Here is a 50129-nt window from a genome sequence, read left to right as displayed (position 1 = left end):
CAATCGATTGCGGCCCGAGCGGGTCAGTCTCTATTCGGATACCGTTCACGACGCTTCGGTGGCGCGCTCGGACAACGGAACCTTCGTGGACGCCGAAGCGCCGACGACCGTTCTCGCCGACGCCTTCGCCGAAGCGGACCGGCTGGGTTATTCCGGTCCAACCCCTTCGCTCTACGACAGCCTTTACCAGACATCGCTTGAGCAGGAAGTTCCCAATGAGCTGATCGAAGAGCTAGTGCGGGTGTTTTCCTTCGACGTCGATTTCAAGTCCCGCGTGAAACCGGGAGACGCGCTCGAAGTTTTCTACGGTCTTGAGGACGAAAATTCCGAAACCCCTCCCGAGATTCTCTACACGTCACTCAGGACCGGCGGAACCACACGCAAATTCTACCGCTTTCGCACGCCGGATGACGGTCAGGTCGACTTCTACGACGAGACGGGCAAGAGCGCGAAGAAGTTCCTGATGCGCAAGCCACTTTCCGGCGGGCGATTCCGCTCCGCCTTCGGCTTGCGCAAGCATCCGATCCTCGGCAGCGTCAAAATGCACAATGGCGTCGATTGGGCTGCAGGACGGGGAACACCCATCATGGCGGCAGGCGACGGGACGATCATCAAGGCGAAATGGGCTGCGGGCTATGGCCGCCGCGTCGAAATCAAACACTCCAACGGTTATGTCACGACCTATTCGCACCAGTCGCAATTCGCCAAGGGCATTCGCGAAGGTGCCCATGTCTCGCAGGGACAAGTCATCGGCTACATCGGATCGACCGGCCTGTCGACTGGACCGCACCTCCACTACGAGGTGCTGGTGAATGGCCGGTTCGTCAATCCGATGCGCATTCGCCTGCCCCGCGGCCGCGTGCTGGAAGGCGACATGCTGGCATCCTTCGAGCGTGAACGCGATCGGATCGACACACTGATCGAGCGCGGCTCCGGCCCGTCGCGAGTAGCGTCGGCAACGAACTGAATCGGCTTCCCCCGGATAGTGCCGGGAGAAAAAACAAAAATGGCCGGCATCGCCAAGATGCCGGCCTTTCTTTCGCGCGACTGCTGGCAGAGGGGGCCTGTGCCGCTTATGCCGCTTCCGTCTTTTCCCCTGTTACGGTGAAGAGCAAGCGGTCGGAGCCGGCTGAAACCTCAACGGCCTGGCCATCGCCGATTTCTCCGCCGAGCAGCATCTCCGCCATCGGATCCTGAACGAATTTCTGGATCACGCGCTTCAATGGACGTGCGCCATAGACCGGATCATAGCCTTTCTGGGCAAGCCAGCCTTTCGCTCCGTCATCGAGCTTGAGCACGATCTTGCGATCCTGCAACAGGCGTTCCAGACGATGCAGCTGGATATCGACGATCGCCGCCATCTGCTCGCGCTGCAGGCGGTGGAACAGGATGATCTCGTCCAGCCTGTTGAGGAATTCAGGCCGGAAGTGAGCGCGCACCACTTCCATGACGTCATCTCGAACTGCGCTGGAATCCTGACCTTCCGGTTGGTTGGCCAGATATTCCGAACCAAGGTTCGATGTCATTACGATCAACGTGTTGCGAAAATCGACGGTATGTCCCTGGCCGTCGGTCAACCGGCCGTCGTCGAGCACCTGGAGGAGCACGTTGAAGACGTCGTGATGGGCCTTTTCGACCTCGTCGAAGAGGATCACCTGATACGGCCTGCGGCGAACCGCTTCCGTCAGAACGCCGCCTTCTTCATAGCCGACATAGCCCGGAGGGGCGCCGATGAGGCGGGCAACCGAGTGCTTTTCCATGTACTCCGACATGTCGATACGGACCATCGCCGCTTCATCGTCAAACAGGAAAGCCGCCAGCGCCTTGGTGAGTTCCGTCTTGCCGACCCCGGTGGGACCCAGGAACATGAACGATCCGATCGGACGGTTGGGGTCCTGAAGTCCCGCGCGCGCGCGGCGCACGGCGGTGGAGACGGCATGAACGGCTTCCGACTGGCCGACGACGCGCCTTGCAAGCTCGTCTTCCATGCGAAGAAGTTTCTCGCGTTCTCCTTCCAGCATCTTGTCCACCGGGATGCCGGTCCAGCGTGACACGACTTGAGCCACATGGTCTGTCGTGACCGCTTCCTCGACCATCGCCTCGGTGTCGGTCTCTCCCTCAACCTCGGTGAGCTTCCGCTCCAGATCCGGAATGATTCCGTATGCCAGTTCGCCGGCCTTGGCGAGATCGCCCTGGCGCTGCGCTTTCTCCAGATCGATACGCGCGTGGTCGAGCCGCTCCTTGAGCTTCTGCTCGGCGCCCAGTTTTTCCTTTTCGCTCTGCCAGCGCTGGGTCAGGGCGGCGGATTGCTCTTCCAGTTCGGAAAGTTCCTTCTCCAGCTTCTCAAGCCGGTCCTGAGTCGCCTTGTCCGTCTCCTTCTTCAGCGCTTCACGCTCGATCTTGAGCTGAATGATCCGGCGATCGAGCTCGTCCAGTTCCTCCGGCTTTGAATCGACCTGCATGCGAAGGCGGCTCGATGCTTCGTCGATCAGATCGATCGCCTTGTCCGGCAGGAAGCGGTCGGTAATGTAGCGATCCGAAAGCGTCGCCGCGGAGACGATCGCCGAATCGGTGATCCGAACGCCATGATGCAGCTCGTACTTCTCCTTGATGCCGCGCAGGATGGAGATCGTATCCTCCACCGACGGCTCGTTTACGAAGACCGGCTGGAAGCGCCGCGCAAGCGCCGCGTCCTTCTCCACGTGCTTTCGATATTCATCCAGCGTGGTCGCGCCAACGCAATGCAACTCGCCGCGGGCAAGCGCGGGTTTCAGCAGGTTGGACGCATCCATCGCCCCTTCCGCCTTGCCGGCACCGACAAGCGTATGCATTTCATCGATAAAGAGAATTATGCCGCCATTGGCCGCCTGCACTTCCGAAAGAACGCCCTTTAGCCTTTCCTCGAACTCACCGCGATACTTGGCGCCTGCGATCAGCGCTCCCATGTCGAGCGCAAGCAACCGCTTGTCCTTGAGCGATTCGGGAACGTCGCCATTCACGATCCTCAGCGCGAGACCTTCGGCAATCGCCGTCTTGCCGACACCAGGCTCACCGATAAGCACCGGATTGTTTTTCGTGCGGCGCGACAGAACCTGAATCGTGCGGCGGATCTCGTCATCCCGGCCGATCACCGGGTCGAGCTTGCCGTCTCGCGCGGACTGGGTGAGGTCGAGCGCGAACTTTTTCAAGGCGTCATACTGGTTCTCCGCCGAGGCAGTGTCGGCGGTGCGCCCTTGACGCAACTGGCTGATCGCCTCGTTCAGCCCGTTCGGCGTAACGCCTGCCTCGGCTAGCGCCTTGCCGGCCGCGCTTTCCTTGATCATGGCCAGCGCGAGCAACAGACGCTCGACCGTCACATAGCTGTCGCCTGCTTTCTGGGCGATCTTCTCGGCCTGATCGAAAACCTTGGCGGTTTCGGGTGCGAGATAAAGCTGCCCGCCGGCGCCTGATACCTTCGGCATCTTGGCAAGTGCCTGTTCGACCGCGAGCGCGGCATCTTTCGCCCGGCCGCCGGCGCGTTCGACAAGGCCTGCGCACATTCCTTCCGAGTCATCCAGAAGCACCTTCAACAAGTGCTCGGGTGCGAATTGCTGATGGCCCTGCGCAAGGGCGAAAGTCTGTGCGGATTGAACGAAGCCTCTCGCACGTTCGGTATATTTCTCAAAATTCATCCTGAACCTCCTGACCGCCCCGCCCCCCGAAGCGAGGCGGATGCAAAGAAGTACGGACCCGCAGCGGCGGCATCCGCGCGCCCTTCCGGCCTACAAGCAAAGGATCGATCCGGGCGCGCTCTCGATATAGTGTTGCATATCGACAACAAAAAGGGGTTGATCTGCGGCAAAATGCAGTGCGCGAATCGAAATTCACGAAACCAGGAGCTCACCGCATGGCCGAAAGCCGTATCGTCCGCCTGATGCGCTATCCAATCAAGGGATTTGAGGGTGAAAGCCTCGGCGCAGTCGTCATCCGCCCGGATGAAACCTTACCGTTCGATCGTGCCTACGCGATCGAAAATGGCGTTTCGGGCTTCGACCCCGCAGCGCCGAAGCATTTCCCCAAAATCGCTTTTCTCATGCGCATGAAAAACGCCGAACTGGCGAAACTGAACATTCGCTTCGACGAAGCAGGGCAGCATCTGGAAATTTGCGAAGACGGCAGGAGGCTGGCAAGCGGCGCACTGACCACAGCCGAGGGACGGCGCTCTATCGAAGAGTTCATTTCCGCACGTTTCGCCGACGACTTGCGCGGCGCGCCACGTATCCTTCATGCCGACGGACACTCCTTTTCCGACGTACCGGAAAAGCGCATCCATCTCGTCAATCTCGAAACGGTCAGGGCGGTCGGAAAGATAGTCGGCAAGGAGCTGGACCCAGCACGCTTCAGGGCCAACATATACATCGACGGACAACCTGCCTGGTCGGAATTCGATTGGCTGGACAAAGAGATTTCGGCAGGCGGCCTTCGATTCACTGTGACAAGCCGGACGAAGCGCTGTGCAGCCGTCGATGTCGACCCGCAAACGGCAACGCGCGATACCCAGATTCCGCAGGCGCTGATAGAAGCGCTTGGTCATCGTGATCTTGGCATCTATCTGAAAGCCGAAAATGAGGGTCGTCTCGAAGTCGGCCAGCCAATCGCACAAAGCTGAGTCGCATATGAAATCATTTTCCGGCTCCGCTATTCGCTGGCCTTCAGGCCGAAAACAGCAAAAGCCTGCGGCATGGATGGCCGCAGGCTCTTTCAATTTGGTCGCCAATTCGTTCAGGCGTCGGTCGGAGCCGGGCTTTCTTCCGTTTCGCTCGGCTCGCTTTTTTTCGTCCGCGCACGTGGTGTGCGCCTTGCGCGAGGTTTCTTCGGCGCGTCGTCTTCGGCTTGCGGCGCAGAGGCTTCCTCGCCGCCTTCCTCGGCCGATCCGGAAGCACCGTTCAGTCCGGACCGCGCATCGTCATTGTCCGTCGAAGTAGCGTCGGCGTCCTGGGCCGCAGCCTCGGGCTTCGTCCTGCGCACGCCGCGCCCGCGTGTCCCGCGCGGCCGCCGTTTCGGGGCGTCGTTCTCGCCGCCGTCATCGTCAGCCCCCGCCCCTTCGGCAATCGCGGAGTCGCCGGGCGAACCGGTCTCGTCGCCTTTATCCGGAGCGGAACCATCTCCGGCTCCGTTCTTGCCTTCCTCACGCAATCCCTTCGTATTGATGCCGGGGCTGCGGTCAATGAACGGCTGTGGCGCATCGAGCGGCATATAGGGCCGCGACGAAGAACCCTCGCGGCCATCGCCACGGCGTTCGCTCGCCTGATCCGCCTCATCCTCAGCCTCGTCCGAACGCGAATGCACGGATTGTTGCGGCTGCGGTTGCGCGGCTGCGACAATCCTCAGGTAGTGCTCGGCGTGCTGATTGTAATTTTCGGACATCACCCGATCGCCTGCGGCATGGGCATCGCGCGCCAGCTGCTGGTACTTCTCGGCGACGTGAAGCGCGGTTCCGCGAATCTTCACATCGGGTCCGTTGGATTCATAGGTCCTGCTGAGCGGATTCGGGCCCTTGCGACCCCTGCCGCGCATGCGCTGCTTGTTCTGATTTCCTGGTCTCATTCTGCCGTTTTCTCTCACGAACGGCGACCGGCTCGCAACCGGCCTATTGATCGGCCGATAAATACCGACCGGTCGAATTTACCGTACTGATACTTCGGTCCTCCGGATACGCAGGCAGTTGCCGCGCGATCCGATCAATCGGCTCATACGCTGGAACATCCAGATGTTCAGCCGACGCGCCGTGTCTGCAAACAGACCGATGCCGAGGAACGTCCGTGCCTTTGTCGGAGTTCCGAGGGGTCGAGTGACGCACCCTTTATGCCAAGGTACAGTCAAGGCCGAGCAAATGCTCAATACCACTCGGTTTTTCGATGCCCCCGGAGATTTCGATCCCCATTCAGGGTTTCGACGATATGGAAACTAGCCGGTTCTGCCCGGATTTCCAAGCGTCTTTTTCGTCTCCTGAACAAATCATCGAACTACGTTGCACGAAAACCTCGGATGACTCGGTCATGCCCTGCAAGGTCTTGAAATACAGAAATATTCTCATAGCCCGATTCGACCGATATCGCTGCAACTTCCGCGGCCTGATCGTAGCCGATTTCAAAAAAAACGTAACCCCCTCGCCGAAGGAGGTGCCGCGAATCGCGCGCTATCGATCTGTATGCCGCAAGTCCATCGGCCCCGCCATCGAGGGCGAGCACGGGATCATGTTGGCGGACGCCGACATCAAGCGTCGTAATATCCATGCTTCTGATATAGGGCGGATTGCTCACAAGAAAATCGAAATCGCCGGAAATCGCGGAATGGCCGTCACACGCCACCGGGAAAAACCGCTCGCCGACCCCATTTCGACATGCATTCGCGCGGGCCGCAAGCAATGCGCCTTGGCTCAGATCCGTCCCGATGGCTATGGCCCTGGGCAATTCGTGAAGCAGGCTTACCGCGATCGCACCGCTGCCGGTACCGATATCGAGGATCGTCAGTTCCGCCGAACGGTCCCCACAACACTCAAGCACCTGTTCCACGAGCAATTCGGTGTCGGGCCGTGGCTCCAGCGTTTCATCCGACAAGGTGAATGTCAGGCCCCAGAATTCTTTCCGCCCAAGGATTCTCGCAACGGGTTTGCCCGCCAGCCTGTCGTTCGCCAGGCTCAAAGCGCATTCGCGCATTCTTTCGCCGACAGGCTCTTCGCCTTTGAGAACGACTTCGTTCGGTTCGCGGTCCGTCGCGTGAGCCGTGAGAACCCGGGCGTCAAGATCCGGCGTTGACAACGCGGCCGCGCGGAAGGCGGCGCGCATTGCCCGGTAGAGTGCGGAGACGGTATTCGCGCGGGCGAATTCGGATTGCCGGTCGGAAGAGATCGCGTTCACAGGCCTTCCGCTGCCAGAAGTTTCGCCTGATGGTCGAGCGCCAGCGCATCCACGACCTCGTCAAGCGCCTCGCCGGCAATCACCTGGTCGAGTTTGTAGAGCGTCAGCCCGATGCGATGATCGGTAACGCGCCCTTGCGGGAAATTATAGGTTCTGATGCGTTCCGACCGGTCCCCCGAACCGACCTGCAATCGGCGGGCTTCGGTCCGTTCGCTCGCGGCACGCTCTCGCTCGAGGTCATAGAGCCTTGCCTTCAGAAGCTGCATGGCCTTGGCCTTGTTCTTGTGCTGGGAGCGTTCATCCTGCACGGCCACAACGATGCCGCTCGGTTCGTGCGTGATGCGCACCGCCGAGTCGGTGGTGTTGACATGCTGGCCGCCTGCACCGGAGGACCGATACGTGTCGATCCGCAAATCGTTGTCGTTGATATCGACGTCTACATCCTCCGCCTGCGGCAGGACGGCAACCGTGGCGGCCGATGTGTGAATGCGCCCGCCCGATTCGGTTTCCGGCACGCGTTGCACCCGGTGGACGCCCGATTCGTACTTCAGATGGGCAAAAACACGGTCGCCCGAGACAGAGGCTATAACTTCCTTGTAGCCGCCGACCTCGCCTTCGCTTGCCGACAGAAGCTCCACCTTCCACCCCTTCAGCGCAGCATAGCGCTGATACATGCGAAAGAGATCGCCCGCGAAGAGCGCTGCCTCGTCACCTCCCGTACCTGCCCGTATTTCAAGGATTACGTCATTGCTGTCGGCTTCGTCGCGGGGAAGGAGACCAAGCTTCACGTCCTGTGTCAGACGTTCGATCTCCTCGCGCGCTTCCTCGCGCTCCTCATGGGCGAGCTTCGCCATCTCCGGCTCGGTTGCCGGGTCGGCGATCATCGTCTCGATGCCTTCCAGGTTTTCTTCGGCAGCCTTCAGCGCGCGCACCCTGGAAACGAGAGGTTCGAGCTCAGCATAGTCCCGCGACAGGCGAACATAGGTGGCCGGGTCCGGATTTTGCGTCATCCGGAATTCCAGTTCCTCGAATCGCGAGAGGATTCCATCGAGTTTTTCCGCCGAAATCATCGGCCGTCTGCTCCGGTTGAAAAGAAGGAGGAGTGCACGGCGTTCGTCACGCCCGAATGCAAGATCCCAAGGTCCAGGCCCGCTAGAGCTGTATATCATGCTCCGCCGCAAAAGCGCGCAGCTCTTTGCGCAGGTCGACCGGGCCGCTGCCGGGTTCGAGCTTGGGCAGGATCCGCGCGCTCAGGCGGCCGATATCGACGGAGCGCACCATCGCCTTGACCGGGCCTAGAGAAGATGCCGACATCGACAGGTCGCGAAAACCGAGCGCAAGCAGCGCCATGGCCTCGAGCGGGCGGCCGGCAAGCTCGCCACACAGCGTTACGGGAACGCCTGCCAGTTTTGCCCGCGTCACGATGCGCCTCAACGCGCGCATGAATCCGATGTTCAGCGGATCGAAGCGGTCCGACACGCGTGTGTTGCCCCTGTCGGCGGCGCAGAAAAACTGAAACAGATCGTTGGAACCGATGGAGACGAAGTCGACCTGCTGGAAGAGCTCCTCGAGCTGGAAGATTAGCGAGGGCACTTCGATCATAACGCCCAGACGCAGCTTGCTTGGCGTTTTGTGCCCGTGACGCTTGAGATGCTTGAGTTCGCGTTCCACCAGCGCCTTCGCCTGCACGAATTCCGAAACATCGGCGACCATCGGGAACTTGATTTTCAGCTCGCGCCCCGCGGCCGCGTGAAGGAGCGCGCGGATCTGCGTGCGCAGGATCGCCGGGCGGTCGAGGCCGAGGCGCAGCGCGCGCCAGCCCATCGCCGGATTTTCCTCCTGGATCGCGCGCAGATAGGGAAGGACCTTGTCGCCTCCGATATCGAGCGTACGGAAGGTCACCGGCCGCCCTTCGGCCGCGTCGAGCACCTTCGCGTAAAGTCCCTTCTGCTCGTTCATGCGCGGGAAGGAAGACGCGACCATGAACTGAAGCTCGGTGCGGAAGAGGCCGATCCCTCCCGCACCCGATTCCACCATCGCCGGAAGATCGACAAGCAGGCCCGCGTTCAGGAGAAGTGAAATTTCGACGCCGTCGCGTGAAACGGATGGTTTGCTGCGCAAGCGGCGATACTGCGCCTGGCGGCGTGCCCGGAAACGCACCTTTTCCGCATAGGCGTGCTCCACATCGCCGGGCGGGCGCAACTGCACCTGCCCCATATCGCCATCGACGATGATGGCATCGCCGCTTTCGGAAAGGCTGACGATATCCTGAACCTGCCCGACGGTCGCAATGCCGAGCGCACGCGCCACGATCGTCGCATGGCTCGTCGGCCCGCCCTCTTCAAGCACAAGCCCGCGCACCCGGTCGCGACCGTAATCGAGAAGTTCGGCCGCCCCCATGTTGCGCGCGACGATGATCGCGTCTTTCGGCAGGCTTTCCGCACCGGGGCCGTGCTGTCGGCCCATCAGCTCGCGGATAAGCCTGTTGCCGAGGTCGTCGAGATCGTGCAGCCGCTCGCGCAGATAGGGGTCAGTCTGGCGCATCATCCGCGCGCGGGTGTCGGATTGAACCTTTTCGACAGCCGCTTCGGCGGTGAGGCCGTTGCGAATCGCTTCCTCGATCTTGTGGATCCAGCCCCGGTCCTGGGCGAACATGCGAAAGGCCTCCAGCACTTCGCGATGTTCGCCATGCTGGCCGAGGTCTCCGTTCGCCAGAAGATCGTCAAGGGAAAGGCGCAAGCGGTTGATCGCGCTCTCGAGCCTGCGCAGTTCCTGGTCGACGTCTTCAGAAATAAGATTGGTTACGACGACCCGGGGCTCGTGCAGGACGACATGGCCCAGCCCGACGCCTTCCGACAAAGCGACACCCTTGAACTCCATCGGCCGGGTCAGGTCGAGCTTCGTGCCCTGCTGGGAAATCGCTTCCAGCTCGCCTGCCGCCACCATCTCCGCGATGACCATGGCCGTGGTCTGAAGCGCCTCGACCTCGTCCTCGAAATAGGTCCTGTGCGATTTGTTCTGAACGACGAGCACGCCGAGCGTGCGCCCGGCGCGCAGGATCGGAACGCCAAGGAAGGAATTATAGGCTTCCTCGCCGGTTTCCGGCCGGTATGCGAATGCGGGGTGGGCCTGGGCGTTCGGCAGATTGAGCGGGCGCGCGTCGGCCGCGATGAGGCCGACGAGACCTTCGCCGACACCGAGGCTCGTCTTGTGAACGGCGTCCCGGTTGAGGCCTTCGGTCGCGTAAAGCTCGAGCATCCCGTCCGCCCGAAGGATGTAGACGGAACACACTTCCGCAACCACGTTGGCGGCAATCAGAACGACGATCTTGTCCAGCCGTTCCTGCGCGTTGATCGGCTCCGCCATGACCTCGCGGAGGCGCCGCAACAACACGCGTGGTCCGGCCAGGCTGCTCCGCATCACGCGTCGAATCCTTTCCCGACGACCGGCGGGTCCCCATAGACAATTATTCTCGTGCGGGCGGTCCGCCGCTTCGCCTGCGTGTCTATCCGTCTAGACCGTATAGCGAATGGAGAGTCCTGACCGCAAGTTCGCTGTATGCCGAATCGATAAGCACCGAGATCTTGATCTCCGAGGTTGTGATCGCCCGGATGTTGATCCCCTTCTCCGCAAGACCGCGGAAACATTGCGCGGCGATGCCCGCGTGAGAGCGCATTCCGATGCCGATGACCGACACCTTCACGACATTGCGCGCACCCTCGATAGCCCCGAATCCGATTTCCTCGCGCCGGTTTTCGATCACCTTCATCGCTCGGTCGTAGTCGCTCTCCGGGACGGTGAAGGTGATGTCGGTCTTGTTGCCGTCCGGCGAAATGTTCTGGACGATCATGTCCACGTTGATGTGGGCGTCCGCCAGCGGGCCGAACACGGCGTGGGCCACGCCCGGCTTGTCCGCCACATCGCGGATTGAGATCTGGGCCTCGTCCTTGGAAAAGGCGATGCCGGTGACGACTTGCTGTTCCACGATCTCGTCCTCGTCGCAGATAAGTGTTCCCGGAGGAAGGTTGCCTTCGCCCGTCTGGGGCGCGTCCGGATCATCGAAGCTGGAACGCACGAACGTGCGCACACCATGCACCATGGCCATCTCGACGGAGCGCACCTGCAGCACCTTCGCGCCGAGCGAGGCCATCTCCAGCATTTCCTCGAAAGCGACCCGGTTCAGCCGCCTTGCGGAATGCACGATGCGCGGGTCCGTCGTATAGACACCGTCCACATCAGTATAGATATCGCAGCGGTCGGCCCGGATCGCCGCGGCGATCGCCACGGCGCTCGTGTCCGAACCACCCCGGCCCAGCGTCGAAATCCGGTTGTCTGGAGCCAGTCCCTGGAAACCGGCGACAACCGCAACCTGGCCCTGCTGCAGCCGTTCGATCAGCCGTTCGCCGTCGATTTCGGCGATTCGCGCCGCCCCATGCGCACCATCGGTATGGAGCGCGATCTGCCAGCCTTGCCAGGAGCGGGCGTTGACGCCCATTTCCTGAAGCACGATAGACAGCAGTCCCGATGTCACCTGCTCGCCCGAAGCGACGACAGCATCATACTCGCGCGCATCGTGCATGGGTGCGGCCTGACGGCACAACTCGACGAGCTTGTTCGTCTCGCCCGCCATGGCGGATACGACGACGGCAACTTCGTGCCCTGCATCAACCTCACGTTTCACATGCCGCGCCACATTGCGGATGCGGTCGAGGTCTGCGACGGACGTTCCGCCGAATTTTAGAACCAGTCGGGCCATCGAATGCGTATCGCGTTATCAAGTACGGTCTGTCGGCGCGGATGCACCGGTCGGGTCGGCGCGTATGCATACAGACTGCCGGTCCCCCCTGCAACACTCGTGCTTGACAAACTCCGTGCGACCACCGACCAAAGCGGTCTTGAGAATGGGAGGAACGCGCAATGAATCCCGCGGCTGACGGCAATACGGCCGGCCCGAGCACCATCGACGATGCCGAGGTTGCCCGCTTTTCGGCCATGGCGGCCGAATGGTGGGATCCGAGTGGCAAGTTCCGCCCATTGCACAAGTTCAATCCGGTCCGTCTCGGCTACATCAAGGAAAGGGCCTGCGCGCATTTCGGTCGGGATGCAAAGGCGCCCGATAGCTTCAAGGGTCTGCGCCTTCTGGATATCGGTTGCGGAGGCGGCCTTCTGTGCGAGCCGATGCGCCGGCTCGGTGCCGAAGTGGTCGGGGCGGACGCTTCGGCCACCAATATCGAGATTGCCAGAATTCACGCCGGCCAATCCGGGCTCGACATCGATTACCGCGCGACGACCGCGGAAGCATTGGCCGACGCGGGCAAGACATTCGACATCATCCTGAACATGGAAGTGGTCGAACACGTCGCCGACGTGCCGTTCTACCTTGCCTCATGTGCAAGGATGCTGAAGCCCGGCGGGCTGATGTTCGTGGCGACCATCAACCGCACGCTGAAGGCCTATGCACTGGCGATCGTCGGCGCGGAATACATCCTTGGCTGGCTGCCCAGAGGCACACATTCCTTTGACAAGCTGGTACGGCCATCCGAACTCGAAACCCCTTTGGCGGCGGCCGGCCTCTTCGTGGCGGATCGCGCGGGCGTAACGTATAATCCGCTTTCCGACGAGTGGAGCCGGTCCGCGGATACGGACGTCAATTACATGATGCTTTTCGCCCGCCCAGCATAGGTTTGCCGTTCCCGCGAAGAAGGAAAGTCCATCGATGGAAGCCCTCGTCCTTGTTCCCGGGTTGCTGTGCACCGAAGCGCTCTATGCCCCGCAGATCGCGGCACTTGCCGACCGGCCGATCATGGTCGCCGATCATCGCAGGCATGAGACGATGCGCGAGATCGCGGAAGACATCCTGAAAGGCGCTCCCCGCCGTTTTGCGCTCGCAGGGCTTTCGATGGGCGGCTACGTCGCGCTTGAAATCATGAGGATCGCACCGGAGCGCGTGACGCGCCTCGCCCTTCTCGATACGACCGCAAGGCCGGACACGCCGGAGCAGACCCAAAACCGCAATAAACAGATCGAACTGACGCGCAACGGCGCATTCGATCGTGTCGCACAAGCGCTATTTCCGATGTTCGTTCACGAAAACCGGGAAGATGACGGGGCGCTTCGCGACATCGTCCTTGGAATGGCGAAGAAAACCGGTGGCGAAGCCTTTATCCGTCAGCAGCATGCGATCATGAGCCGCGACGATGCAAGGCCACGCCTCTCGCAAATCCAGTGCCCGACGATGGTCATCGTCGGTGACGGGGACAGGTTAACTCCGCCCGATCGCGCAGAAGAACTACATCGGGCCATTCCGGGAAGTCGGCTGGAAGTCGTCGCGAATTGCGGGCACCTGTCAACGCTGGAGCGACCGGAAGCCGTAACGAGCCTATTCATGGACTGGCTTTCCGGCGCAGCAGCATGAAGCCGTCATGATTTTTGATTACGATCCGTGCTTCTGAAATTGACGTAGAGTTTGATCCGGATCAAAAACGATCAGCGCCGCTGCGCTAGGATCGAAGAAAAGCACTGCGGGCAATTTGCCCGGCAGGCGCGTCAAATCGGACGATCACCGGCATGGAACGAAAAAGGGAGGCCGCAATGACGAACGTCTCATCCGGTAGCAACAGAATGCCAGAGACGGAAATCTTCAACGACATGGAAACCTGGCAACCCTGGAATTGGGCGGAAGCGGCGGATCGCCTGGAGGAAATGATGACATTCGGGCCCGCCGAGGCCCAGCGCAGGGCGATCGATTGCGCCGCCGCCTTGTTCAATATGCAGATCGATTTCGTCTCCAAACGCCTTCATGCTGACATGGATTGCGCTCTTCGGATGATGGACGGTGCCTCTCCGGCGGATATCACGGGCACGGCATCCACATTTTGGGAGCGACTTGTTTCCGATTACGAAAAACACGCGGAAGATCTGACGGCTTGCGTTTCGGAGCATCTATCGGCATCGGATGAAGATATCGATGAAACCGGCGAGATTTCCCGGGAAAGCGAAGCGACCCAGGAAACGCTGCGTTATACGGCAAGGCGCAAGGCACGCAGTTCCGGCAGAAGAACCCGCGCTCGCGCGGCATAGAGCGCAGTTCGTCAGGCGGACAGAGAGGGGCAATCCGCCTTGATGCAGTGGTTCAGTTGTTTTCCTCCGGCAGCGCCGGGAGGGGAAGAACGGGGATGCCTTCATCCGTCAGTTCACGAACCGATTCTCGCGAGGCTTCGCCGTAGATGCCTCGCTCTTCCGCCTCGCCGTAGTGGATCTTGCGCGCCTCTTCGGCGAAATCGGAACCGACGTAATCAGCCTTCGAAACGATTTCCCGTTTCAATGCCCTGAGCTTTTCCATGATTTTCGGATCGACGCCGGAAAGTGTTGCCGCGGGAGCGGGTGCGCCATCCTTGGGATCGGGAACAGTATCGGCGGGCATGCCCTTGACTGCGGACGTTCCGCCGGTGCCTTTCGAAACGGCAGGCGCCATCAGCCGCTTGCGAACTTCGCTTGCCCCGCAAATCGGGCAGACGACAAGCCCGCGTTCCGCCTGTCCCTCGAAATCCGAGGAATTTCGGAACCAGCCGTCGAACTCATGCCCGCTTGCGCAGGAAAGCGCGTAATGGATCACGTCAGCGCCTCCACCGGAGCGGTCACCGTCGCCAGTTCGAATTCCTGCTCGTTGGCGATTGCAGGAATGCGCCCACGCGCTTCCGCCACCTTGGCCGGGTCGATTTCCGCCAGCGTGAAGCCCGGTTCGTCGTTGTCCCGCTCGGCGATGATCTCGCCCCATGGGGCGACGATAATGCTGTGGCCATAGGTTTCCCGGCCATCCTCGTGCTTGCCGCCTTGTGCGGCGGAAACGAGGAAAGCACCGTTTTCGATCGCACGGGCGCGCTGCAGCACGTGCCAATGCGCCATGCCGGTCTGGCGGGTAAAGGCGGCCGGCGCGCTCAGCATCTGCGCACCTGCCTTTGCCTGTGCGCGGAAAATTGCCGGAAAACGCACGTCGTAGCAGACAGCCATGCCAAGCTTGAGCCAGGGAAGATCAACCACCGCACTTTGCCGGCCGGGCCGATAGGTCGCGGATTCCCGCCAGCTTTCTCCGTTGGGCAGGTCCACGTCGAACATGTGGATCTTGTCGTAACGGGCAAGAATCGAACCATCCGGCGCAAACAGGAAGGCGCGGTTTGCAACCGCCGCCTCGCTGGCCTTGATGGCCAGCGAGCCGATGTGCAGATAGATGCCGAGATCGCGGGCAAGCGCCGAGAAAGACCTCACGCCGAGGTCTTCCTCCTCCGGCCTGATCTTCTCCATCAGCGAGGCTTTGCTCGCTTCAAGGAGATGCGTCATTTCGGGCGTCTGGATGTAATTCGCGCCGCTTCTTGCCGCTTCACGGATTATATCGCAAGCCGTTTCGACATTCGCAGCGATGTCGCGCCCAGTGCGAAGCTGAACGGCGGCGGCAACAAAGCTGGTCATGATCGAATCCCCGTTATGTTGTGTCAGGGTCTGGACCCTAGGCAAGCATGGGATCGAGTTTGCCCGCCCGCTCCAGCGCGTGCAACTCGTCGCAGCCGCCGACGTGAGCATCGCCGATGAAAATCTGCGGGAAGGTCGAACGCCCGTTGGCCCGCTGGATCATCTCGGAGCGCTTCGCCGGATCGCGGCTTGCGTTGTGCTCCTCGAAGGATACACCCTTTTCGGCCAGCAGCCGCTTTGCGCGAACGCAGAAACCGCAGAGGTCTCGCGTGTAGATCACCACATTCTTCATATACGCACCATGTTCGTTATCGAAATTCCAGAGCGGGCCCAGTGCGTCCCGGTCACGAAACGAGGTTTCGCCGCCTTATATTGGACGTCGTATTTGCCACACAAGACTAATAAGTGAATCACTTCTGCGTGCTCATGCCGTTACGTAATAAAATGAATGTATTGATGCCGCAGCGACTTCTTGCCGCTACCGGGAACCGGCGCCGTTGTTTCAGGCGCCGATAGGCTCGTCTGCCTCGGCAAGCGCGAAGGCCAGCACGTCGACGGATGTGGCACCCGCCCGTTTCAGGACATGCGTGCAAGCGGTCGCGGTCGAACCCGTGGTGATGACATCGTCGACGAGCACCACCCTGCGCCCCCTTACTTCCACCGCGCCGCGTTGGGAAATCCTGAATGCGCCCCGCACGTTTCTCGCCCGGTCCTTCCGGCTCAAGCCCACCTGACGGCCGGTTCGCCGAAGTCGTTCAAGCGCATCGAGGTTGAGGTCGGACCGCGTATGCCTCGCGACCGCGATAGCCAGCAGCGCGGACTGATTGAACCGCCTTGCCCAAAGGCGTCCGCGGTGAAGGGGAACGGGCACGACAAGAGGGCGATCGGCGAAAAGTTCCGCTCCCGCGCGGGCCATCCAGCGTCCGAGCGCGCGTGCGAGTGCCGGCCGATCCGCGTATTTGAGCGAATGCACAAGATCGCGCCCCGTACCGGCATAGGCGCAGGCCGCCCGCACACGATCGTATACCGGGGGCGTGGCGATTGCTTCCGGACAAAGCGCGCCCTCCCCCAGATCGAACGCGAAAGGCCTGCCGAGCCGTGCGCACCAGGGTGGCGCCAGAAACGGCGTCGCCGCCCAGCAGCTTCCGCACAGCGCCTCGTCCCCGGCGACCGGCACGCCGCAGGAAATGCATGTCGGCGGAACCATGAAGTCCAGAGCACGCCGGATGATGTGCGGACGGGCCGGCGCGGGCATCTCGAACTCGCGATTCCGTTCAGCCGCCTTGTCCCGAATGGAGGAGAAGAAACCCGTCACTTCCGATTTCCGATATCGACGATCCTTGAGCCGTCATTCATTTTTGACCTGACCAGCTTCGCGGTCCATAACCGGGCCATCAAAGCTTCGAGATCGGAACGCACGAAATGTCCCAGCCCATGCCAATCGACCGGGGGCTTCTTGCCCGGCGCCGGCGCCGCGCCCTTGAAAAGGGCACGAAGGGCGCGGATTTCTTGCTGGCAGCGGTATGCGAAGACCTTGGCGAACGGCTTTCGACGGTCAAGCGCGAGTTCGAACTGGCCGTCGACCTTGGCGGTCATGGCGGCCGGGTCGCCGAGATGCTGCGGGCGTCGGAAAACACGGTGGCCGTGCTGCGCGCCGACCTGTTTTGCCCGGATCCCCGGCTTGCCCCGCCCGACCTCGTGGTGGACGATGAATTTCCCCCGTTTGCCGATCAGTCCGTGGATCTGATCGTCTCCGCATTGTCCTTGCAGTGGGTGAACGATCTTCCGGGCGCGCTCATTCAGATCAGGCGCGCGCTTCGCCCCGACGGCCTTTTCCTCGGCTGTCTGCCGGGCGGCGACACCCTTTTCGAACTGCGGGATTCCTTGCTGAGAGCGGAAGTGGAAGTCACCGGCGGGGCATCGCCGCGCGTCATTCCCTTCGCCGGAACGCGCGATCTCGGCGCCCTCCTGCAGCGGGCCGGCTTTGCTCTGCCTGTCGCGGATCAGGACACGATAACGGTGCGATACGACACGATGTTCGATCTGATGCGGGATCTGCGGGATATGGGAGCGACCAACGTTCTCACGGAACGCAGCAGGCGGCCCGCCTCGCGAAAGCTTTTATATCGTGCGGCGGAGATTTACGCACACGAACACGCGGACGACGACGGGAGGGTCCGCGCGACCTTTCAGTTCGTCTCGCTTTCGGGCTGGGCGCCGCATGAAAGCCAGCAAAAACCGCTGAAACCCGGCTCCGCAAAAATGCGACTGGCCGACGCTCTCGGAACGCAGGAGCTTGATCCGCACGGTGGAAAATAGTTCCTCAAGAAGCGGCAATTCACCGGAACATTTCCCACGAAAGCAAAGTCGCTTTCATGACTGGAAAACGCTCCAGAATCAATATGCTCTAGCCGTTCACGGCAGCTTCGATCGCCTGTCGGATCGGCTCATACCAATCCCCCTGAAGCGTCGCGCCTATCGTGGAAAGCGTAGCGACGATAGCGACGGTAATGGATCCTGCGACCATTCCATATTCGATGGCGGTTGCCCCGCTTTCGTCATTCAATATTTTCGCGAGCACAGTGGTTTCTTTAACGGGCTCGCTCCTCGCCATGTTGATCATGCCTGACATCTGGACGCGCCTCTCTTCGTATGGTGGGCCGGACGTCCTGCGTGCGTTCGGGGATCAGGCGATATCAATGAGATGCGGTATGAGGGGTATGTCGGCGGCGGGCATCGGATAATCTCTCAGCCGAACCGCCTTCACCCATTTGATCGCCTGCCCTTCACGCCCGGTAACGGTCCCGGACCATCTGCGGCATATGAAAAGTGGCATCAGCAAATGAAAATCTTCATAAGCGTGGCTGGCAAACGTCAGCGGCGCAAGGCACTCAATCTTAACGCTGATGCCGAGTTCCTCGTGAAGTTCGCGGATAAGACTGTCCTCGGGACGCTCTCCGGACTCGACCTTGCCGCCGGGAAATTCCCACAATCCGGCCATCGCCTTGCCCTCGGGGCGTTGCGCGATCAAGACACGGTTATCAGCGTCTAAAAGCGCACACGCAGAAACAAGAACGAGCTTCATTTCACCACCCGTGCCGTTTCCGCACGCCCAAGCAAGCAATTGAAAACCATTTCGCTCGATTCCATTGTGTTCTCGCCGCCTAATCGGGCGGCCGGCGATAGTGGTAGGTGTAAAGCCCTGAAAACCCGAGCTTTCCATAAAGCCGCCGAGCGGGCTCGTTTTCGGCTGTGACCTGAAGCCAGGAATATGCGCATCCGCGTACCGACCCTGCGTCAAGGCATTTTTCCACCAGCCTTGCACCCAGGCCCCGCCTTCGCGCGGCAGGGGCCACGGCCACGTCATAAATACCGACGAGATCGCGGTCGATGGTCGCGATCGCCGTCCCGACCGGTCTGCCCGCCTCGTCACGCGCGATGAAGGCAATCACCTCCCCCGCAACACGGGAAAGCGCGCGCCCCAGACGATTTACAGCCTCGGGCGTTACCGCTTCCGGGCGCGTACCGCCGATTTCCGCGAAGCCCGTCAGCCAGTTCTTAAGCGGCTCGACAAGAACGCTCACCTCGCCTGCCCGTTCCGGGGCACTTGCGACCCGGTCCGTCGAACGCAGGAGAACAAGGGTTTCGCCCTCCCGCGCCCATCCGCACCCGTCGCAGCGTTCGCCAAGCGCAGTCGGCGTCAGGGGCGTTGAGCGAAGGTGAAAGGGTACACCTTCGCGCTGGAACAAGGACCGCGCATGGTCCAGCCTGCCGTCGAGATCGGCAGTATCTTCCGGATCGAAAATATTGAGCGAATTGACACGCCTTGCAGGATTGCCCGGCGCAAGCCGCGTAACCCAGGCGCCGTCCATATGGACGATCTCGCTTGGAAAGCCGTTGAAATTCGCCTCCTCGATACGGCGAAGCAACATGGCTTCGTCATATGGATGTCCGGCGGCAAGGTTCATGAACGGTAGTCTCCGTTGATCGCGACATACTCCTTCGTCAGATCGCAGGTCCACACCGTCGCGGTACCAGCTCCAAGCCCCAGGTCCACACGCACCGGAATTTCGTCCTGCTTCATCACGGCCGAAGCAGCGTCTTCGGAGTAGTCCGGATCCCGTTCCCCGTCGACGGCAACGCGCGTATCGCCGAACCAGATTGCCAGACTGTCCCGGTCCGCCGGCTCACCCGCCTTGCCGACCGCCATGACGATGCGGCCCCAATTCGCGTCTTCGCCAGCGATGGCCGTTTTCACGAGGGGCGAATTGGCGATCGAAAGCGCAATTCGCTTGGCCGAAGCATCACTTTCAGCACCCGTGACCGTTATTTCCACGAATTTTCGCGCACCCTCACCGTCCTTGACGATCCAATGGGCCAACTCGCGCATCAACTCGCCCAAGGCATCCTTGAAAGCGGCAAGCCTCGGATCATCGGCGGCGGAAATGCGCTCTCCGCCGGCCTTGCCCGTGGCGAACAGCAGAACCGTATCGGAGGTCGAGGTATCGCTGTCCACGGTGATGGCGTTGAACGATCCCTCGACACGATCCGACAGCATTGCCTGCAGGACGGGCGCGGAAATGGCGGCGTCCGTGAAAATGAAGGACAGCATCGTCGCCATGTCGGGAGCGATCATGCCCGCCCCCTTGGCGATCCCGTTGATCGTGGCTTTCCTGCCGCCCAGATCTACCGTACGTGTCGCCACCTTGGGGAAGGTGTCGGTCGTCATGATCGCCTTCGCCGCCTCGGACCAGGGTTCGCCCGAAACCCTTGCGGCCAGATCGTCGATCACGCCTGCGAATTTTTCCGCCGGCAGAGGCTCTCCGATGACACCCGTCGAGGCGAGATAAATCTCCTCGCGCCTGCAACCGATCGCCCCGGCGACGATATCTGCCGAAAGCTCGACCGCTTCACGCCCCTTCTTGCCGGTGAAGGCATTGGCATTGCCGGAGTTGACCATGAGCGCTCGCGCCTTGCCCAAAGCAAGGTTGGCCCGGCACCAGTCGACCGGGGCGGAAGGGCAGCGCGACTTCGTGAAAACGCCGGCAACTTCGGTGCCCTCGTCAAGCACCATCAGGAGAACGTCGGTCCGGCCCTTGTATTTTATGCCGGCGCTCGCCGTGGCGAACCGGACCCCGCCAAGCGCAGGAACATCCGGATAGGATTTCGGGGCAAGCGGAGAAACGGCGTCCGACATCTTTATCTCCAATTGCTGCGTGCGTGCAGGCTGACCGCAAAAACGAAAAAGCCGCCCTGATCGACAGGGCGGCCTTCTCATACAACAAATTCAAAGCCGAAATCGATCAGCGAAACTCAGTTTTCCGATTTTTCCGGCGCTTCCTCGACCGTACCTTCCCCGTCGGCCTTCAGCGTGGGATCGGTGATCTCGATCTGCGTTTCGGACTTCAGCTTCTCCAGGACCTCGGCATATTTCGCGCGCACCAGGTCCTGGCGGATGCGCTGTTCCACCGCAGGAAGTTCGGGAGCGGGCTGCGTTCGACGGTCCTCAACCTTGATCACGTGCCAGCCGAACTGCGTTTTCACGGGCTCCGCGCTGTGAGCGCCCTTTTCCATGGCGAAGGCGGCCTCCTCGAATTCCGGCACCATGCGGCCCTTGGTAAAATAGCCGAGATCACCACCGTTCGGCCCGGACGGCCCGGTGGATTTTTCCTTGGCCAGCTCGGCAAAATCCTTGCCCGCGTCAAGCTCGTCGATCACGGCTTTCGCGTCTTCCTCGGTTTCAAGAAGGATATGACGCGCCGAAACTTCCTCTTCGCCGGAGTAACTTTCGAATTCCTTGTCGTAGGCGGCCTTGACGTCGGCTTCGGTAACCTTGTCCTCCACCTCGCGAACGATATAGGCGTTGCGAAGCGCTCGCATGCGCAAGAAGTCCATCTGGCGTTCGAAGTCGGGCTCCTTGTCGATTCCAGCCTGGCGCGCCGCGGCCGCCATCACTTCCATGTCAACGACGGTGTCCGTCAGGATGCTGCGCCACTGATTGGGCGGGATATTGCGCAGCTGGCCGGCGAATTCCTGGGAGGCGAACGCGATGTCGGCCTCCGTCACTTCTCTGTCGCCGACCTTGGCGAGCACGTCGTCGGCTTCCTGAGCCGCCGCTTCCTGGGCGGCCATCGGGGCCGTGATGATACCGAACGCGGCGACAGCCATGAAGCCGGCCAGCATCGCGCGCAGCGTAAACGGGCGAATGTGCGCCGCTGCGGAAAAATCAAGCATGGAATGTCCTTCACTCATTGCGTGTCAGGGGGCAAACGGGAGCGACCTGTCGCCTTTGCCGCGGCGCGCGAGCTTTGCCGAAACGCGCGCCGTTGACAACCTCCGGACCCCCTCTTATCTCTCGTGCGTCTTCTTAAGAAGATGCGATTATCCTTGCGTGGATACCGTCGGTCTCTCCGTTCAATACGGCGGATGTGAGACGGAAGCTGGTTTCCGCGCCCGCAGTATTCAATCTCGGGGCTACGAAACGCGCTGAAACCCGCGCGAGCCCGAAAAGGGAAGGACCGCCTCATGGCCGGCCTCGGCGCACTCGCCCGTAAATTGTTCGGTTCCGCGAACGACCGCAAAATCAAACAGTTACGGACAACAGTCGACCAGATCAACGCTCTGGAGGGGGAACTCCAGGCACTTTCCGACGAAGAATTGCGAGCACGCACCGAAACCTTCCGAAAGGAACTCGCCGACGGCAAGAGCCTCGACGATCTTCTCGCTCCGGCTTTCGCAACCGTACGCGAGGCCGCGCGCCGTGTGCTCGGACAACGCCATTACGATGTCCAGATGATCGGCGGCATGGTGCTTAATTCCGGCGAAATCGCGGAAATGCGCACCGGCGAGGGCAAGACATTGGTCGCCACCCTCGCCGTCTATCTGAATGCGCTGACGGGCAAGGGCGTGCACGTCGTCACCGTGAACGATTATCTCGCCAGCCGCGACTCGGAGTGGATGGGCCGGATCTACAGGTTCCTGGGGCTTACCGTCGGCGTCATCGTGCATGGTCTTTCCGACGAGGAACGCCGTGTGGCCTATGCCGCCGACGTGACTTACGGCACGAACAACGAATTCGGCTTCGACTATCTCCGCGACAACATGAAGTACGACCCGGGCTCCATGGTCCAGCGCGGTCACTATTTCGCGATCGTCGACGAGGTGGACTCCATCCTGATCGACGAAGCGCGCACGCCGCTTATCATTTCCGGCCCGCTGGAAGACCGTTCGGAGTTCTACAACACGGTCGATGCCTTCATTCCGAATCTCGTCGAGGAAGACTACGAACTTGACGAAAAGCAGCGTTCGGCAACCTTTACCGAAGTCGGCAACGAAAAGCTCGATAACCTGCTTCGCGAAGCGAACCTTCTGAAAGGCGACAGCCTTTACGACGTCGAGAATGTTTCCGTCGTCCATCACCTGCAGCAGGCGCTCAAGGCGCACAAGCTGTTCCAGCGCGACCGCGATTACATCGTGCGCGGGGGCGAAGTGGTGATCATCGACGAGTTTACCGGCCGCATGATGCCGGGCCGGCGCTTCTCCGAAGGCCTGCACCAGGCTCTGGAAGCAAAGGAGCATGTCTCCATCCAGCCGGAGAACCAGACGCTTGCGTCCATCACGTTCCAGAACTACTTCCGCCTCTACGACAAGCTGGCCGGCATGACCGGCACCGCCTCTACGGAAGCGGAGGAATTCGCGGACATCTACGGTCTGGAAGTCGTTGAAATTCCGACCAATCTGCCGGTGAAACGCGTCGACGACGACGATGAGGTCTACCGGACGGTCGAGGAGAAATACAACGCCATCGTCGAATTGATCGACGACTGCAAATCGCGTGGCCAGCCGATCCTTGTCGGCACGACGTCGATCGAAAAATCGGAATTGCTCGCAGAACGGCTGAAAAAGGCGGGTTACAAGCAGGTCGACGTGACCGACCCGGATGCCTTCAGGCCGCTCGCCGAAAATCCTTCGGATTCCAGAAAGGCCAAGATCTTCGCCGTTTTGAACGCGCGCTACCACGAACAGGAAGCGTCCATCATCGCCCAGGCAGGCCTTCCGGGCGCGGTGACGATCGCCACGAACATGGCCGGTCGCGGTACGGACATCCAGCTCGGCGGCAATGTCGAGATGCGCATCGAAAAGGAACTCGGCGATCTTCCCGAAGGCGAGGAGCGCTCCGCGAAGGAAGTGGAGATCAAGGCCGATATCGAGCGGCTGAAGCAGAAGGCGCTCGAGGCCGGGGGACTATACGTCATCGGCACGGAACGGCACGAAAGCCGGCGCATCGACAACCAGCTTCGCGGCCGCTCGGGCCGCCAGGGCGACCCCGGGCACTCCAGGTTTTTCCTGTCGCTGCAGGACGATCTGATGCGCATTTTCGGCTCCGACCGGATGGACGGAATGCTGCAGAAGCTCGGCCTCCAGGAAGGTGAGGCGATCGTCCACCCGTGGATCAACAAGGCGCTCGCCAAGGCGCAGCAGAAGGTCGAGGCCAGAAACTTCGACATCCGCAAAAACCTTCTGAAGTTCGACGACGTCATGAACGACCAGCGCAAGGTCGTCTTCGACCAGCGCATCGAACTCATGCAAGGGTCCGCCGTCACCGAGACCGTCAACGAGATGCGCCATGACGTGATCGACGATCTCGTTTCCCGCCATATTCCGGAAAAAGCCTATCCGGAACAATGGGATGTGGAAGGCCTCCAGCAGGAGGTGCGCAATATCCTGAACCTCGATCTGCCGGTGTCTGATTGGGCCAAGGAAGAGGGCATCGCCGACGAGGAGGTGAAGGAGCGCCTGACGAAGCAGGCGAATTCCATCATGGCGCGAAAGGTTGCCGACTACGGCGACAGCGTCATGCAGCAGGTGGAAAAAGCCGTTCTTCTCCAGACGCTTGACCATTTATGGCGCGAACATCTCGCCAATCTCGATCACCTCCGATCGGTAATCGGCTTCCGTGGATACGCCCAGCGCGATCCGCTGCAGGAGTACAAGACCGAGGCGTTCACGCTGTTCGAGGCGATGCTCGCCAACCTCAGGCAGGCGACGACGGCGCAGCTCATGCGGCTTGAACTGGTGCGCGAACCGGCGCCGCAAATGCCCGGCGAGGAAGATCTTCCGCCGATGGAGGCGCATCACGTCAACGCTTCCACCGGGGTGGACGAAATCGCCCAGCAGGCGGGAGCGACGCTGGCGTCAAGCGCGGAGCGCGACCCGGAAAAGCCGGAAACCTGGGGCAAGATCGGCCGCAACGAGCAGTGCCCCTGCGGATCGGGCAAGAAGTTCAAGCATTGCCACGGCGCGCTGGCCTGACCCTCCGGCGCCGGAAAACAGGCGGCGAGGAAAATTCCAGGCGGGTCTTTTTCGTGGCAAAACGGGCGACAGAAATAGCCTGAGGTTGCTCGGAAAGCATGTTGATGCAAACGACCCCGGCGCTTGAGCGCATCGAGGACTGGCTCATTCGGGAGGCACTGGGTGCGCCCGACATCGCCCGCATGTTCGCCGGCACGTGCCAGCGGCTTCGCGACGCGGAAGTGCCCGTCGACCGCAGCCTCCTGACCTGGGCCACTCTCCACCCCCTGATTGAGGCGGAGAGTGCGCTCTGGATGCCGGAAACGGACGTCCAGTATGAGGCCTATTCCCACCGCGAGGAAGACACGGACGAATGGCTGCGCAGCCCGATCCGCGCGGTTCTGATCGGCGACGAGTCGCGGTTGAGAAGAAAACTTGCCGGCGGCAACTCCGAATTCGACTTCCCGCTTTGCCGCGACCTCGCCGGACAAGGCTTCACGGACTATCTCGTGATCTTGACGAGCTTCCACCTGCCCTTCAGCATAGAAGGCGTGAAGCGGACGGGGATAATCGTTTCCTGGGCGACGAAGGCCGAAGGCGGCTTCACCGACGACCAGATGAACGCGATCGACTATATCCAGCTTCGCCTCGCGCTCGCCTGCCAGGCATCGATCCAGCGCCGTATCGCGGAAAACATTGCCCGGACGTACCTTGGAGAACGCGCGGGGCAGCAGGTGCTTTCCGGCCGGATCCGCCACGGCGACGGAGCCGAAATCGACGCGGTAATCTTCTATTGCGACCTGCGCGATTCAACCCGCCTTGCCGAGGAACCGGGCCCCGACGCCTACCTCAAGCGGCTGAATGCCTATTTCGACGCGACCGCGGGCGCGGTGACGCAAGCCGGCGGCGAAATCCTCGACTTCATCGGAGATGCGGTGCTTGCAGCCTTCCCGACCGACAATGGCGGGTTCGAGGCAGCCGCACAACAGGCGATCACCGCGGTCGACGCCGTGTTCGAGAGGCTTTCCGCAATCAATACGGGCGAGGAAGAGCCGCTTCGCTGCGGGCTCGCGCTTTCGGCCGGCAAGGTGATGTTCGGCAACATCGGCATTGCGGACCGGCTGACCTTTTCCGTGATCGGCCAGACCGTCAACACAGCGGCGCGCATGGAAGCGCTGACGAAGGAACTCGGCTGCTCGGTGCTGATAACGGCGGATATCGCGCAGATCATCGCGCGCGAAATCCAGTCTGCCGGCTGCCACACGCTGGCAGGCTTCTTCGAGCCGGTAGAACTTTTCCGCTTCCGCTGAACAGGGACAGGGACAGCAAAGCGGCGCCAGTCCGGACAAGGATCGACGCCGCTTCTTCAGAAAATTCCCGAAAATGACGCCCGGATCAGAGGACGACGACCTTCGCGCCGATCCCGACACGCTCGTAGAGATCCTCCACATCCTCGTTCAGCATGCGGATGCAGCCGGAGGAAACGGCGCGGCCGATCGACCAGTCCTCGTTCGTGCCATGGATGCGATAGTCGGTACCGCCAAGATAGAGCGCGCGGGCGCCGAGCGGGTTCTTCGGCCCACCGGGCACGTATCCCGGCAGTTTCCGGCCTTTTTTCGCCTCTCGGCGGATCATCTCCGGCGGCGGCGTCCAGCCCGGCCACTTGGCCTTGCGCGTGATCTTTTCCGTTCCCGACCAGGTAAAGCCCTCACGCCCGACGCCGATGCCGTAGCGCACGGCCTTGCCTTTGGCGAGGACGTAGTAAAGCCTGCGCTCGCCGGTATCGACGATGATCGTGCCGGGCTTTTCGCCCGTGCGGTAGCGCACGACGGAACGTTTGTATTTCGAGCGCGCGATCGCGCCCGCGGCTTCCGGCGTGAGCCTGTAGCTCACCCATTTCTTGGTAGCTGAATCGAAAAAGCCCGTGGCCGCGTTTTGCGCGGATGCCGCGCCGCCGAAAACCGCAAAGGCAAGAAGCGCGGAAACGAAAAGACGGATTCCCCTCATGATGCCCCCTTCCGGCGAATACGCCGACACATCAGCCCAAACACAATTCCGGCAAGATAAATGCAGGTGACTTATTCTTCGGTTAATACGGAATTTACGCAAGCATCAAGCTGACGTCCGCAGAAAAGCCTCCACCTGCGCGCGGGTCGGCTGGGGCGCCACGGCGCCGAGACCGCGCACGGAAAGTGCCGCCGCCGCGTTGGCATGGCGCCCCGCACGGAAAGGATCGCCCGTCTCCAAAAACTCGGCAAGGAACGCGCCGTCGAAGGCATCGCCCGCCCCCGTCGCGTCGACCAGGTCGACCTTGTGCGGCAGCAGGATTTCCGCCCGGTCGGGCGTCGCTATCAGCGCACCTTCGGCGCCAAGCGTAAGCGCGACGACCTTCACGCCCATTGCGAGGTAGAAATCGGCAATCTCCCGAGGTTCATCGAGGCCCGTGAGCTGACGCGCGTCATCGAGGCCGGGAAGGAGGATGTCGGAGAGACCCGCGGTCGCGTGAATGACTGCGCGTGCACGCTCAAGCGGCCAAAGCGACAGGCGCAGGTTCGTGTCGTAGGAGACAAGCCCGCCGGCCTCGCGCACGAGCCTTACAGCCTCGAAAGCGGTATCGCAGGCGGCAGACGAAATCGCCTGGCTGATCGCGGAAAGATGCAAGATCTTGACGGTGCGCAAGGCTTCCACCGGAAGATCGGCCGGGCGCATCAGGCTTGCCGCCGAACCCGCCCGGCGATAGGTGAATTCATGGCCCGCCGGCCCATGGGTGACGAAATATATGCCGGTCGGCGTACCCGCGTACCGCCCGACATGCTCCACCGAAACGCCTTCGCTCTCCCAAAGACCCAGCAGCATGGCGCCGAAGGCATCGTCCCCCACGGCGGAAAGATAGCCGCTTGCCGTGCCCTGCCGCGCCGCGCAGATCGCAGCGTTCGACGTATCGCCGCCGAACCCCTGGACATAGGGCCCGCCCGCCTCGCGCTGGTTGAATTCCACCATTGCTTCGCCGAGGCACAGGAGATCGACCGGCATTGCTCTTCCCTTTTCAACCGATTTAAGGCGATCCATGTCGTTGCCGCGAGGACATGTCAAGGCGAATGCGACCTTCAACCCTCTCGCGCTTTTTCCCCCGACATGCCAAAGAAAGGGAATATTGGGCCTGGAGCGAATTCCGATCACGAAAGCGATCCCGCTTTCGTGGAAAGCGCTCTAGATCGGGGAGATGCAGATGGACACCAAGACAGAGGCGAGAATGCTGCCCCATGTCGACAGGGGAACGGGCGGCGGCGCGCCGATCATCTTCCTGCATGGTTTCGGCGGAGATTCGCTGACCTGGACATCGGTGCAGGCAGCCTTCGAAGCGAAGCGGCGAACCATCGCCTTCGACCTGCCCGGACACGGCAAGGCAATCGACTGGCCGGTTATCGGAAATGCCAATGTGGCGGCAAAGGCGGTGTTTGCCTCGCTTGGCGAACTCGGATTGTCGCGCACGCATCTTGTCGGCCATTCCATGGGCGGTGCCGTTGCGGCCCTCATGGCGCTGAAGGCGCCTGAAAGGGTCGCCAGCCTGACGCTGCTTGCGCCGGGCGGATTCGGTCCGGAGATCAACCACAAGCTTCTGCGCCGCTATGCCTCAGCCGCCAATCCGCACGAACTGGAAGTGCTTCTGGAGCAGTTCTTCGGCTGGGAATTCGACCTGCCGCGCATGCTTTCGCGCCATGTCGCGGAAATGCGCGAGGTGCCAGGCGCGAACGAGGCGCTGATGAAGATCGCGGAGGAAATCATCGACGGAAAGGTGCAGAAGATGCTGCCGGTCGACGATCTGGCGGAGCTTGGCATGCCGATCCGCGTTGTCTGGGGCACGCAGGACCGGGTGCTGCCGACCCGCCAGGCCCACCGCCTGCCGGGCGTGATCTCGACCCATGTGTTCGAGCGTGTCGGCCATATGCCCCACCTGGAAGCGCCGCGCGAGATCATCCGCATCATCCGCGAGAACACCGCGCACGAGTGAGGGATTGGGGTATTTCACCGTCACCCGGTGCTGCGAATTTGAAAATCACCCTCACCCCGGCCCTCTCCCTCCAAGGGAGAGGTCGGCACACCAGTGCCGGGTGAGGGTGGCAATCCGTTCACCTTCGTTTACGAAACCCCAAGTGAGCCAGGATATCGTCCAGCACCATCTAAGTCCGTCCAATCAAGTACGGTTCAGGAAATGCTTTCAGACAAAGAGATTGCGCGGCTTGACGCCGTTCGCAGGCAATTCGGATTTCTCGAAATCGGGGAAACCGCCGCCCTCATCGACAGGGGAACGATCCTGTTCGATCCCTTTTCCACCCTGATTTCGCGCAATATACGCCTCGGCCATGGAAACGTGATCCACCCCAATGTCGCGCTGGAATGCGCCGACGCGGGCACGCTGGAACTGGGGGACGGGAACACGCTCCATTCGGGCACGCGAATCGTTGCGCAAGCAGGCGACATCGTCATCGGTTCCCACAATCATTTCGGAGAAGGCGGTTTTCTTGCCAAGGTCGACCGTGCGGATGCATCGATCAAGATCGGAGACAGGGGCCGCTATATTTCCGGTGCATCGGTCATGGGGAATTGCAGGCTCGGTTCGGGCAGCCAGATCCTCGGGCCAATCGCCGTGCAGGACTGTGTGCTTGGCGCGGGAGCGCCCCATACCGACCCCGACCCGGACTTTCGCGGCGGCGTGCTGAAAGGCCAGGGCCGGGCGCGCGGGCTCACGCTTGCCGCGGGCGAGGTCATTTTCGGAAACGGCGTGTTTTCGCAAGGCGCGGTCGAAAGGCAACTTGCCTATCACCCGCATCAGCCTTGATTCTGGATGGAGAGCTTCTGCAGGTTTCGGGTCCCCAATCGCTGGCCTGCCTTGGCGGGTCGACGCGATGGGTCAGTATTATTGTACAATAATAAAGAACCCTAATATTGCCCGACATCCTAAAGCAAAAGCAGAAATAAAAAATCCCATCCATATTGAAAATATTAAATAATCAATAAAATTACTAAATGGGTCTAATTTGTAAGATACTACAAATAATGAAATAAATGAGAATACTAATCCGACCAATACCGCTTGAAGGCAATATCTCTTATATTGCTCATAAGCCTTCATTTTTTTTATTCTCAACGAGAACCTATTTGGATACGCAATAATCACAGCGTAGAATGCAAAAATAAATGACGCCAATAAACCTCCGAGCGAAGAACAATAAGAAATCAACCCAGCAAGGTTGATGTATTCTTTGTGTTCGCTTAGTTTATCTACGATATTTTCGCGAAAAATCACTAGTGCAACAATTGTTATCAATCCTGTTGCCCAAGTGTGTTTTTCAACGAATTTAATCATCATAATCTCTGTTGTTGTGCGAATTCCTCATATCTCTCTTCAAGCGCTCGCCTCGCCGCATTAATTTTTTCTTCGAATACCGCCTCTGGATCGTTGTCTGGCAAATCCAGATCCTCAAAATATTTTAGGTGAGCATTAATAAAATCAAGTGGGGTGGTTTGCCCAGCTTCGTCCCTAATATTTGCTTTGATACTTTTTATTCCACCGCTATCATTTTCTTTATTTCTTAGCATATTTCTAACAATGTTTATTATATTTCTTTTGTTCAGATCTACGCGCTCCCGACCTACACCAAATTCGATATTGACGTAAGACCCTCCTGTTAATTCTTTTACTCTAGCAATTGATTGCAGAGGAGATAGAGCTTGGTTTTCGAATACTTCAAGATTTTCTGGTTCTGAAATTTTTAATGAAAGCTTGGTGGGCTGATTTTCAGTTAACATTCTTAACGAATCCACGGTAAGAACTGGAAGCGCTGAGAATTCAATGCCATTTACCTGTCCCCTTAAGTATTGCAAGAAGCGATTAACGCTAACCCCATTTCTGTTTCGCTCGTAAATTAAAAGATCTTCTTCTGGTTTATATATAAAAACTGAATTATGGCCTAGCCCTGCGCCTTGAAGTGCCAATGGTGTAGCCAAGCCGTCGGCTGGAACTCTTGCTGGAAAATTTACAACTTGTTTACGCAACATTTCGCCAAGGATGAGTCCGTGAGCTTCGTCAAATCGTTCAAGCCTCATCACGTATTCGCGCGTGACGGCTATCTCTCTTTGCGCTCCAGGGGGAGTTTCGGCGATCTCCGCCAGGCACTGCGGTAAGCTTAAAGCGCCCTGCCTATTGTTAACAATCTGATAGAAATAAAAATTCAGGCGTCGGTCCATTGTTTGCCTCTAAAGTTATTGACACAAAATTCTACAATCAATTATTCAATAATGCAATTTACCCGCGTGTTTCCAGAACCCTTCGCGCGATCACCTGTGCCTGGATTTCCGCAGCCCCTTCGAAAATGTTGAGGATGCGGGCATCGCACAGGAGACGCGAGACAGGATACTCCAACGCGAAGCCGTTACCCCCATGGATTTGCAGCGCGTTGTCGGCCGCCGCCCAGGCGACACGCGCGCCGAGAAGCTTGGCCATGCCGGCTTCAAGATCGCAGCGCCTTCCCGAATCCTTCTCCCACGCCGAAAAGTAAGTGAGCTGGCGCGCGATCATGATTTCCGCCGTCATGATCGCCAGCTTGTCGGAAACGCGGGGGAAGGAAATCAGCGGCTTGGAAAACTGCACGCGTTCCTGCGCGTAGCGAAGCCCGACATCGAGTGCCGCCTGCGCCACGCCGAGCGCGCGTGCCGCCGTCTGGATGCGCGCGCCCTCGAAGGTCTGCATGAGCTGCTTGAAGCCCTGCCCCTCCACGCCGCCGAGCAGGTTTTCATGCGCCACCTCGAAGCCGTCGAAGGCGATCTCGTATTCCTTCATGCCCCGGTAGCCGAGCACCTCGATCTCGCCACCCGACATGCCTTTCGCCGGGAAGGGATCCTCATCGCTGCCGCGCGGCTTTTCGGCGATGAACATGGAAAGGCCCTTGTAGCCGGGCTCATCCGGGTTGGTGCGGGCAAGCAGCGTCATGATGTCGGCACGCACGGGGTGCGTGATCCACGTCTTGTTGCCGGAAACCTTCCACACGTCGCCGTCACGCACCGCGCGCGTCTTGAGCGAGGCAAGGTCGGAACCGGTGTTGGGCTCCGTGAAGACGGCCGTGGGCAGCACTTCGCCTGAGGCGATCTTCGGCAGCCACTTCGCCTTCTGCTCGTCCGTGCCGCCGCCAAGGATCAGTTCCGCAGCGATTTCCGACCGCGTGCCGAGCGAGCCGACGCCGATATAGGCCCGGCTCAACTCCTCGGAGACGACGCACATGCTTTCCTTGCCAAGGCCGAGCCCGCCGTATTCCTCCGGGATCGTCAGGCCGAAAACGCCAAGCTCGGCCATCTGCTCTATGACTTCGAGCGGGATATAATCGTTCTTCAGGTGCCACTCGTGGGCGTATGGCGCGACCTTGTCGGCGGCGAAGCGGCGCATCTCGTCGCGGATCTGCTCGTAGGTCTCGTCAAGGCCGGTATCGCCGAAGGTGGATGAACCTTCCTGATCCTTGATGAGGCTTGCAAGCCGGGCGCGGATTTCCGGCATATTGCCGGTCGCGATCAGTTCGCCGATCTCCGGCGTCTGCGTGTTCGCGGCTTCGGACGCCGTGATCCCGAGGTCGGCAAGGCGCACGAATTCGCCCTGGTTCATGGGGATGCCGCCGAAGACCTGCGCCAGGTATTCCGCGAAACCGAGGCGGACGATAAGCTCTTCCGTCTCGCCGAATTTTCCGGCTTCCCGCAGGCGCTTCGCGTATGCGTCAAGCTGCTTCAACGCTTCCACATAGGTCGCAAGCCAGGCAAGCCCGTGGGTCGCGCGCTGCTCGCTCTCCATCTTCGCCGACGATATCCGCTCGCCGTCGCGAACCTTCTGCGCCACACGCTTCGCGGCAATGTCGAGAAGCGCATCGAGGCTTGTCACGGCCTTCGCCGTCAGCTCGTTCAGCGGGGTCTCTCCTGAAAGCGGGCCGTGGTCGGTGGCAAGCGACATGAATTTCTCCGTTTCGCATGCTGAGCACACGTATGTCCGATCAATGGTGCAGCGCACACAATAACCTGCGGCAGGTGCGAAGCAATAGTTCTTTTAGCCGGGTGGCGGAGTAATAAAGTTTCTCAAATGCCGCAGCGGCTTGCGCTTTCGCCGGGCGGATGGTCCGATTGGGCAATTGCGGAGGGAAGCGATGAACCTGTCGGCCTATGCGATTTTCATCTATCGCGTCCTTGTGGATGCGATAGGCCATCTCATCAAGGACGACGGCTTCGCCATGGCGAGCCATGTGGCGCTTTCGGTGCTGATGGCGCTTTTCCCCTTCCTCATATTCATCGCCGCGCTGACAGGCTTCATGGGACTGGGCGACATGGCCGACAGGATCGCCGCCATGCTGTTCGAGACGTGGCCGGAACGGGTGGCGGGACCCGTTTCGCGGGAGATAAAGACGGTGCTGACGCGCCCGCGCGGCGACATCCTGACGCTCGGCGTCGTCGTCTCGCTGTGGTTCGCCTCAAACGGCGTGGAGGCGCTGAGGACCGCGCTCAACCGTGCCTACAGGCTCAACGACACACGCTTTTTCCTCTGGCTCAGGCTCCAGTCGATCGCCTTCGTGTTCCTGGGCTCGCTCGTGCTGATCGCCTTCTCCTTCCTCGTGGTTCTGGCTCCGCTTTTCCTGGAATGGGCGGTGGAATATACGCCCTGGATCGCGGATTTTCAGACGAGCCTCGATCTGTCGCGCTACGTCATTGCGACGGTGCTGACGGCCGCCGGACTGATGCTTGCCCACGCGCTGCTGCCTTACGGACGCAGGCAGTTCCTCGACATGCTGCCGGGCGTTCTGGCGACGCTTCTCCTGTGGTTCGTCGCCGGCATCGGCTTCGGCACGTATCTGGCGCGCTTCGCCAATTACGTTTCCACCTACGCGGGCCTTGCCGGCATCATGACGGCGATCATCTTCCTCTACCTGATCGCGCTTCTGTTCATCTTCGGCGGGGAACTCAACGCCGCGATCCTGCGCGAACGCGGGCTGTTGCGCGAGCGGCGCGGCATGATCATGCCTGACGCCGCCGCAAGGTGATCGCCCCGCGCTGGATCAGGATCTGTGCGGCGATGACAAGCCCCATGCCGGCGATCTGCACGGCGGAGAGCGTCTCGTCGAAGAGGAAGTAGCTCTCCACCGCCGTCGCCACCGGCACGAGGTAGAAAAGGGCCGCGACGCGTGCCGCGCTTCCCTGCGAAATAAGATACATGAGCAGCAGGATCGCGCCGATAGACAGCACGAAGATCAACCAGGCGAGCGCAAAGATCAGATCGCCCGACCAGGTGATTTCCCAGCTCTCGAAAGTCGACATGGGAATCGTGATCAGGAGCGCGCCGGCATATTGCAGCGTGGTGCCGGGCAGAAGATCGATTTTGGAGACGAAACGCTTCTGGTAGACCGCGCCCGCCGACATGGCGACGACCGAGACGATGCAGGCGGCGATGGTGACCGCCGAAATGCCGCTCGCGGCCAGCCCCAGCTTCGGGCCGAGGACGAGGGCGAGCCCCGCTCCGCCGGCGGCAAGGCCCACCCAGTGTTTCGCGTCGATCTTTTCATGCAGCACGGGACCGGCGATCAGCGCGGTGAGAAGCGGCTGCAGGCCGAGGACGAGCGCCGAGATGCCGGCCGGCATGCCGTTGTCTATCGCCCAGAAGATGCCGCCGAGATAGACGCCGTGCATCAAGGCACCGGAGACGAGGCAATGCAGGTAGTCCGAGAACGTCGCGGGCCATGTTCGGCGCATGGCAAGCGTCATCGCAAAGAGGACCGGCAGGACGATCGCGAAGCGCACGCTGAGGAAGGCGAAAGGCTCGATATAGGGCGCGCCAAGCTTCGAGCCGATAAAACCCGTCGACCACAACAGCACGAAAATGGCGGGCGAAGCGGCAACCAGCAAGTTTCTCAATTCGTTTACCTGTCTCGTCTCGAGTATTCGCAGCACCGTGGCGAAAGATTTGGCATCAACGCCATGAAGATGAGCGCCGCCCGTTGAACAGTCCTTAACCGCTGGCAGGCAATCTGCCGGTCAGGTCAACCAGATCCTCAAGGGCTCCCGCTGTGCAAATCAATAAGAATTCCGGCCTTTTGGGCCGCATGAGCGTACGCGCGCGCATCGCCGCGCTAGGCGTCATTACATTCGTGGGTCTCGTCACCGTCGCCGGCGTGTTCTGGTGGAGCCAGGAACGCGTTGGCGCGGCCTTTGCCGAGGCAGAACATTATTCCACGCTTGATTCAAGTGCGCGCGAACTTGCCGAAATCGGCGGCCAGCTCGAAATCGCCGAAAAAACCTACCTCCTGTCGCCGGGGGAAGCTTCGCGCGAGGCGTTTGAGCAACTTCTCGTGAACGCCCGCTTCGAGGTGAACCGAACTTCCGCGCTCGTGGACGATCCTGCGAGCGTGGCCGCCATCAGGGAACTTCACTCAAGCTTCGATACCATCGAGACGGCCTTCGCCGAACTGAACGATATTCAGTCCACGCTCGGCTTCAACGCCCAAAACGGCCTTCGTGCCGCCCTTGCAGAAAGCTCGGGCGCGGTGGAAGCGCGCATCGCCGAGGAGTTGAAGTTCGGCTCCAACCCGGATTTCGAGAAGATGGTTCGCGCCGTCATCCAGATCCAGGGCGCGCAAAAGGACTTCGCGCTGGGCGGCGGGGAAGAGGCGACCTCGAAATTCGACGAGATATTCGCGAAATTCGAGGAACTGCTGGAGCGCGCCTACATCCCGAACGATGCGAAGAAATTCATCGGCGAGAACATGGCGCAATACCGCGAGCTTTTCGCCGACTATGCGAAGGCGACAAGTGTCCGGTCGGGACTGCGCGCCACGATCCTGGCAACCTTCGCCAATCTGCCGCCCGCGCTGGACCGGCTGAAGGAAAACGCCGGCGCCGGCGCCGCCGAGGCCGCGAAATCACTGGCTGAAATCCGTTCCCGGGCGACCTATCTGGTCGGCGGCGTAATGCTTACCGTGCTTGTGCTCGTCGCCGGCCTGGGCGCATTGATCGGCGGCTCGATCACTCATCCCCTGAAGCGCCTGCAGGCGGCGATGGAGGCGCTGGCGCAGGGGCGCACCGATGTGGAGCTGCCCTCCGGCGAAGGCGAGACGGAGCTTGCCGCCATGGCCCGCACGGTCGCAATCTTCCGCGACAACGCCCTTGAGCGGCAGCGCCTTGCCAGCGAACGCGAGGCGGAAAACGCCGGACGCGACGAGCGTGTGCGCCGGCTCGAAGGGCTGATTTCCGGCTTCGACGCAACGGTGGAAAAGGCGCTCTCAAGCCTCGACGGCGCGGCGAAGGAGCTTTCGCGCGCCTCCCACGAAGTGGAAAGCGCCTCCGATAATGTCGCCGGCGAAGCGGAACGCGCGGGAGCTGCTGCCCGCATTGCGGCGGAAAACGTGACGCTCGCAGCTTCGGCCACCGAAGAGCTAGCCGCCTCCATCACCGAAATCTCCGCCCAGGCCGGCAAGTCGACGGCCGTGGCAAGCCGGGCCGTGGAAGGCGCGCGCCAGACGGCGGCCTCCATGTCCGAACTTTCGTCCACCGCCGACAAGATCGGCCAGGTCATGGGCCTCATCCGCGATATCGCCAACCAGACCAACCTCCTGGCGCTCAACGCCACGATCGAGGCGGCGCGCGCGGGCGAGCACGGCAAGGGCTTTGCCGTCGTCGCGGCGGAGGTGAAGGGGCTGGCAAACCAGACGGCGACCGCGACGGAGGATATCGCCCAGCAGGTCGAGGCGATCCAGATCGCCTCCGCCAATGCGGTTTCGGCAATCGACGACGTGACCGCGATCATCAACGAGATGAACGATATCGCCGCCGCCGTCGCCGCATCCGTGGAACAGCAGAACGCTGCGGTCTTCTCGATCTCGGAAAATGTCGCCAATGCCTCGGGCTCGTCCAGCGAGGGCGCGGCCGCGATGGATGCGGTAGCAGGTGCCGGCAACCATGCCCGCCGGTCCGGCAACGAAGTCGAGCGTCTTTCTCTGCTCCTCAACGAGCAGGCGAAGGTGATTCGCGAGGAAGTCCGCATCTTCCTGGACGGCGTGCGCGCGGCCTGACGCGCTCCCGATTGCACCTGAACGCAGAATTGAAAGCGGCGGACTCGCTTCCGCCGCTTTTGCTTTATGTATCCGGGCTGCGCGATTGCCCGGCCGCGCTTGAGCGTGCTACTGGCAACGTCGAATGATACAGGGGTGAAAAAGCGGATGCAGGACAGGATCGTGGTTCTTGGCGCGGGGCAGGCCGCCGCCCAGCTTGTGCAGTCTCTACGCCAGAACGGCCACGAGGGCGAGATCGTGCTGATCGGCGACGAGCCGCATCCGCCCTATCAACGCCCGCCGCTTTCCAAGAAATACCTGATGGGCGAGGTCGGCAACGACACGCTTGAACTCAGGCCATCGAGTTTTTACGAAACCCAGTCTGTGGAGCTGCATCTGGGGGTGAAGGCAGAGGCGGTCGACCGCGAGAAGAAGCTTGTAAAGACATCCGGCGGCGAGGAAATCGCCTACGACCGGCTCGTCTTCGCAACCGGCACACGCGCCCGCGGCCTGCCGCTCGCGGGGGCGGATCTTCCGGGCGTCGTTTCGCTTCGCACGATCGCCGATGTCGACGCGATCCGCCCTGCGCTTGAAGGCGAGGGCAGGATAGCCATCGTCGGCGGCGGATATATCGGGCTGGAGGTTGCCGCCGTCGCACGTTCGCTAGGGCGCGAGGTTACCGTTCTGGAAGGGCTGGACCGGGTGATGAAGCGCGTCGTCTCGCCGGTGATTTCGGACTTCTATCAAAAGCTTCACCACGACAACGGCGTCGATATCCGGCTCAACGTCGCTATAGAGGCGTTCGAGGGAACGGCCAGGGTCGAGGCCGTGCGCTTCGCGGACGGCAGTCGCCTTGACTGCGATCTGGTGCTCGTCGCCGTTGGCGCCGCGCCGAACGACGAACTGGCGGCGGCCTGCGGACTCGACGTTTCGGACGGAATTCTCGTCGACGGGGCCGGGCGTACGAGCGACGAGGCGGTTTACGCGGCAGGCGACTGCACGAGATTTTTCTCAGCGCGCTACGGCCGCTCGATCCGCCTTGAAAGCGTGCAGAACGCCATCGACCAGGCGAAGGCGGTCGCCGCCGACATATGCGGCAAGGACGTGGATTACGATCCGGTTCCCTGGTTCTGGTCCGACCAGTATCACGTCAAGCTGCAGATCGCGGGACTTTCACAGGGCTACGACGAGGCGATAACCGTCGGCGATCCGGCGTCCGGCTCCTTCTACGTCGCATATCTGAAGGATGAAAAGCTGATCGCCGTCGACAGCATCAACCATGCGCGTTCGCACATGATGGCCCGACGCGCCATGGGCGAGTCGTGGCGCGACGACCTTTTGCCGCCGGCTTGAATCCCCCTATTGTCCGCTCAAGAATTCTCCGCCGATTTTTTGCACGTCGCTCGCCCACACTTCGCCGTCCCTCCCCGTACCCGGGTCTTAGACCGGGCATGGCCCCCCGGGCCTAATCTCGGTTCAACAAGCGGGGGCGATGCCGTGAATTCACTAGGGTCAGGACCTATTAAATTGACGGAAATGGCACCTGAAACGGCAAAGAGATGCCAGGAGAAGGGCGCGGGGCGGGTTGACTACCCGGCCAAGCGCTTCGACAAGGCAGGTCGAAGCCGTTTCGGTGTCTGTACAGATATGGCCGATTTGGCCGGCGACTTTGTCGAAAAGCCTTGAAAACCAGACGGTTTCCTGCGTTTTTGCTCCTCGTATCCAACCAAATTGGCTCATACCATTTTCCTCAATTGAATAGGTCCTGACCCTAGAGCGCGTCTTGTTTAATCGGAATCACCAGACGCGCTCTATCTATTTGATATTGCGCATGTCCTTGCCCCAAAACCGGTTTCCGCTTTTGGGGGACATGCCCTAATATTTCGAAGTATTTTGCGAGGTGGATTGGGTCCCGGATCAAGTCCGGGACGACCCCGAGTGTGATGCATAGGGCCTGCCAATTTCCAAAGCCGTGCGGCCCAAGCGCAAAGGTTGTGAGCTTGGCAAGCCGTGCCCAAGAAGGCCCTCACGCCGCCAGGGGATAGGCCTCTTCGACGAGATAGGGGCCGCCGCCAACGCTTGCCTTTGAGGAAAACAGCACGAAGCGCCCGGCGACGAAAGACGGGGCCCTGAAATCCCCACGCTCGGCGAGCCAGCGGGCGACTTCCTCGTTCGTCGTGCCCTTGAGGCGGGCGAGCGTGACATGGGGGATGTACTTCCGCCGCTCGCCGGTGAAGCCCAGGCGCTGGAGGATACGCTCCTGCTCGCCCTGAAGCTCCTGCAGTTCCTTCAGCGGCTCCACCCGCCCCCAGATGGAATGCGGCTTGCCGTTGCCGAAGGAACCGAGCCCGTCGATCCGCACTTCGAAGGAGCGCCGCCGAATGCGGTCGAGCGCGTCCGCGACCTCGTCGGCCATGCGGTCGTCGATGTCGCCGATGAAGCGCAAGGTGACGTGATAGTTTTCCGGGTCGATCCAGCGCGCGCCTCTGAGACCGCCGCGCAAAAGGGAAAGGAACTGGCCAGTCTCAGCCGGAATTTCCAGTCCGGTGAACAGTCGGGGCATGACAAAATCCTCCGCTGTTGCTCAACATCCCAATGAGGCTTGTAATTTTTACGACGCGCAAGGGAAAATCAGATGACATTGAAATCTAAGTGTTTTTGAACGCCGAAAAACACGTGCCGGCGGTCGATCAGGCCGTGGCCGACGAAAGTTGCGGCGAAATGATTCGATTTTTTGCCAGGCGCAGGCAGCGCTCGCGGACTGCCTGCCTGATCTTGCAGCCCTCGTCACGAACTCCCCGTAAAAAGCGAGTAAGGGCAAGCGAGCGGGGACAAGCGCCGCTTACGGACAGGGATTGCCGTGAAGCTGGTGGAGATGATCGATACGCGCCTCGATCTCTTCCGTGATTTCAAGCGAGGCGGCCCCGAGATCGACCTCGAGCTGAGCGAGCGAGGTCGCGCCCAGGATCACCGACGTCGTGAAGGAACGCGAGCGGGCAAACGCGATGGCAAGCTGCGCCGGATCGACCCCGAGATCGGCGGCAAGATCCAGATAGGCGTTGATCGCCGTTTCCGCGCCCGGCTTTTCGTAACGCTGCAACCGTTCGAACAACGTCTTGCGCGCCCCCTTCGGCAACGCCCCATCCCGGTACTTGCCGGTCAGATATCCTTGCGCCAGCGCGGAATAGGCAAGCAGGCCAACATCCTCTCGCCTTGAAACTTCCGCCAAACCGGATTCGAACGTGCGGTTGACCAGCGAATAGGCGTTCTGGAGGGAGGCGATGCGCGGCAGGCCGTTCGCCTCCGACTCCTTCAGGAACGTCATCGTGCCCCATGCGCTTTCGTTGGAAAGACCGATGTGGCGGACCTTGCCGGCCTTCACGAAATCGCCAAGCACCTCCAGCGTCTCGGCGATCGGCGCCTCGTCTTCGGCCGGCACGGGATCCTTCCAGCGCGTCAGGTTGGAGCCGAAACCGGAGACATGCCGGTCCGGCCAGTGAAGCTGGTAGAGGTCGATATAATCCGTCTGGAGACGCCTCAGGCTCTTGTCGAGCGCCTCTTCAAGCTGCTTTCGGGTGAGGCGGCCCGGCGAGCCGTCGTCGCGAAACCAGGTGTTGTCGGAGCGGCCGATCGCTTTCGTCGCCAGCACGATGTCCGAACGGTTTTTCCGCGCCTTCATCCAGGTGCCGATGATTTCCTCCGTACGGCCCTGCGTTTCCGGCTTGGGCGGAATGGGATAAAGCTCGGCTGCGTCGAACAGGTTGATGCCGCGTTCCACGGCGAGATCCATCTGGGCGTGGCCTTCGGCTTGCGTATTCTGTTCGCCAAAGGTCATCGTGCCGAGGCACAGGCTGGAGACCATGATATCGGTGCGGCCAAGGCGGCGCTTTTCCATGAAAACCTCAATCGGATGGGAAACGGCGCGAGCGCGCCTGAAAAGGATGGAAAGTCAGGAGACTTTTAACCGCGAAAGGGCGGTTTATGAACCCCTAGGTCACGGACTCATAAATAAGGCTGGAATGGCGCTTCAAACGGCAAAGAGATGCAAGGAGAAGCGCGCGGGGCAGGTTTGCCACCCGGCCAAGCGCTTCGACGCAGCAGGTCGAAGCCGTTTACGCGTCCACGGAGCAACTTGTCGATCCGAAATCGGAAAGATTTCGGGTCGGTTGATCTCGGGATATGGCGGATTTGCCCGGCAACATCGTTGCAAACCTTTGAAAACCAGACGGTTTCCTGCAGGTTCGCGTCTCGTATCCGAACAAATCCGCGCATACCATTTCAGTCTTATTTATGAGTCCGTGACCTAACCTGCTCCATCAGCTCTTCGACACTGGGCAGGATGTTTTCCACGATGATCGCGACACCCTTTCCTGTCGGGTGAAGGCCATCGCCCTGAACGGTTTCGGGAGAAAGGGGTATCCCTTCCAGGAAATAGGGATAGAGGCGCGCGCCATGCGCTTGCGCGACATCGGCGAAAACGGGATCGAAGGCTTGCGCATACTCCTCACCCAGATTGCGCGGCGCACGAATGCCAGCGACGAGAACGGCGATGCCGCGTTCCTTCAGCCGGGCGACCATCTCATCGAGGTTTTCGCGCGTGGTCTCGGGCGGAAGCCCGCGAAGCGCGTCGTTTCCGCCAAGCTCGAGGATCACCGCATCGGCATCCTCCGGCACCGACCAGTCGAGACGGGCAAGGCCACCCGTGGTCGTATCGCCGGAGACGCCGGCATTGACCACCTCGACGTCGAGCCCCTTTTCCGCCAGCGCCTTCTGGAGCTGGACCGGAAAGGCCTCTGCCGGGGGAAGCCCGTATCCGGCCGTCAGGCTGTCGCCGAAGGCAACGATCTTCAGCGTATCGGCTTTGGCATGCGGCGGCAAAAGCGTGCCGAACGCAAGCGCAAGAGCCAGAAAAAATGTAACGGTTCGTATCAAGAGCGCTCTTCCTCTGGATCGTTTCGCAGCAATGCCCCATATCGGAAAGGATTTGCCGGGTCATACCATTCGGGGCGATCTATTTCATACAGGTGAGCCTTGCGTCCAGGCGCGGGCCAACACCGTAGATAAGATAGAAAGCCGGAATGACGAGCCCGCCTGCCGTGATCAACGCCGAACCGAAGGCCGCCATATGACGACCGAAACCGCCGCTTCCTCCGTCATCATGCTCAGACAGGTTCACCTGAGCCTCGGCAGCGGGGCGGGCCGCGTGCATATCCTGAAAGGCATCGACCTTGAAATCGAAAAGGGATGCTCCGTCGGCCTTGTCGGGCCGTCGGGCTCCGGCAAGTCGACGCTGCTGATGGTGATGGCGGGCCTCGAACGCGCCGACGAGGGCGAGGTGATCGCGGCGGGCGAAACGCTGACGAAGCTTGACGAGGACCAGCTTGCCCGCTTTCGCGGACGCAACGTCGGCATCATCTTCCAGTCGTTTCACCTGGTGCCCAACATGACGGCGCTTGAAAACGTCGCCGTACCGCTGGAGCTTGCGGGCGACCCGCAAGCCTTCGACAAGGCCCATGCGGAGCTTGAGGCCGTCGGCCTCGGCGAACGGCTTTCCCACTATCCCGCCCAGCTTTCCGGCGGCGAGCAACAGCGCGTCGCGATCGCCCGCGCGCTGGTCGTCGAGCCGCAGATCCTGATCGCCGACGAGCCGACCGGCAACCTGGACGAAACCACCGGCGAGCAGATCGTGGAACTGATGTTCGAGGCGAGCGAAAAGCGCGGCACGACGCTGGTGCTGGTGACGCATGACCTTACCCTCGCACGGCGCTGCGACAGGGTGATCAGGGTGCGCTCCGGCGAGATCGAGCCGCTCGATCTTTCTCACGAGCGGGAAAAGGCATGAAGCAGATGGCAGGCTTCGTACCGGGATCGGCCAAGGGTGCATTCGCGCCGTCCTGGCGTCTTGCCTTGCGTTTCGCGCTGCGCGAGCTGCGTGGCGGAATTCGCGGCTTTTACATCTTCATCGCCTGTATCGCGCTCGGCGTGGCGGCGATAGCGGGCGTAACCTCCGTCTCGCGCGCCCTGACCGAAGGCATCATCGCCGAAGGAACGACGATTCTGGGCGGCGACATCTCTTTCCGCCTCGTCCACCGTCAGGCGGAAGACGACGAGCGCCGGTTTCTCCAAACCTTCGGCGAGGTGAGCGAGGTCGCCACCATGCGGGCGATGGCCCGTATTCCGGAGACGACCGAGCAGTCGCTCGTCGAACTGAAAGCGGTTGACGGCGTCTATCCGCTCTATGGCGAATTCCGCCTCGAAGGCGGCAGCACCCTTGAAGACGCGCTTTCGAAAACGGACGGAACCTGGGGCGCGGTGGCCGATCTGGCACTTCTCGCAAGGCTCGATCTTGACGTGGGCGACGAGGTTTCAATCGGCCGCACAAAAGTGCGCATAGCCGACACCATCGCAGCCGAGCCCGACAAGCTCGACGGTGGTCTGGAGTTCGGCCCGCGCCTGATGATCTCCAACGAGGCGATTGGCGAAACCGGCCTCGTGCAGCCGGGAAGCCTTGTGAGATGGCACTACCGGGTGAAACTGCCGCCGGGCTCGAGCGAAGAACGGATCAAGGCTGTATCGGCGGAGGCACGCGACGCCTTTCCCGAAGCCGGCTGGCGAATCCGCTCGCGCGCGAACGCCGCCCCCGGCCTGCAGCGAAACATCAACCGTTTTTCCCAGTTCCTGACGCTGGTGGGGCTGACGGCGCTCGTCGTCGGCGGGGTGGGCGTCGCCAATGCCGTGCGCTCCTTTCTTGAGAGAAAGCGCGGCGTGATCGCCACCTTCAAATGCATCGGAGCGGAAGGCGGCTTCGTCTTCCGGGTCTATCTCATCCAGATCATGGCCCTTGCCGGGATAGGCATCGCCATCGGCCTCATCATCGGCATGGTAATCCCCTTCGTCGCCTCCGGGTTCCTCTCAAGCGTCCTGCCGATAGAGGCGGCGACCGGCATCTTCCCCGCCGAACTCGGGCTCGGCGTCGTCTACGGAGCACTCACCGCGCTTGCCTTCGCGCTGTGGCCGCTGGGACGCGCGCATGACGTGCCGCCGCGCGCACTCTTTCGCGACGACATTGGCAACGGACGCAGGTTTCCGCGCAAGCGTTACATGTTCGCGACTGCCGTCACCGTTGCGGTACTGGCCGCTATCGCCGTCTGGCTTTCGGCGGACAAGCGGATCGCGCTCGTCTATGTGGGGGCAACGGCGGGCGCCTTCGTGCTGCTCGTGCTCGTGGCAAAGGCCATCATGTGGAGCGCACGGCGCCTGCCGCATGTGCGCTCGGCGGAACTCAGGCTTGCCATCGGCAACATCCACCGCCCCGGCGCGCTGACGCCTTCGGTCGTGCTGTCGCTCGGCCTCGGGCTGTCGCTGCTGGTCGCGCTCGCGCTTATCGACGGAAACCTGCGCCGGGAGCTCGGCCAGACGATCGCTCGCGAGGCGCCGAGCTTCTTCTTCGTCGACATCCAGAACAGCGAGAAGGACGCCTTCGACGCCTTCCTCAAACAAGCCGCGCCGGACGCGGCTATCGAGACCGCGCCGATGCTGCGCGGGCGCATAACCGCACTCAATGACGTGCCGAGCGAGGAGATCAAGGCGCCACCCGGCGGCGCATGGGCGCTGCGCGGCGACAGGGGCATCACCTATGCCGCCGAAATCCCGGAAAACTCCACGCTCATCGCCGGGAGTTGGTGGGGGCAAGATTACTCCGGCAAGCCGCTCGTCTCCTTCGAGGAGGGTGTTGCGGAAGCGCTGGAACTCGATATCGGCGATACCATCACCGTCAACGTCCTCGGGCGCTCGATCACGGCGGAAATCGCCAACCTGCGCCGGGTGGACTGGGAATCGCTTGCGATCAATTTCGTCATGGTGTTCTCACCGAACACATTCGCGGGCGCTCCTCATGCGCATCTCGCCACGGTCACATGGGACGGGGACGTTTCAACGGAAAAGGAAATCGCGCTCCTGAAGAAGGCGACCGCCGCCTTCCCGACCGTGACGGCGGTGCGCGTGAAAGACGCCATCGAGCAGGTGAACGCGCTCGTCGCCCAGCTAGCCTGGGCGATCCGGGGGGCGGCCTCCGTCACGCTGATCGCGAGCGTTCTGGTGCTTGCGGGCGCGCTCGCCGCCGGCCACAGCCACCGCATCTATGACGCGGTGATCCTGAAAACGCTGGGGGCAACGCGCGGGCGCCTGATCGCGGCTTATTCCTACGAATACGCAATTCTGGGGCTTGCGACCGCCATATTCGGCGTGATCGCGGGTGCGCTTGCCGCAGGCTATGTCGTGACGCAGGTGATGGGCGGAAGCTTTGTCTTCCTGCCGGCGACGGCAACGAGTGCCGCCATCATCGCGCTGGTGCTTACCGTCGGCTTCGGGCTGATCGGCACGTGGCGCGTGCTCGGCGAAAAGCCGGCGCCGGTTTTGCGAAACCTTTGAGTTCGAGCACCCCGTCTGGACGACCGCCGGCTGCCGCATTAGGCTCGCCCACGACCCGAACATGCCAGAATGCCATTACCGGAGAGCCCCGAAAAAATGACGGACCCGGCCAACGAATCGGCAACCGAGATCACGGGGCGATGCTATTGCGGTGCGACACAGATTCGCGCAACGCAGAAGCCCACGGCCATCGCCTATTGCCACTGCACCGACTGCAGGCGGGCGACGGGCGCACCTGTCGCGGCATTTGCAGCATTCGACGAAACGGCAGTGACCTTCATCCCGAACGAAGGTCGCAGCGTAAGCGCTAATCCGGGAGTAACGCGTACGTTTTGCGAGACCTGCGGTTCTCCGCTTGCGGGACGTTATGAATATTTGCCCGGCCAAGTCTACGTTGCGCTCGGCGTTCTCGATCAGGCGGACGACCTTCCGCCGCAACTTCACGCCCATGAGGCTCACCGCCTGAAGTGGCTTCACATAAACGACGGCCTTGAACGCATCGCGACAAGCTCGCGTTCTCAACTCCTGAATTCAGTGGATTAGCGGCAGGAAAGAGGGTTGCGAGGTGCGAATGCTTCGAACCGTTAACGCTGGCGTAGATAACCGGCTATAATGAGCGAATGTTAATGATCCGCAGTGTTTTTTGCGTCTTGTAAGGCGCCAGAAATACGCCATATCTTATCCGACCTGTGTAAAACGCAGGCGTGAGGCCCGTTTCGGGCACTTACCAGAGTTCACAAAGAGAGGAAATCGATGTCGACCTTCGACCGCAACCAGAACGTTCGGTATGCCACGGCCGGCACGCGCGCCGAGGCCGGCGTCATTGACGAGGGCCTGCGCTCCTACATGCTCGGCGTCTACAATTACATGACGCTGGGTCTTGCCATTACCGGCCTCGTCGCCATGGGCACCGTCTATTTCGCCATCGACCAGGCGACCGGGGGACTGACCTCCTTCGGCCAGGCGATTTATCTCAGCCCGCTGAAGTGGGTCGTGATCCTCGCCCCGCTGGCGATGGTGTTCTTCCTGAGTTTCAAGATCCAGTCGATGAGCGCATCGACCGCGCAGACGACCTTCTGGGTCTACGCCGCGCTCATGGGCCTATCGCTATCGTCGATCTTCCTGGTCTACACCGGCGGATCGATCGCGCGGGTGTTCTTCATCTCGGCGGCCGCCTTCGGCGGGCTGAGCCTTTACGGCTATACGACGAAGAAGGATCTTTCCGGCTGGGGCTCCTTCCTGTTCATGGGCCTGATCGGCATCATCATCGCTTCGCTGGTGAACCTGTTCCTGGCGTCTTCCGCGCTGCAATTCGCGGTATCGGTGATCGGCGTGCTCGTCTTCGCGGGTCTTACCGCCTATGACACGCAGCAGATCAAGGAAATGTACTACGCCGGCGACAGCGGCGAAGTGGCGACCAAGAAGTCGGTCATGGGCGCGCTGCGCCTCTACCTCGACTTCATCAACCTGTTCCTGATGCTGCTGCAGCTTTTCGGCAACCGCGAATAAGCGAGCTGCACAACACGAACAAAGAAAAAGGCGCGGGTATCCCCCGCGCCTTTTTTCGTCCCTCGGCCCGGCTGATCGGGCGCGGTCCCGCTTATCTTTCCAGGTTCTGGCGGGTGTTGGCCAGATAATCGATCTCGAAAAGCTTCGGATTTGTGGGGCCGTTTACCGTGGTGTTGTAGATCGCGACCGACGTGTCGAGGCCCTGCGCGTCCGTCACCGTCCACTGCTTCAGTTCCGTCGACTTCGCGTCGAAGATCAGCGTGAGCTTGCCCGAGCCGAAGGTGGAATCGTCGTTGATGACGACAGTGACGAGGTCCGGCTCCACGGACACATGCGTTACCTGGGCGTTCTTCGTGAGGTTGATCTTGTCGGCGAGCAGGAACCTCAGCGGCGTTTCGTTCAACGGCCAGATGTCCTGCGTGGCGAGCTTGCGGTCCTTCACCGAAACCGACTTGCCGTCGGAGATGATGTCGATCTTCGCCGGCGGATTGTAATAGAAGCGGATCTTGCCGGGACGGGCGAGATAGAATTTGCCTTCCGCGCGCTCCCCGTTCGGGCCAAACTGGATGAAGTCTCCGTGCATGGTCTTCACGGAGTTGAAGTACTTGTTGATCTCGGCAAGCGTTTGCTGCTTTTCCTCGCTCAGCTGCACCGCCGCCTTGCCCGGCAGCGGCGCCAGCGCGGTACCGGAAAGCACACCGCAGACGAGCGCTGCACCGAGAAGTCGTTTGATTGAACGGCGTGCGGTGGTCATTTGCGTAATCTCCGAGAAATGCGTTTGCCGCCGGATATCGACCGGCTGTGGCGATGTTGCGGCACGCTCGCCGCACCCCTCACACTGAGATGATAGCGCAAAGGCTTCGCGTCAATAGTCTTCCGCACTGGCGCCCGGCACAAGGATCTCGCGCTTTCCGGCATGATTGGCCGGACCGACCACGCCTTCCTGCTCCATCCGCTCGATGATCGAGGCTGCCCGATTATAGCCGATCGAGAGCCTGCGCTGGATATAGGAGGTGGAGGCTTTCTTGTCGCGAAGCACGATGGCGACCGCCTTGTCGTAAAGGTCGTTGCCGTCGTCCCCGCCGCCGGCAAGCGCGTCGAAGGCGCTTTCGCCCTGCTCGTCCTCTTCCGTGACGGCTTCCAGATAGCGCGGCGTCGCCTGCGTTTTCAGGTGGGCGACGATCTGCTCCACCTCGTCATCCGAGACGAATGGGCCGTGGACGCGCTGGATGCGCCCGCCGCCGGCCATGAAGAGCATGTCGCCCTGCCCCAGAAGCTGCTCCGCGCCCTGTTCGCCAAGGATCGTGCGGCTGTCGATCTTCGACGTCACCTGGAAGGAGATGCGTGTCGGGAAATTCGCCTTGATCGTGCCGGTGATCACGTCCACCGACGGGCGTTGCGTCGCCATGATGAGGTGGATGCCGGCGGCGCGCGCCATCTGCGCGAGGCGCTGGATTGCGCCCTCGATGTCCTTGCCCGCGACCATCATCAGGTCGGCCATCTCGTCGACGATGACGACGATATAGGGCATCGGCTCGAGCGGCAGTTCCTCCTCCTCGAAGATCGGCTCGCCCGTCTCCCGGTCGAAGCCGGTCTGGACCGTGCGGCTGAACTTCTCGCCCTTCTTCAGCGCCTGGGCGACGCGGGTGTTGAAGCCGTCGATGTTGCGCACGCCCATCTTCGACATCTTCTTGTAGCGCTCCTCCATCTCCCTGACGGTCCATTTGAGCGCGACCACCGCCTTCTTCGGGTCGGTCACGACGGGCGTCAGGAGATGGGGAATGCCGTCGTAGACGGAAAGCTCCAGCATCTTCGGGTCGATCATGATGAGCTTGCACTGGTCCGGATCGAGCCGGTAGAGCAGCGACAGGATCATGGTGTTGATCGACACCGATTTACCGGAACCGGTCGTGCCGGCGACGAGCAGATGCGGCATGCGGGCGAGATCGGCGATCACCGGCTCGCCGTTGATGGTCTTGCCGAGGCCGAGCGCGAGCTTCGCCCGAGATTTCTCGAAATCCTGAGCGGCCAGCAGCTCGCGCAGATAAACGGTCTCGCGGCGCTGGTTCGGGAGCTCGATACCGATGGCGTTCTTGCCCGGAATGACGGCGACGCGGGCGGATATCGCGCTCATGGAACGGGCGATATCGTCCGCAAGGCCGATGACCCGCGAAGACTTGATGCCCGGCGCGGGTTCAAGCTCGTAAAGGGTCACGACCGGACCGGGCCGGACCTCCATGATCTCGCCGCGAACGCCGAAATCCTCCAGCACGCCTTCCAGAATGCGCGCGTTCTGCTCCAGGGCATCGGGGCTGATGGCCGCGGCTTTCGACCCCGCCTTCGGTTCGGCAAGCAGCCTCAGCGGCGGAAGCTCGTAGGTTTCCGGATTGCCCAGAAGCGATGGCTGGGCTTCGGCCGCCATGCGCTTGCCGGGCTTGAGCTTCGGCGCGGGCGGCACGACGCGCCCTGCCTGCTCGCCCGGCTGGGGAGCCTGGGTTCTGCTATCCGGCGAAGCGATCCCCACCGGCATGAGACGCTGAGGCTCGTCGGCCTCGTCCGGCTCGTCCCAGCCTTCTTCGTCCTCGAAATCCTCCTCGGCGGGCAAGGCCATGCGCGGCAGGCGGCGGTTCCGTTCGTCGCGCGGGTAAAGCTCGTCGAGGCCATCGTCCTCGCGCGGGTGCAGCCAGTCCGACAGGCGCGCGCGCATGGAGCGGCGCGGCATATGATCTTCGAAATCGGGATGGACGGCATCGTCGCCGTCCTCTTCCATCTCGTCCCAATCCTCAAGCGGGGCATATTCGCGCCGCGCCTTGCGCCCGGCAAGGCGCCTGAGCACCGCCTTACCGTGAAGCGTGAAATGGGTAACGGCACCCATGAAAGCGGAAAACCTGCCGCCGTCGTCCTCGTCGTAATCCTCGTCCTCGTCATAGGGCGTGCCGAGGTCGGGGAGCGTTCGCGTCTCGCGCACGGGATCATGGCCGAGCCAGCCGGCGGAGCGAAGCATCAGGAGCAGCGCGGGCACGCCAAGGCCGAGCGCGCCGACGATGGTGGCCATGCCGCTCGTAAGCGAATCGGTGACGAGTGCCGGAACCCTGTGCACGAAGTCGCCCATGAAACCGCCGAGGCCCGTGGGCAGCGGCCAGCCGTCCGGCACGGGAAGCGCCGCGAGGCTGCCGGCGGCGAGCAGCGTGCCGACAACCCACGAGACGATGCGCCGGCGCGCGATACGATGCGCCCGGCCCGTCATCAGCCGCCAGCCCCACAGCACCACGGGCAGCAGGAAAACCGCCGTGGCAAGGCCGACGGACTGCATGAGAAGATCGGAAATCACCGCGCCGGGCGCGCCCAGCGCATTTCGCACGGGATCGTCCGTGGCGTGATTGAGGCTCGGATCGCTGACCGTCCATGTGGCGAGCGCTGCGGCAAGGGCCGCGGCAAGCGCGATCAGCGAAAGGCCGATCGC

43 protein-coding genes (2 of these 43 cut by a window edge) are annotated in these 50129 nt (G+C 61.4%); 17 read left to right on the top strand and 26 right to left on the bottom strand.

Annotation, left to right across the window (positions count from 1 at the left end):
• A protein-coding gene (locus tag GR183_RS09780) for a M23 family metallopeptidase (protein WP_160775405.1) crosses the window boundary here: on the top strand, window positions 1–967 show its end. The gene continues 1001 nt to the left of window position 1, outside the view; 967 of the gene's 1968 nt are visible here — the last part of the coding sequence; the start codon falls outside the window, past its left edge; it ends in the stop codon at window positions 965–967.
• Between the two features lie 106 nt (window positions 968–1073).
• On the opposite strand, the gene clpB is transcribed toward GR183_RS09780, so the two are convergent.
• Window positions 1074–3671: an ATP-dependent chaperone ClpB gene (gene clpB / locus GR183_RS09775; RefSeq protein ID WP_160775404.1), complete on the bottom strand. Its 2598-nt coding sequence runs from the start codon at window positions 3669–3671 to the stop codon at window positions 1074–1076.
• Between the two features lie 215 nt (window positions 3672–3886).
• Here clpB and GR183_RS09770 point away from each other — a divergent pair, with 215 nt between their 5' ends.
• A complete protein-coding gene (locus GR183_RS09770) occupies window positions 3887–4648 on the top strand; it encodes an MOSC domain-containing protein (protein ID WP_160775403.1) in 762 nt (253 codons plus the stop codon).
• A gap of 113 nt (window positions 4649–4761) precedes the next feature.
• On the opposite strand, the gene GR183_RS09765 is transcribed toward GR183_RS09770, so the two are convergent.
• The 5 genes from GR183_RS09765 to GR183_RS09745 all read right to left on the bottom strand — a co-directional run bounded on the left by GR183_RS09765 (window position 4762) and on the right by GR183_RS09745 (window position 11655).
• Window positions 4762–5586, bottom strand: a complete 825-nt coding sequence (locus GR183_RS09765) for a DUF4167 domain-containing protein (protein WP_160775402.1) — start codon at window positions 5584–5586, stop codon at window positions 4762–4764.
• 419 nt (window positions 5587–6005) lie between these two features.
• On the bottom strand, window positions 6006–6827 hold the full coding sequence (prmC, locus tag GR183_RS22345) for a peptide chain release factor N(5)-glutamine methyltransferase (protein WP_160775806.1): 822 nt from the start codon (window positions 6825–6827) through the stop codon (window positions 6006–6008).
• 68 nt (window positions 6828–6895) lie between these two features.
• Window positions 6896–7969 carry a peptide chain release factor 1 gene (prfA, locus tag GR183_RS09755; protein ID WP_160775401.1) on the bottom strand — a complete coding sequence of 358 codons (1074 nt, stop codon included), beginning with the start codon at window positions 7967–7969 and terminating at the stop codon, window positions 6896–6898.
• Window positions 7970–8051: 82 nt separating this feature from the next.
• Window positions 8052–10319, bottom strand: a complete 2268-nt coding sequence (ptsP, locus tag GR183_RS09750; RefSeq protein WP_160775400.1) for a phosphoenolpyruvate--protein phosphotransferase — start codon at window positions 10317–10319, stop codon at window positions 8052–8054.
• A gap of 85 nt (window positions 10320–10404) precedes the next feature.
• Entirely contained in the window at window positions 10405–11655 is a 1251-nt protein-coding gene (locus GR183_RS09745) for an aspartate kinase (RefSeq protein WP_160775399.1), read from the bottom strand.
• A 161-nt stretch (window positions 11656–11816) separates the two neighbouring features.
• Between GR183_RS09745 and ubiG the strand changes: the two genes are divergently transcribed.
• The 3 genes from ubiG (at window position 11817) to GR183_RS09730 (ending at window position 13979) form a co-directional block, all read left to right on the top strand.
• Window positions 11817–12581, top strand: a complete 765-nt coding sequence (gene ubiG, locus GR183_RS09740) for a bifunctional 2-polyprenyl-6-hydroxyphenol methylase/3-demethylubiquinol 3-O-methyltransferase UbiG (RefSeq protein WP_160775398.1) — start codon at window positions 11817–11819, stop codon at window positions 12579–12581.
• 34 nt (window positions 12582–12615) lie between these two features.
• The gene (locus GR183_RS09735) at window positions 12616–13314 is read left to right on the top strand and encodes an alpha/beta fold hydrolase (protein WP_160775397.1); all 699 of its coding nucleotides are present in this window, start codon (window positions 12616–12618) and stop codon (window positions 13312–13314) included.
• Window positions 13315–13490: 176 nt separating this feature from the next.
• The gene (locus GR183_RS09730) at window positions 13491–13979 is read left to right on the top strand and encodes a hypothetical protein (protein ID WP_160775396.1); all 489 of its coding nucleotides are present in this window, start codon (window positions 13491–13493) and stop codon (window positions 13977–13979) included.
• Between the two features lie 52 nt (window positions 13980–14031).
• Here GR183_RS09730 and GR183_RS09725 read toward each other — a convergent pair whose 3' ends face one another.
• From GR183_RS09725 to GR183_RS09710, 4 genes are all read right to left on the bottom strand, one after another.
• Window positions 14032–14514 (bottom strand): DUF1178 family protein, encoded by a 483-nt coding sequence (locus GR183_RS09725; RefSeq protein ID WP_160775395.1) that lies wholly within the window; start codon window positions 14512–14514, stop codon window positions 14032–14034.
• Window positions 14511–15365, bottom strand: a complete 855-nt coding sequence (locus GR183_RS09720; protein WP_160775394.1) for a carbon-nitrogen hydrolase family protein — start codon at window positions 15363–15365, stop codon at window positions 14511–14513. The genes GR183_RS09725 and GR183_RS09720 overlap by 4 nt, the downstream gene beginning before the upstream one ends.
• Before the next feature lie 37 nt (window positions 15366–15402).
• Complete coding sequence (grxC, locus tag GR183_RS09715; RefSeq protein WP_160775393.1) at window positions 15403–15657, bottom strand: glutaredoxin 3; 255 nt, start codon at window positions 15655–15657, stop codon at window positions 15403–15405.
• A gap of 210 nt (window positions 15658–15867) precedes the next feature.
• Window positions 15868–16680 carry a ComF family protein gene (locus GR183_RS09710; protein ID WP_312846808.1) on the bottom strand — a complete coding sequence of 271 codons (813 nt, stop codon included), beginning with the start codon at window positions 16678–16680 and terminating at the stop codon, window positions 15868–15870.
• A gap of 107 nt (window positions 16681–16787) precedes the next feature.
• On the opposite strand from GR183_RS09710, the gene GR183_RS09705 reads away from it, so the two are divergent.
• Window positions 16788–17684 (top strand): methyltransferase domain-containing protein, encoded by an 897-nt coding sequence (locus tag GR183_RS09705; RefSeq protein WP_160775392.1) that lies wholly within the window; start codon window positions 16788–16790, stop codon window positions 17682–17684.
• 88 nt (window positions 17685–17772) lie between these two features.
• On the opposite strand, the gene GR183_RS09700 is transcribed toward GR183_RS09705, so the two are convergent.
• From GR183_RS09700 to GR183_RS09680, 5 genes are all read right to left on the bottom strand, one after another.
• On the bottom strand, window positions 17773–17997 hold the full coding sequence (locus tag GR183_RS09700; RefSeq protein WP_244313660.1) for a Flp family type IVb pilin: 225 nt from the start codon (window positions 17995–17997) through the stop codon (window positions 17773–17775).
• A 54-nt stretch (window positions 17998–18051) separates the two neighbouring features.
• Entirely contained in the window at window positions 18052–18450 is a 399-nt protein-coding gene (locus GR183_RS09695; RefSeq protein ID WP_160775391.1) for a (deoxy)nucleoside triphosphate pyrophosphohydrolase, read from the bottom strand.
• Window positions 18451–18529: 79 nt separating this feature from the next.
• The gene (locus GR183_RS09690) at window positions 18530–19333 is read right to left on the bottom strand and encodes a GNAT family N-acetyltransferase (protein ID WP_160775390.1); all 804 of its coding nucleotides are present in this window, start codon (window positions 19331–19333) and stop codon (window positions 18530–18532) included.
• Window positions 19330–20562: a bifunctional glutamate N-acetyltransferase/amino-acid acetyltransferase ArgJ gene (gene argJ / locus GR183_RS09685; protein ID WP_160775389.1), complete on the bottom strand. Its 1233-nt coding sequence runs from the start codon at window positions 20560–20562 to the stop codon at window positions 19330–19332. Before argJ ends, GR183_RS09690 begins: the two co-directional genes overlap by 4 nt.
• 116 nt (window positions 20563–20678) lie before the next feature.
• The gene (locus GR183_RS09680) at window positions 20679–21599 is read right to left on the bottom strand and encodes a peptidylprolyl isomerase (RefSeq protein WP_202395945.1); all 921 of its coding nucleotides are present in this window, start codon (window positions 21597–21599) and stop codon (window positions 20679–20681) included.
• Between the two features lie 291 nt (window positions 21600–21890).
• Between GR183_RS09680 and secA the strand changes: the two genes are divergently transcribed.
• Together secA and GR183_RS09670 are read left to right on the top strand one after the other, a co-directional pair.
• The gene (gene secA, locus GR183_RS09675; RefSeq protein ID WP_160775388.1) at window positions 21891–24677 is read left to right on the top strand and encodes a preprotein translocase subunit SecA; all 2787 of its coding nucleotides are present in this window, start codon (window positions 21891–21893) and stop codon (window positions 24675–24677) included.
• A 104-nt stretch (window positions 24678–24781) separates the two neighbouring features.
• Window positions 24782–25966: an adenylate/guanylate cyclase domain-containing protein gene (locus tag GR183_RS09670; RefSeq protein ID WP_160775387.1), complete on the top strand. Its 1185-nt coding sequence runs from the start codon at window positions 24782–24784 to the stop codon at window positions 25964–25966.
• Between the two features lie 85 nt (window positions 25967–26051).
• Here GR183_RS09670 and GR183_RS09665 read toward each other — a convergent pair whose 3' ends face one another.
• Together GR183_RS09665 and GR183_RS09660 are read right to left on the bottom strand one after the other, a co-directional pair.
• Window positions 26052–26663 carry a L,D-transpeptidase gene (locus GR183_RS09665; RefSeq protein WP_160775386.1) on the bottom strand — a complete coding sequence of 204 codons (612 nt, stop codon included), beginning with the start codon at window positions 26661–26663 and terminating at the stop codon, window positions 26052–26054.
• A gap of 105 nt (window positions 26664–26768) precedes the next feature.
• Window positions 26769–27689, bottom strand: coding sequence for a sugar kinase (locus GR183_RS09660; protein WP_160775385.1), 921 nt, complete (start codon window positions 27687–27689; stop codon window positions 26769–26771).
• A 196-nt stretch (window positions 27690–27885) separates the two neighbouring features.
• Here GR183_RS09660 and GR183_RS09655 point away from each other — a divergent pair, with 196 nt between their 5' ends.
• Entirely contained in the window at window positions 27886–28668 is a 783-nt protein-coding gene (locus tag GR183_RS09655) for an alpha/beta fold hydrolase (protein ID WP_208999805.1), read from the top strand.
• 201 nt (window positions 28669–28869) lie between these two features.
• On the top strand, window positions 28870–29496 hold the full coding sequence (locus GR183_RS09650) for an LbetaH domain-containing protein (protein WP_160775383.1): 627 nt from the start codon (window positions 28870–28872) through the stop codon (window positions 29494–29496).
• Window positions 29497–29574: 78 nt separating this feature from the next.
• Here GR183_RS09650 and GR183_RS09645 read toward each other — a convergent pair whose 3' ends face one another.
• Genes GR183_RS09645 through GR183_RS09635 form a run of 3 tightly spaced genes read right to left on the bottom strand, consistent with a single transcriptional unit; the run spans window position 29575 to window position 32649 of the window.
• Window positions 29575–30024 (bottom strand): hypothetical protein, encoded by a 450-nt coding sequence (locus GR183_RS09645; protein ID WP_160775382.1) that lies wholly within the window; start codon window positions 30022–30024, stop codon window positions 29575–29577.
• Window positions 30024–30905, bottom strand: coding sequence for a DUF6731 family protein (locus tag GR183_RS09640; protein WP_160775381.1), 882 nt, complete (start codon window positions 30903–30905; stop codon window positions 30024–30026). Before GR183_RS09640 ends, GR183_RS09645 begins: the two co-directional genes overlap by 1 nt.
• Window positions 30906–30963: 58 nt before the next feature.
• The gene (locus GR183_RS09635) at window positions 30964–32649 is read right to left on the bottom strand and encodes an acyl-CoA dehydrogenase family protein (RefSeq protein ID WP_160775380.1); all 1686 of its coding nucleotides are present in this window, start codon (window positions 32647–32649) and stop codon (window positions 30964–30966) included.
• 190 nt (window positions 32650–32839) lie between these two features.
• On the opposite strand from GR183_RS09635, the gene GR183_RS09630 reads away from it, so the two are divergent.
• Window positions 32840–33727: a YihY/virulence factor BrkB family protein gene (locus GR183_RS09630; RefSeq protein WP_160775379.1), complete on the top strand. Its 888-nt coding sequence runs from the start codon at window positions 32840–32842 to the stop codon at window positions 33725–33727.
• Here GR183_RS09630 and GR183_RS09625 read toward each other — a convergent pair.
• Window positions 33702–34595 (bottom strand): DMT family transporter, encoded by an 894-nt coding sequence (locus GR183_RS09625; RefSeq protein WP_208999804.1) that lies wholly within the window; start codon window positions 34593–34595, stop codon window positions 33702–33704. The two genes, GR183_RS09630 and GR183_RS09625, sit on opposite strands and share 26 nt — an antisense overlap.
• 188 nt (window positions 34596–34783) lie before the next feature.
• Here GR183_RS09625 and GR183_RS09620 point away from each other — a divergent pair, with 188 nt between their 5' ends.
• Together GR183_RS09620 and GR183_RS09615 are read left to right on the top strand one after the other, a co-directional pair.
• Entirely contained in the window at window positions 34784–36748 is a 1965-nt protein-coding gene (locus GR183_RS09620) for a methyl-accepting chemotaxis protein (RefSeq protein ID WP_202395944.1), read from the top strand.
• Window positions 36749–36895: 147 nt separating this feature from the next.
• The gene (locus GR183_RS09615; protein ID WP_160775378.1) at window positions 36896–38080 is read left to right on the top strand and encodes an NAD(P)/FAD-dependent oxidoreductase; all 1185 of its coding nucleotides are present in this window, start codon (window positions 36896–36898) and stop codon (window positions 38078–38080) included.
• A 673-nt stretch (window positions 38081–38753) separates the two neighbouring features.
• Here the strand turns inward: GR183_RS09615 and thpR are convergent.
• From thpR to GR183_RS09600, 3 genes are all read right to left on the bottom strand, one after another.
• Window positions 38754–39290: an RNA 2',3'-cyclic phosphodiesterase gene (gene thpR / locus GR183_RS09610; RefSeq protein ID WP_160775377.1), complete on the bottom strand. Its 537-nt coding sequence runs from the start codon at window positions 39288–39290 to the stop codon at window positions 38754–38756.
• A 279-nt stretch (window positions 39291–39569) separates the two neighbouring features.
• The gene (locus GR183_RS09605; protein WP_160775376.1) at window positions 39570–40622 is read right to left on the bottom strand and encodes an aldo/keto reductase; all 1053 of its coding nucleotides are present in this window, start codon (window positions 40620–40622) and stop codon (window positions 39570–39572) included.
• Window positions 40623–41011: 389 nt separating this feature from the next.
• Complete coding sequence (locus tag GR183_RS09600; RefSeq protein WP_202395942.1) at window positions 41012–41659, bottom strand: arylesterase; 648 nt, start codon at window positions 41657–41659, stop codon at window positions 41012–41014.
• Window positions 41660–41852: 193 nt separating this feature from the next.
• Here GR183_RS09600 and GR183_RS09595 point away from each other — a divergent pair, with 193 nt between their 5' ends.
• The 4 genes from GR183_RS09595 to GR183_RS09580 all read left to right on the top strand — a co-directional run bounded on the left by GR183_RS09595 (window position 41853) and on the right by GR183_RS09580 (window position 46666).
• Window positions 41853–42569, top strand: a complete 717-nt coding sequence (locus GR183_RS09595; protein ID WP_160775375.1) for an ABC transporter ATP-binding protein — start codon at window positions 41853–41855, stop codon at window positions 42567–42569.
• A gap of 5 nt (window positions 42570–42574) precedes the next feature.
• On the top strand, window positions 42575–45157 hold the full coding sequence (locus tag GR183_RS09590; RefSeq protein WP_160775799.1) for an ABC transporter permease: 2583 nt from the start codon (window positions 42575–42577) through the stop codon (window positions 45155–45157).
• Window positions 45158–45253: 96 nt separating this feature from the next.
• Window positions 45254–45700, top strand: coding sequence for a GFA family protein (locus tag GR183_RS09585; RefSeq protein ID WP_160775374.1), 447 nt, complete (start codon window positions 45254–45256; stop codon window positions 45698–45700).
• A 210-nt stretch (window positions 45701–45910) separates the two neighbouring features.
• Window positions 45911–46666, top strand: coding sequence for a Bax inhibitor-1/YccA family protein (locus GR183_RS09580; protein WP_160775373.1), 756 nt, complete (start codon window positions 45911–45913; stop codon window positions 46664–46666).
• Window positions 46667–46757: 91 nt separating this feature from the next.
• On the opposite strand, the gene GR183_RS09575 is transcribed toward GR183_RS09580, so the two are convergent.
• Window positions 46758–47420, bottom strand: coding sequence for a LolA family protein (locus tag GR183_RS09575; RefSeq protein ID WP_160775372.1), 663 nt, complete (start codon window positions 47418–47420; stop codon window positions 46758–46760).
• A 111-nt stretch (window positions 47421–47531) separates the two neighbouring features.
• Window positions 47532–50129 carry the 3' portion of an FtsK/SpoIIIE family DNA translocase gene (locus GR183_RS09570; RefSeq protein ID WP_160775371.1) on the bottom strand. Its footprint extends 102 nt past the window's final position, so 2598 of the gene's 2700 nt are visible here — the last part of the coding sequence; its start codon lies off the right edge, out of view; the stop codon is at window positions 47532–47534.

It is taken from the genome of Stappia sediminis, from assembly GCF_009826895.1.
Classification (GTDB): Bacteria; Pseudomonadota; Alphaproteobacteria; order Rhizobiales; family Stappiaceae; genus Hongsoonwoonella; species Hongsoonwoonella sediminis.
This window is presented reverse-complemented; position numbering and strand designations above follow the sequence as displayed.

Bases quoted from the DNA above. Each gene is read 5' to 3' on its own strand.
- GR183_RS09580 (WP_160775373.1), top strand. From the start codon at position 45,911: ATGTCGACCTTCGACCGCAACCAGAACGTTCGGTATGCCACGGCCGGC.
- GR183_RS09645 (WP_160775382.1), bottom strand. From the start codon at position 30,024: ATGATTAAATTCGTTGAAAAACACACTTGGGCAACAGGATTGATAACA.
- GR183_RS09640 (WP_160775381.1), bottom strand. From the start codon at position 30,905: ATGGACCGACGCCTGAATTTTTATTTCTATCAGATTGTTAACAATAGG.
- clpB (WP_160775404.1), bottom strand. From the start codon at position 3,671: ATGAATTTTGAGAAATATACCGAACGTGCGAGAGGCTTCGTTCAATCC.
- GR183_RS09670 (WP_160775387.1), top strand. From the start codon at position 24,782: ATGCAAACGACCCCGGCGCTTGAGCGCATCGAGGACTGGCTCATTCGG.
- GR183_RS09770 (WP_160775403.1), top strand. From the start codon at position 3,887: ATGGCCGAAAGCCGTATCGTCCGCCTGATGCGCTATCCAATCAAGGGA.
- GR183_RS09620 (WP_202395944.1), top strand. From the start codon at position 34,784: ATGAGCGTACGCGCGCGCATCGCCGCGCTAGGCGTCATTACATTCGTG.
- thpR (WP_160775377.1), bottom strand. From the start codon at position 39,290: ATGCCCCGACTGTTCACCGGACTGGAAATTCCGGCTGAGACTGGCCAG.
- GR183_RS09635 (WP_160775380.1), bottom strand. From the start codon at position 32,649: ATGTCGCTTGCCACCGACCACGGCCCGCTTTCAGGAGAGACCCCGCTG.
- GR183_RS09765 (WP_160775402.1), bottom strand. From the start codon at position 5,586: ATGAGACCAGGAAATCAGAACAAGCAGCGCATGCGCGGCAGGGGTCGC.
- GR183_RS09615 (WP_160775378.1), top strand. From the start codon at position 36,896: ATGCAGGACAGGATCGTGGTTCTTGGCGCGGGGCAGGCCGCCGCCCAG.
- GR183_RS09590 (WP_160775799.1), top strand. From the start codon at position 42,575: ATGGCAGGCTTCGTACCGGGATCGGCCAAGGGTGCATTCGCGCCGTCC.
- GR183_RS09655 (WP_208999805.1), top strand. From the start codon at position 27,886: ATGGACACCAAGACAGAGGCGAGAATGCTGCCCCATGTCGACAGGGGA.
- ptsP (WP_160775400.1), bottom strand. From the start codon at position 10,319: ATGCGGAGCAGCCTGGCCGGACCACGCGTGTTGTTGCGGCGCCTCCGC.
- prfA (WP_160775401.1), bottom strand. From the start codon at position 7,969: ATGATTTCGGCGGAAAAACTCGATGGAATCCTCTCGCGATTCGAGGAA.
- GR183_RS09735 (WP_160775397.1), top strand. From the start codon at position 12,616: ATGGAAGCCCTCGTCCTTGTTCCCGGGTTGCTGTGCACCGAAGCGCTC.
- GR183_RS09630 (WP_160775379.1), top strand. From the start codon at position 32,840: ATGAACCTGTCGGCCTATGCGATTTTCATCTATCGCGTCCTTGTGGAT.
- ubiG (WP_160775398.1), top strand. From the start codon at position 11,817: ATGAATCCCGCGGCTGACGGCAATACGGCCGGCCCGAGCACCATCGAC.
- argJ (WP_160775389.1), bottom strand. From the start codon at position 20,562: ATGTCGGACGCCGTTTCTCCGCTTGCCCCGAAATCCTATCCGGATGTT.
- GR183_RS09690 (WP_160775390.1), bottom strand. From the start codon at position 19,333: ATGAACCTTGCCGCCGGACATCCATATGACGAAGCCATGTTGCTTCGC.
- GR183_RS09695 (WP_160775391.1), bottom strand. From the start codon at position 18,450: ATGAAGCTCGTTCTTGTTTCTGCGTGTGCGCTTTTAGACGCTGATAAC.
- GR183_RS09605 (WP_160775376.1), bottom strand. From the start codon at position 40,622: ATGGAAAAGCGCCGCCTTGGCCGCACCGATATCATGGTCTCCAGCCTG.
- secA (WP_160775388.1), top strand. From the start codon at position 21,891: ATGGCCGGCCTCGGCGCACTCGCCCGTAAATTGTTCGGTTCCGCGAAC.
- GR183_RS09595 (WP_160775375.1), top strand. From the start codon at position 41,853: ATGACGACCGAAACCGCCGCTTCCTCCGTCATCATGCTCAGACAGGTT.
- GR183_RS09680 (WP_202395945.1), bottom strand. From the start codon at position 21,599: ATGCTTGATTTTTCCGCAGCGGCGCACATTCGCCCGTTTACGCTGCGC.
- GR183_RS09745 (WP_160775399.1), bottom strand. From the start codon at position 11,655: ATGGCCCGACTGGTTCTAAAATTCGGCGGAACGTCCGTCGCAGACCTC.
- grxC (WP_160775393.1), bottom strand. From the start codon at position 15,657: ATGAAGAATGTGGTGATCTACACGCGAGACCTCTGCGGTTTCTGCGTT.
- GR183_RS09700 (WP_244313660.1), bottom strand. From the start codon at position 17,997: ATGTCAGGCATGATCAACATGGCGAGGAGCGAGCCCGTTAAAGAAACC.
- GR183_RS09705 (WP_160775392.1), top strand. From the start codon at position 16,788: ATGTCCCAGCCCATGCCAATCGACCGGGGGCTTCTTGCCCGGCGCCGG.
- GR183_RS09665 (WP_160775386.1), bottom strand. From the start codon at position 26,663: ATGAGGGGAATCCGTCTTTTCGTTTCCGCGCTTCTTGCCTTTGCGGTT.
- GR183_RS09660 (WP_160775385.1), bottom strand. From the start codon at position 27,689: ATGCCGGTCGATCTCCTGTGCCTCGGCGAAGCAATGGTGGAATTCAAC.
- prmC (WP_160775806.1), bottom strand. From the start codon at position 6,827: ATGCGCGCCGCCTTCCGCGCGGCCGCGTTGTCAACGCCGGATCTTGAC.
- GR183_RS09585 (WP_160775374.1), top strand. From the start codon at position 45,254: ATGACGGACCCGGCCAACGAATCGGCAACCGAGATCACGGGGCGATGC.
- GR183_RS09650 (WP_160775383.1), top strand. From the start codon at position 28,870: ATGCTTTCAGACAAAGAGATTGCGCGGCTTGACGCCGTTCGCAGGCAA.
- GR183_RS09575 (WP_160775372.1), bottom strand. From the start codon at position 47,420: ATGACCACCGCACGCCGTTCAATCAAACGACTTCTCGGTGCAGCGCTC.
- GR183_RS09730 (WP_160775396.1), top strand. From the start codon at position 13,491: ATGACGAACGTCTCATCCGGTAGCAACAGAATGCCAGAGACGGAAATC.
- GR183_RS09720 (WP_160775394.1), bottom strand. From the start codon at position 15,365: ATGACCAGCTTTGTTGCCGCCGCCGTTCAGCTTCGCACTGGGCGCGAC.